We start from the raw sequence: 56136 nt of genomic DNA, 5'->3' as shown, positions 1-56136 counted from the left end.
TTTTTTCATTCACAGCCATATTTTGCATTGTCATGCACCGGCTTATTTGAATATGGCCCGATTTCCTCTTCAGGTTCCTGAGAGGTTTTTTTTATTCATAAAAGAAATAGGGCGTGATTTAATAAAATAAACAATGTGGGATACACATATTCTATGCGGGCTGAATTTAGAAATCGCACCAGGGGATCGAATCGGTTTAGCTGGATATAACGGAACCGGTAAAATTCTTTGCCCAGATCCTGGCTGGAACGTTGGAGATGGATAACGGGGGATCTTCCAGCAAGGGAGCAGCTTGAAAAAACCCTTTCTTCCTTTGGAGGAACGCTTCTGACAGTTTCCCATGATTCCTGCTTTAACTATCAGACTGTCTTATTGAAGAAGATCTGGCTATCCGATGATACAGGATGAGTATGAAAGAATGGGATGAAAAAAGCTGGAGTCTGGTAAGCCTGATAAAAGAGATGAACTTCTCGTCATTGAAACAGAGCTGTCAGCTGCTCTCGGTAAATTAAGCTTCCTTCAGACTGGCGATACAGAATATGCCGGACTTGATCAGAAATGTAACGAATTGATGAAAAGAAAAAAACTTATAAAGCTGGATTAAGACATTCCTTGAAGTGAATGGTACAATTGATTCATTAAGTATGTACGAACTTAGCGGGGGCCTGAATATGGAGACAATAGTTGAACGGGTCATGCAAATCCTGCCTAATCAAAAGCCTGTCATAATCGCAGTTAGCGGCATGAATGGATCCGGTTATGAAGCGGAGGCCAGGAAACTTCAGGCAGAGCTTGTAAAACAGGGATTGCTTGTCCATTTTGAAGAGATACATGAAGAAGCAGTAAATATTGATTCGCTTAATCCGGCCAGAAGCTGGTACGATCAATCCATGCCTGAGAAGAAGGTCAGTGTCTTAGTGAATCAGGCTAAAAGTCATTTAGAATGGGATATTGTCATAGCGAGCGGTCCTTTTCTGCTCAAAAACACCCTTCATTACTTATACGATACAGCTATTTGGGTTGAGCGACGGGATCAGGGTGCATCAAAACGGGAAGAAAAGGCAAACGCTGAATGGAAATCTGAGGCCCAGCAGATCCATGAGATGGTTGATGAACCGAAGCAAAAGGCAAACCTGGTGATCTCGAATTAGCCTATACAGTAACCTTAGGTTATCCCAAACATTATCTCACTTAGAGAAAGAGTTAAAGTCAGGAAAATATAGCACAGGTGCTTTGCAGGCTGCATTTCATCTCAGAAAACCTTCAAAGGGTGATAGATTCAGTCCGGGAATGCCGGTCCTTAAGAAATAAGGTGGTGCCGGCTCATAGCCCAATGAAAGAACAAAAGGAGCAGTGCGCATAAGCGCCGACTGCTCTTTTTTTTCAGAGTATGTAAGAACGGAAAGAACTGCATTTAAAACGCTGAACTACGGCCTTACAATTAGATTTTCCTCTTTTTGCTTCTCCTCAGGCACATTTGCCAGCGTGACGCTCATCCCGCCAAGGATTATGCCTGTTAATACAAGGCTGATTACGATTCGCCTGCTCATATCCTTCATTCTTATCCCTCCGCATCCCGTTATACAAAAATCCTTTCTCACTATAAAGGCGGGACAGGCTGTTTGAAAAGGGGTAAATCTCTGTTTTTTCATAAATAGGTAAAAGTTCCTGGATATGGTTTCCGGAATGAGATGAAGCCATTCCGAACGGTTATCGAGCCGTGTCTATGCATGTACAATCTTCATAGTATACAATATGAGAAGAGCTTTGTAAGAGGAGGAGTATGATGGAGCCAAAATGGCTGACATGGGCCAAAGAAATTCAGTCTTTGTCCCAGGCTGGTATCGCCTATTCAAAGGATCCTTTTGATATTGAACGCTTTGAGAGACTAAGAGAGCTGAGTCAGGAAATGGTAAGTGAGTATACAGATGTGCCGATGGAAAAATTGAAGGGATTGTTTGCGAACGAGACAGGGTATCAAACGCCGAAGGTTGACGTCAGGGCAGTCATTTTTAAGGAAAATAAGGTTTTGCTTGTCCGTGAGATGCTGGATGGCCTGTGGTCTCTCCCGGGAGGCTGGGCGGATATTGGATTGAGCCCTTCTGAAAATGCAGCCAAGGAAGCGTTTGAGGAATCCGGCTTAACCGTCGAGCCAATCAGGCTTATTGCAGCCATGGACAAAAAATGCCATCCGCATCCTCCGGGAGGCTACCACATTTATAAACTATTCTTTCTGTGCGAGCATAGAGAGGGAGAGCTTAAGACTGGGTATGAAACTCTGGATGCAGGATTTTTTGGCCTGGATGAGCTTCCGGATTTATCTGTGGGCCGGATTACAGAAAGTCAGCTGAAAATTTTATTTGAATACTGCTGGGATTCCAACAAGCAGGTTTATTATGATTAAGGCTGCAGCACTCTGCGGATGGACACGGGAGTGTGTGCGGGGGTCAATGGAGGACACTTCCAGCAGTGGTGAAAAGCAGCTTCTGCTGCTTTTCTTTTTCCCTTTAAAAAAGAAAAGCAACTGACAAGCAGCAGAAGGTTGTGTATAATATTGTCTGTATCATAGTTTCATATCGATAAGGTGTAGGTGCTGATTGTTTATCAGCTTAAAAGGGAAGCCGGTTTAATTCCGGCGCGGTCCCGCCACTGTAAATGGGAGTGACCTGCTTAATCCACTGTGCAGCTATGCATGGGAAGGGAAGCGGGGAGCATTGATCATGAGCCAGGAGACCTGCCTTGCACCTCGTCACCGCATACCTACGAGGATAGGATGGTGTTAACGTTGACCAAAAAGTCTATACATAAGGCTTATACAGTCTGCCTAACATGTACCGTCATCTCCTTTTTCAAGGGAGGTGTTTTTTGTTTTCAGCTTTGTTGAATGAATGCTGCTGATTTATTCTCAAAGGCGGAGAAACCCTGCAGCGGCCAATAACAGCTGGTTTGACGAAACACTATTTTAACCGGCAGCTCAAAACAGCAGCGGTCGTATACGAGCTTTTTCAATACCTGTTTACCAATATCAATCAATACTTGGGGGATTGCCTGAATGAACAAGCTATTATCTATTTTATCAACAGTGCTTCTGTCTGCGGGAGTGCTCGCAGGGTGCGGAAGCCAGTCTGCTGCACCTGAGAAACAGGAGGAGAAGCAGGCTGCAGTTAAGGAAGAAGCTGAATTTCCGCTAAAGCTTACAGATGCATCGGATACGGATGTTACGATCGAGAAAGAGCCAGAGAAAATCGTTTCCCTTATCCCAAGCAATACGGAGATTTTGTTTTCCATGGATCTCGGAGATAAAGTTGTTGGCGTAACGGAAAATGACAACTTTCCTGAAGAAGCGATGAAAAAGGAAAAAGTCGGCGGGATGGATTTTAACGTAGAAAAAATCATCGGCCTGGAGCCTGACCTGGTTCTTGCCCACGAATCCGGCGCGCATAATTCAGCAGAGGGATTAAAACAGCTGAGGGATGCCGGTATAGATGTTGTAGTGGTAAATGACGCGCAAAGCTTTGAGCAGGTGTATGAGTCGATGGAGATGATCGGAAAAGCTGCCGGGGAACTGGAAAAATCAAAAGAAATGGCAGCAGGAATGAAAGAGGAGATTGCTAGCATTAAAGAGAAAGCCTCTTCTATACCTGAAGATGATAAGAAAAGCGTGTTCGTGGAGGTTTCCCCATCCCCTGAGATTTATACAGCAGGAAAGGATACCTTTATGAATGATATCCTCAAGACGGTTGGGGCAAAAAATGCAGCAGCCGATCAGTCGGGGTGGCCTAAAATGTCAGAGGAGGCAATTGTCAAGCTGAATCCTGATGTGATTGTGACGACTTACGGCTACTATAGTCCGAATCCTATTGATCAGGTAACGGGGAGAGAAGGCTGGGACAGTGTAACCGCTGTAAAGGAAAAAGCAGTTTTTGACGTGCACTCCGATAAAGTAACAAGGCCGGGGCCGCGTTTAGTTGAAGGAGTAGAGGAACTTGCAAACGCAATCTATCCGGACGTATTTTCTAAATAACCGTACCATTCAATATGCTTTGGCCGTTCTCTTCTTAGTAACCGCTTTTTTAGCCGCTGTTTCAATTGGAACAGCGGCTATTTCCCCAAGTGAAATTCTTTCCGTCCTGTTTGGAGGACGTGCAGCTTCTGAAGCTAATGGAAACATCCTCCTTTCGATCCGCTTTCCGCGTGTCCTCCTGGCAGGCTTAGTCGGCGCATCACTCGCTCTCGCGGGAGCTGCTTTTCAGGGGATTTTACGCAACCCTTTAGCTGACCCATACACTCTTGGAGTTTCATCCGGAGCTTCCCTTGGGGCAGTGAGTGTGATTTACTTTGGGGTCCAGATGTTTGGCAGCTTTACACTTCCGGTCATCAGTATAACCGCCGGATTCCTGACCATGCTTGGAGTTTTGGGCTTTGCGCATCTGGCTCAAAGGCGAACTTCGATGGAGACGATGATATTAGCCGGTATTATTTTTAATTCTTTTTTAGGCTCATTCATTTCGCTCATTGTCGCTTTAAGCGGAGAGGAATTGAGACAGGTTATGAATTGGCTTCTTGGCAGCGTCTCAATGAGAGGCTGGCCGTATGTTCAGATGATTTTGCCCTTTACTGCAGCAGGCGCACTTATTTTGCTTATGAACAGCAGAGAGCTCAATGCGTTTGCCTTCGGAGAAGACAGGGCCCGCCATATTGGAGTTCATGTAAAAAGAAAGCAGCTTCTGATCATCATTGCTGCCTCCCTGCTGACCGGATCCGCGGTCGCGGTTTCCGGGACGATTGGATTTGTCGGTCTGGTCATCCCGCATATGGCACGACTGCTTTGCGGCAGCGATCACCGTCATTTGCTGCCGCTGTCCATGATATACGGGGCTGGTTTTTTAATGCTTGCTGACCTATTGGCAAGAACCATTATTTCTCCGGTTGAGCTTCCAATCGGAGTGATTACAGCTATTGCAGGTGCACCGGTTTTTGCAGTTATTTTAGCAGCTAAGAAGAGAAGGTCCTAGGATGGAGGTATGTTTATGATTGAGGTACAGGAACTTGAGGGAGGGTATGATCGGAATAAAGTCTTGAATGAGGTCAGCTTCGGTGTCCAAAAAGGAGAGTTTTTCGGAATACTTGGTCCGAACGGAAGCGGGAAGACCACTTTAATGAAAATGCTCTCAGGGATTCTGCCGGCCGCTAAAGGACGGATCAGCATCCAGAACAAGGATGTTGCTTCCTATTCAAGCAAAGAACTTGCTAAAGTTATGGCCGTACTGCCTCAAGTGACCGCAGCAGCATTTGATATGACGGTTAAAGAAGCAGTGAGTATTGGACGGTATCCCCATCAGGCGAGATTTCTGCCGGGATGGTCAGATAAAGACGAGGAACTGGTGGAGCTTGCCATGCGGGACACAGGGATTGCAGAATTCTCGCGGCGTTCCATTCAGGAACTGAGCGGCGGAGAGCAGCAGCGCGTATTTCTGGCCCAGGCTCTTGCACAGGACCCGGCCATTCTTCTCTTGGATGAGCCGACGAATCACCTTGACATAGCCTACCAGCAAAGCCTTTTGTCCCGTTTAAAAAGCTGGACAAAGGATAGGGGGTTAACCATCGTTTCGATTTTTCACGACTTAAATATGGCAAGTCTGTACTGTGACAGAGTCATGCTCTTAAATAATGGACGTGTATCGGATATCGGCACACCTTATGAAGCGTTGCAGGAGCCAACCCTGAAGCAGGTTTACAGCGCAGGGATCAAGCGGCATTACCATCCGGCCGACCAAAGTCCACAGGTTATTCTGGAATCCCCTGATCGAGCTGGGGAGCTGTCAGAAATTAACGAATCACTTCTTGTCATTAACAAAGAATACATTTCCTTGAAATCTCCAGTTCCGTTAAAAACCTTGTCGTCAGCTGTCCTGCATGCAGGAATCGGATGGTACACTACCTTTATCAATCGCCATGTAGATCTGGATTACCAAAGCAATGACAGTGAGATGGATCTTATCCGCTTTATACAGGCAAAAGGTTTTGATCCGAATGAAACAGTGGGCATGATGACAGCCGTACAGCTGGAAGATGTGAGTGTACACTGGACCGGCCTGAACGATTTTTCCATTTTAACTGCCGTTACCGCCGGAACAGGGAATGCAGCCGATGCTTCACTCGGTGCGGATCGGCTGATGCCAGGCCCCGGGACCATTAATACATGGATATTCATAAATGGAGTCTGTTCGGATGAAGCCTTCCTCCAAGCTGTCATAACGGCTGCCGAAGCAAAGACAAAAGCACTGTCGGATCGATTTATACTTGATCCGGTTACAGGCACGCCCGCTACAGGAACCTCCACTGACAGTGTGCTGATTGCTTCGACCCAGCAAGGAAACAGCCTCCCTTATGCAGGACCTGCTACAGAGCTTGGAAAAGCGATTGGGAAAAGTGTTTATGCCTGCACATTGGAGTCTATTGACAAGTATCTGGAGAGAAAGAATCGTGCTTAGCCACTTAGCTGCCTTAACCGTTGCCGTCCTGCTGGACAAATTAATCGGGGACCCGCCGGCTATGCCCCATCCTGTGAGATGGTTTGGCAGGATGATTTTGTTTTTTGAGAGCCGATTGAATAAAGGCAATAGGAAAAAAGGGAAAGGGATTTTAATGGTACTTATTCTGACGGGAATCGTTCTGTTCACAGTCGTCCTTCTCCAATTCCTTTTTTGGAGGATTCATGCAGCAGCAGGTATCTTGTTTGAAGCAGCTGTTATATTTACCGCGATTGCACAGAAAAGTCTCAAAGAAGCAGCATTGAAGGTGGAAGCTCCGCTGGCTGATGAAAATATTTCAGAAGCCCGAACAAAGCTTTCCTGTATTGTAGGGAGAGACACAGGTCACCTTGAGGAGAGTGAGCTCGTCAGGGGAACGGTTGAAACCGTTGCCGAAAATACAAGTGATGGTGTTACGGCTCCTCTGTTTTGGGCGGCAATCGGGGGGGGCCCCTTCGCTGCAGTTTACCGTCTGATTAATACACTGGATTCGATGGTTGGGTATAAAAATGAAAGATATCATCAGTTCGGGTGGGCATCTGCAAGGCTTGATGATGTGCTGAATTGGATTCCGGCGAGAATAACGGCATTTACAATGCTTGCTGTTCACGGGAATATCAGACTTTGGCCCAAGGTGGCTTCAGACGCGGCGAAGCACCCGAGTCCGAACAGCGGCTGGGGGGAAGCGGCTGTGGCTTACTTACTTGGAGTAGAGCTTGGAGGAACGAACCATTATAAGGGGGTTGTCTCCAGCAGAGCGCGTATGGGAAGGCCGGACCATCCTTTGCATATCTTACATATTGGCAAATCCATAGAAATCATGGATCGATCGGTTTATTTATTTATCGTTTTCCTATGGATAGGGGGAATGCTTTTTGAACTTGCCTCAACATGGTTCTAATCCGATTCACGTATACAGGAATCTAAACATCGATCCTCCAGCCCGCATTCTGGATTTCAGCGTTAATACCAATCCTCTTGGTCCGCCTGCTTTTATTAAGGAAAGATGGCATGAGTATTTACATGCTATCCGTGATTATCCGGATCCTGAAGCGTCCGTGCTTATAAACGCCTTATCGAAAGCAAACGAGCTTCCTCCTGATTGGCTGCTTCCCGGTAATGGAGCCGCAGAACTAATCGCCGCTGTATCACAGGAACTGAAAGGGGAAAAGGTTTTGATTATCGAACCGGCCTTTTCAGAATACCGCAGGGCACTTGAGGCGCAAGGGGCAGATATCGAAGCACACGTTTTATCGGCGGAGAATAACTGGGAGCTGGATGAGCAGATTTTTGAAAAAATGACTAAAAAAAAAGCTTTGTTTATCTGCAGCCCCAACAATCCTACCGGGAAATCATACACGGTGTCTGTATTGGCGGAAGTCGTTAAGCGTGCCGAAAAAAACGGCACCCTCGTTGTTTGTGATGAAGCGTTTTATGACTTTACTGAGAAGGCAGAAACCCTTGCCCCCATGCTCCGGAATTTTTCGAATTTAATCATTCTCCGTTCACTTACCAAAATGTATGCAATCGCGGGGCTGAGACTGGGCTATATGATGGCCTCGCCCCCTGTCATAGCCAGAATAAAATCTCTCCTCCCGCATTGGAATGTGAATGCGCTGGCGCAAGTGATCGGGACAGATTGCATCTCAGACGGCACGCATGCAGAACGGACGCGTCATTTCATTGCCAACGAGCGGCGAAGAATGCATCAGTTGCTTACGGACATGGGATTCTGTGTGTATCCGAGCAGTACGAACTATTATTTACTCCGGCCTGTTGAACGGGCAGCGCTGTACGTATTTTTAGCAAAAAGAGGCATCATCACCCGCCATACGGAAAATTTTGCTGGCCTGGAGGGCGGTTTTCTTCGGGTGGCCGTGAAGCTTCGCCATGAAAATGATGAATTTATTGATGCGTTAAAGGAGTGGGCAACATGCTGATTTTTATTTCGGGTGGCGTGAGGAGCGGCAAGACAGCGTTAGCAGAGAATTTTGCAAAGAAAGCAGCAGGCCGTACATACCGATTAAATTATATCGCAGCTGGCCGGGCGACCGATTCAGAGATGGAAGAGAGGATTATGAGACATAAAGAAGGGCGGCTGCAATCCGAAGCGGTGTGGCGGACATTTGAGCAGTCCGTAAATTTGCATGAATTGGCTGTTCATTATTCTAAGAGGGACATCCTAGTTCTGGATTGCCTGACGACGTGGCTCAATCATGAGATGTTCTCTTTAACACCTAACCCCTGCCTTCTTTCTCACATGCTGATGGGGGTCCGCCGGCTGCGTGACTCCAGCAGGATGCTCATTGTGGTTTCAAATGAGCTATCTTTTGACGCTGCACGGTACAGCCCGGAAGTCAGTGATTACATCCGCCTTCTTGGTAAACTTCATCAGGAAACCGTCAAGATAGCGGACTCTGCATATTTGGCTGAATGCGGGATCCCTCTGATGAAAAAGGGAGTAAAGCCTTGAAGGGCCTACAAGGAACTTCATAAGATGCCGGGAAAAGTTTGATAACCACAGCTTTGTGCCGGATTTTTGCGGATAAAGGGCTGAATCCAGCACCGTTTAAATCGCAAAATATGTCCAGCAATTCTTGCGTCACGGCTGATGGACTTAGAAATTGACCGCGCTCATGGAGTACAGGCTGAAGCGGCTGGGCTGGAAGCTGGAAGCTGCCGTGTATAGGAATCCGAACCTTCTTAAACCTTCCAGTGATTTGACCTTATCAGATTGGCCTGGCTTAATGGAATTAGAGTGGCTAACAGGCGCTATGAAGGGCTTGCTGAACATGCAAAGAAACATTTAGACATGGAGAGAATCATGAAAATAGCAGAGAGAGGGGGATGAAATGAAAAAAGGAATTGATGGTTTTTTGATTGGCGTACAGTTCTTCACTGTTCTTCCTGTTAAAAAGCGGTTTGACATGGACCCGAAGCGGACGGCAATTGCCATACAGTGTCTTCCGGCTATCGGCCTCCTTATGGGAAGTGTCCAAGCTGCACTCTTATGGCTGCTGCAAACTTATACCCCCCTATCTGCCCTCGCCTGCGCGTTTATTATCTGGCTTTCTGCAATCATGATGACGGGCGGTCTGCATTTGGATGGCTGGATGGACTCAAGCGATGCTTACTTTTCTTACAGAGACAGGGATAAAAGGCTTGAAATTATGAAGGACCCAAGAATAGGGGCATTTGGTGTGCTTTCCGTGCTGGTTCTGCTTTTTGCTAAATTCTTGTTTATTTACGAAGTGATTGAACGGTTCCATGGTTTCGGTTTTAGCCTCCTTGCGCTAATTCCGATGCTTTCCCGCACTGGAATGGGGCTCCTGCTGGCATCAGTCCCATCGGTAAAGAAAGATGGGCTTTCGTATTTTTTTCAAAAAGGGCTTCAATGGAGACGCATAGCCGGGAGCTATGCCATTTCAGTAACGCTGGTTGCCTGTCTGCTGGGCTTATTTGAACCTGTGCTTGTCATTTATCTGATAGGATTGCTGCTTATGAGTGCCTTGTTCACACTTGCTTCCGGATTGTTTTTTAAAAAAGAATTTGGAGGAATTACTGGAGATTTGCTTGGTGCTTCTTCAGAAGGAGGGGAGGTCTTTTTATGGATGGGTTTGTGGCTGTTACATTATTACGTCATGGGTTAACAGAAAAAAACAGCCGGAATGCTTATATAGGATGGACAGACGATCCCCTTTCAAAGGAAGGGGAAGAGCAGCTGAGAGGGATGCAAATCCAGCGGCCGGATCTGGTGGTGACGAGCGGGATGACCCGGGCAAATCAAACAGCGGATATTCTCTTTCCGGAAATAAATCCAACCAGGATTCAGCAATTAAAAGAGCTGAATTTCGGAAAATGGGAGGGTCTTACCTATGAAGATCTGAAGGAGGATCCGGCATATAGAGAATGGGTCGGAAACGCGGATCGTATTGCTCCGCCGGGCGGTGAAACCTTCACTCAGTTTAAAGCAAGGATCATGGAAGGGTGGGGAATCATCCACCGGGAAATGAACAATAAAACCATCCGATCTGCATTAGTGGTCAGCCATGGCGGTCCGATCCGCCAGCTTCTGACTGAGCTGGGCCATTACAGCCGATCTTTTTGGGAATGGCCGGTACATCCCGGCGCAGGATATAAATTAACATGGACATTCGAATCATTCAGGAGGGGAGAACGATGCATTTCGTTACAGGAGGTGCCTGCAATGGCAAAGCAAAATGGGTAAAAGATCAGCTATGGCGAAGCGAAGATAGTCTATGGATCAGTGCATTCAAAGGGGATGACCTTGATCAAGCATTTGCCCCGCTTACAGTTGTTGAAGGTGTGGAAACCTATATAAGGAACGAAACGCTCCAATCCGGATTGCAGGCAGCCGAGAACTGGAAGGGGCTCGTTTTAAAGTGGAAAGCCTGGGAAACGAGCCAGGCTGACCGAAAGCTTGTCCTCATTGGGTCGGATATCTCTAAAGGCATTGTGCCTATTAGAGAAGAAGACCGTCTTTGGCGGGATTCCACCGGCTGGGTGTACCAGCATATCATCCAGCATGCTGATCAGGCCGACTTGATTTGGTATGGAATTCCTTCAACACTGAAAACCCAGTAAAATGAAGGAAGGGTCGATCACTATGAGAGATATTCAGAAAATACACCTGACAGAAGAAGAATGGCTGATTGCGGCTTCCGACAACGCAGGTGCAATTGGAGAAATGGAACACGACTTAGTGAATGTGCCTCTTGAAATTACGGCTTCGCATACTCTCCGGGTAGCTTTAATGGAATGCCTGGCGGTAGGGGCCGCACCATTTTCCATCATCCTTCACAACTTTATCGGGAACAAAGCATGGAAAAGGCTGAGTGCTTCCTGCGACAGGCTGATGAAGGAGACAGGCTTTGATGGGGTATCGATTACAGGGAGCACCGAGAGCAATATGACCATGATGCAATCAGCCATCGGAATTACGGTTCTTGGGCGGGTGGCCAAGAATTTATACCGCAGCGGTGTTACCCCGCTGGATGCCGGTTTCGCGGTGGTGGGAGAACCGCTTGTAGGAGAAGAAGTCATAACAAAAGCTGACAGAATGGTTTCCTTGTCTCTGTTTCAGGAACTTTGCCGGCATGATGGTGTTTTCGAGCTGATCCCCGCGGGGTCGGGAGGAATTGCCCGGGAGATCCGTTATTTGAATCCGGAAGCTAAATTCATAGATTGCGAGCTTAATATGCATAAGTCTGCCGGTCCGGCATCCTGCGTTATCATTGCTTATAATAAGCAATTCACAAATGATCTAAAGAACCTTGCCAACGGTCTGTTCTATCCTGTACATCTGTCTGGATAATCAGGCTTTTTTTAGGTTTTTCAGCATTTTCAGAAGCTTTTGATTCTCCTCAGAAACTTTATATCCAAGATCAGCAGTCGTGAATTTTTTTAATCTTTTTCTCTTATTCTTATTTTTTTTATTTTCCATAGCATGGTCGCTCCCTTACAGCTCATCATGATATATGTATATGTGGAGAAGGGGAAAAAATATCCGGTTTTCTGCCTATTTGATGGTTTAATAGGAATACCCGCGGGTACAGAAGAAGCGTTCTCAAAATCTCATAAAGGGACGCTCTGTCAAACGTAATTGCTGAATTCCGCAGCAGGTGTCCGCTTATCCAAGGCGGCGGATGGTGACGCTTCATTAGGCTGTGTACCTTGCGCTCCAAGCAGCAGCTATTCCAAAATCAGCATTAGGCCGGCATAAAAATTAAGGATTGTTTTTCAAAAAAAAATCGTTTAGTATGGGAAGGGAGTTAACCGGTTAACCAGGAGGGGTCATGATTAAAAATGTGACAATCAGAGATGTGGCCAGGCATGCCGGGGTATCCGCCGCAGCCGTTTCGTACGTGCTGAACGGGAAAAACAAGGTCTCAGCAGCAACGAAAAATAAGATTATGAGATCGATAGATGAATTAAACTATCTACCCGATTTTACGGCGATCAGCCTGTCCAAAAAGCAGTCAAAGCTGATTGGTTTGCTGAAAATACACAACCAGAAATCCCTTGAGCCGGTATTTCATTCCAATCTGTATTACAATGAATACATCAGCGGTGTAGAACATGCAGCAAGAAATTTCGGATATGATATCCTTCTTGGAGGCATCAGCCAAGCAGATGAGTGCAGGCAGTGGGTCAAAAGGAGAAATCTGGACGGACTCATCGTTATGAATGCCACAGGCTGCATAGCCGATGAACTGGCTGGAATTCTAGACATACCATGCGTATTTGTCGATACCTATGGGGAAGAAAACAGCACCAGCCTCACTTTGAACATTGATGATGAGGAAGGGGGATATCTGGCTTCACACTATCTCATCTCTCTCGGGCATCAGCACATTGCCATGGCCGTAACTTCGGCTATAGGGAGTCCAATAGAAGAGCAGAGGATAAAAGGCTACAAAAGGGCACTCGAGGAATCAGGTATGGTGTTTACTGATAATCTTATTTTTGAAAGCGGTGACAATAGACCTGAATCTTCCTTTAAAATCGGCACGGGCCTGCTAAAAACGAGCATACCAGTCACAGCCGTTTTCGCAGCTTCTGACACGCTGTGCTTCGGGATTATGAAAATATTTTCTTCAGCAGGCAGAGCACTTCCAAGAGATTTGTCGATAATCGGCTTCGATGATTTAAATATCAGCCAATATTTTTCTCCAAGTCTTACAACAATCAGGCAGGATATTATGGCAAAGGGAGAGAAAACATCAGAGATGATTTTTTCGGCCATATCCGGAAACCCGCCTGCATCGGCTAAACAGGTTCTCCCGGTAGAACTGATCATCAGGGAATCTGTGGTGCAGGTTACGTAAACGATTAACCAAACAGGTTGATTGATAGAACTATACATACTAAAGGATGGTGCAAACAATGAAAGTTACTGTTTGGAATGAAAACCGCCACGAAAACACAAATCCGGAAGTACGCAGGATTTATCCGGAAGGCATCCACGGAGCAATCGCAGGATTTCTTGAAGAAATGGGACACAGTGTGCAGACTGCCACGTTGGATGAGCCGGAGCACGGACTTACAGCCGAAGTTCTCGAAAATACCGAAGTGCTGATCTGGTGGGGGCACGTCGCACATGAAGAAGTTGAGGAAGAAGTTGTGGAAAGAGTTAAAAACTGTGTATTAAACGGCATGGGGTTAATTGTCCTTCATTCAGGGCACTTTTCAAAAATCTTCAAGTCGCTCATGGGAACAGGCTGTGATCTGAAATGGAGAGAAGCAGACGAAAAAGAGCGTTTATGGGTTGTTGAACCAAGCCATCCGATTGTTGAAGGCCTTGGTGAGTTCATCGAGCTTGAGAAAGAGGAGATGTACGGAGAGCACTTCGATATTCCTGCACCGGATGAGCTTGTTTTCATGAGCTGGTTTGAGGGGGGAGAAGTGTTCAGAAGCGGCTGCACGTATAAAAGAGGCAGCGGCAAAGTGTTTTATTTCAGACCCGGACACGAAACCTATCCAACCTATCATAATAAAGATATCCAAAAAGTAATTGGAAATGCTGTTCTTTGGGCAGCCCCTGCCAAAAGGGAAAAACCAGTATACGGGAATGCCCAGCCGCTCGAAGCCATTGCAGCGAAATAAGAGAATCGGAACCACATAAGGAGGAGCTTTTATGACAAAGATCAGAATCGGAGTGATTGGCTGCGGAAGCATCGCCAGACACCGCCACCTTCCAGAGTATGCAGCACAGGCTCAGACCGAAATCACCGCCGTGTGCGATGTTTCCGAGGAGCGGGCAAATGAAATAGCTGCACTTTACGGAGCAGCGGCTTACACAAATTATTCGGACCTGCTGAATAGCGGGAAGGTGGATGCAGTAAGTGTCTGCACACCGAACTATCTTCACGCGCCGATTTCGATTGATGCTCTTAAAGCAGGACTTCATGTCCTGTGCGAGAAGCCAATGGCAACCTCCAGAGAAGATGCGGAGGCTATGATCAAAGCAGCAAAGGAATCCGGAAAAAAGCTGATGATTGCCCATAACCAGCGTTTTGCACCCTCTCATCAAAAAGCAAAAAAGATGATTGAATCCGGTGAATTGGGTAAAGTCTACAGCTTCAGAACCGCTTTTGGCCATCCGGGGCCGGAAGCGTGGAGCGTAGATGGAAAAGACAGCTGGTTCTTTAGAAAAGAAGAGGCGTTCATTGGCGCTATGGGTGATTTGGGTGTGCATAAAAGCGACCTGCTCCGCTATTTGCTGGGAGAGGAATTTACGGAAGCCGGCGCATTTGTGCAAACGAGTGCGAAAACATTTGCGGATGTGGATGATAATGCAGTATGTGTATTGAAAACGGCCTCAGGCACACTCGGTACACTGACAGCAAGCTGGTCCTACACAGGAAAAGAGGATAATTCAACAATTCTTTACTGTGAGCACGGCATTATCCGGCTAGAGGATGACCCAATACACAGCATGATTGTGCAGTATGCAAATGGAGAAATCGTAAAATATGAACTTGGAAAAATTCAGTCCAATGAGGATGGCGGCCAGGTATCTACCGGTGTGATTGACCATTTTGCAGAATGCATCCTTGAAGACAAAGAGCCGCTCGTGACCGGGGAAGAAGGAAAAAAATCCCTGGAAGTGATTCTGGCTGCGTTAAAATCAAGCGAAACGAAACAAATTGTAGCGATTGAGCAGGGCGTTACAGCATGAAAAAGCTTAGAATTGGGATTATTGGCGCTGGAGGAATCGCAACAGACCGCCATATTCCATCCTTTCAAAAGTTTACGGATCAGGCAGAAATCACTGCAGTATGCGACATTAATGTTCACCGCGCTGAAGATGTTGCGGAGGAATTTGGAATCCCTCTCTTCTTCGGAGATTACCATGAGATGCTGCCGGATGTAGATGCGGTAGTTGTCTGCACACCGAATAAATTTCATGCACAGATCTCTATAGACGCACTGAATGCCGGAGTCCACGTTCTTTGTGAAAAGCCCATGGCCCTGGCAGCGGGAGAATGTCAGCAGATGATCGAAGCAGCAAAGAAAAACCAGAGGAAATTAGCGATTGCCTACCATTACCGGTATATGAAGGAATCCCAGGCAGCTAAAAAAGTGATGATTACGGAAGAAATCGGAACCCCTCTTGTAGTAAGGATTAAGGCACTTCGCCGCCGCAAGGTTCCCGGCTGGGGCGTGTTTACAAACAAAGAACTTCAAGGCGGAGGCAGCTTGATCGATTATGGATGCCACCTGCTCGATCTTGCTCTGTGGCTGATTGGCAATCCGAAAATTACGGATGTGACAGGCAGCACGTATAACGCATTAAGCAAAGTCCCGAATCAGGTTAATCTGTGGGGAGATTACGATCACCAAAAATTTAATGTGGATGACCATGTAACAGCCTATATCCGCTTTAAAAATGGGACATCCATGCTTTTTGAAACATCCTGGGCTACCAATATCCGGGATGATGAGGAGCATCTCAGCATTTCAGGAGTAAACGGAGGGATCAGCGTTTTTCCTATGGAGCTCTATACAACGAAATACAACATGCTGTTTAACAGCCAGCCAGCCTGGATTCCAGGTGAAGATGATCCTGGGGTGCTTCAGGCCAAGAACTTTATTGCAGCATGCTTCAATGAAGAAGAGCTGATTGTAAAGCCTGAAGAAGCCATGCAGGTTTCCGAAGTAATTGACGCGATTTACGAAAGCGGAAAAATTACGATTCAGGAATAAAGCATAAAGGGGAGGAAAAACATGAAACTGGGAGTATTCACTGTATTATTTTCCGACATGGAGTTTGAGCAAATGCTTGATACGGTAAAAGCGGCGGGTTTGCACGCTGTGGAAATCGGAACGGGCTGCTATCCCGGCAAAGCCCATTGTAACCTGGACGAGCTTTTGGAAAGTGAAGAAGCGAGAAGCCAGTACAAGAATAAGGTAGAAAGCCGCGGATTAACAATCAGCGCCTTCAGCTGCCATGGAAATCCGATTTCTCCTGATAAAGCGTTTGCAGCAGAATCGGATGAAACCCTTAGAAAAACGATAAAGCTCGCCTCCCTGCTTAATGTGCCGGTTGTAAACTGTTTTTCCGGAACGGCGGGAGATTCGGAGGAGGCAAAATATCCGAACTGGCCTGTAACACCCTGGCCAAATGAATACGGCGATGTTTTAACGTGGCAGTGGGAAAACAAGCTCGTTCCTTACTGGAAAGAGGTTGGAGAGCTTGCTAAAGAAAGCAGTGTGAAAATCGGACTCGAGCTCCATGGGGGCTTCCTTGTCCATACTCCATACACGCTTCTGAAGCTTCGTGAAAAAACGTGCGATGCTATCGGGGCCAACCTGGACCCCAGCCATCTGTGGTGGCAGGGAATCGATCCTGTGGCAGCCATTAAAATCCTGGCAAAAGAAAATGCGATTCACCATTTTCATGCCAAAGACACCCATATTGATCCGGACAATGTCAATATGTACGGTCTGACCGACATGCAGCCTTACGGAGAGGTGAAATCAAGGGCATGGTCTTTCAGGTCTGTCGGCTGCGGCCACAGCAACGACGAGTGGGGCCGTATGATCAGCACCTTAATTACCTATGGCTACGACTATGTGGTAAGCATTGAACATGAAGACCCCATCATGTCTATTCAGGAAGGATTTAAAAGAGCGGTAACGAACCTGCAATCCGTTCTGATTGAAGAAAAGCCTGCTGAAATGTGGTGGGTATAAAGATTCTGCGGAGTCCAGCTTCTCTGCTTGAACGCATGTGGAATAGGAAGAGGAAAACAATCAAGAAAAAAATGCTCAGAGCCCTGCTCAGAGCATTTTTTGTTGTGAAGGGACAGCACACTTCATTGCTTCGTCTGGCAGGCAAGAAGCGGGGGGCTGTGGAGATGAAACTTTATCGACCGTACTAAGTCGGATTACGGTCGAGATTGCATGATCGGGCGGACTGATTCATCTATCGGGCAAATTCCTGTATATCGACCCGAAATTCCAGTAAATCGGCCGTATTTACAATATATCGACCAAAATTCCAGTAAATCGGCCGTATTCTCAATATATCGATCGAAATCCCAGTAAATCGACCGTGTTCTCGATATATCGACCGAAATTCCAGTAAATCGGCCGTATTTACAATATATCGACCGAAATCCCAGTAAATCGACCATGTTCTCAGTATATCGACCAAAATCCCAGTAAATCGACCGTGTTCTCAGTATATCGGCCGAAATCCCAGTAAATCGACCGTGTTCTCAATATATCGGCCTTTTGGCAATATTACCCCAGCTTCATCTTTTTATGAAAATAAGTTTTATCTCTAATCCCTGTAGCTCTCCAGTGGAAAGGCTTTGATTCAGATTCCCTCCCAAGACGGAAGGATCACCCTTTTAGCTGACCGGCTGGTCCTGTTCGGCGTCTGCCCCTTTCCAATCTGATCTCCATTCGAATATGCTGATGAGATTGATCACATGCAGCGTATCGATCTCCATTACTGGGTTTTCTTTAGCGGATAAAACGAGCAGGGATGAATAGCGTCCGTATATTGGAATAACAGCGACTGTGTCATCTTCGAATGTATGAACCCGTGCTTGCTTTAGCTGTTCAGATACCTCCTGTTTATCAGGGATGGACATATTGAATATCGTTTCAAGCCGGCTGAGGACATTGTAGATGCTTTGGCTAAAGTGGTAGTCATCCTCCCCTTCAAGCGTATAAAGCTTTACGCTGAAATCGAATTGGTCGGTATACATTTCAACATAGCGGAGAACGGAATGACGGTATTCCTCAATGCTCTTAATGGAAGATTCCTTTGGCATCAAGTCCTCTTCCTCCTGTATAATAAGCGAAAACGCAGTAGATTTTTTGCGCATATATTCAAGGGTACGTTCATTATGCTGGATGGTTTCTTCAATCCACCCGCTATGCTTAAACTCAGCTGAGCCGATTTTCAGTATATTTGGGGTCTGGAAAATAGTTAAATCTGTAAAAACGGCTGCGGCTGCAAGCTGAACAAGAATAGGCCAGTCCGCTATCGTAATGTACTTAAGAAAAAAACAAACGGATAAAAAAGCTAAAAGAAAGGCATATAGACTCTTTCTTAATACCGGAAGAATGGATGTATAAATGGTTCGGTTTACCAAATATAAAATAATAGCACTGAATGAGTAAAGAGCAACCATCAAAAACAGCCATGGAACATACATAGGCAATCCCCCTCTTTACCATGTTTATTGGAGTGAGGGTAAAAAGATGATAGAGAAAGGGCGTTTAAAGCCATGCATTTTTTACAGCGGCATGAAGCAATTATCCAAAGGCTCGAAAAGGATAAAATGGTAAAAGTTACAGAACTCAGTTCAAGTCTTTCTGTTACTGAGAAAACCATCCGCCAGGATCTGATCGTGCTGGAGAACAAGGGGGTGCTGAAGCGCATACACGGCGGCGCCATTTTACCGGATTCAGCAGCAATGCTTTCGGTGGAAAAAAGGCAGGCAAGCTTTCTCTATGAAAAAAAGCAGGCAGCAAAAGCAGCTGCAGCATTCATTAAAGAGAATGACACAATTCTGCTTGATGGCGGAAGCACAATGCTAGAGCTTGCCAAACAGCTCATTCACCATAAAATTACTGTCGTCACCAATGATCTGAAGATTGCCCATGCGCTGCTGAATGCATCCAAAATCCAGCTGATTGTACTTGGAGGAGCGAGAAATGCTTCTGCGGGATTAACCGGTCCCATTGCTATGGATGCCTTGGAGAAAATATGGGTCCAAAACCTGTTCCTCGGTACCACTGCTGCAGATATTGATAAAGGATTAACCGTATTCAGCAACGATCAAGCGGAATATAAAAGAATGATTATGAACCGGGCGGAACAGATCACCCTTGTAACGGATCATACAAAATTCGGGCAAACCGCATTGATTCAGTATGCAGAAATAAACAGAGTCGACAGGATCATCACGAACTATGAACTGTCTTCCAACTGGAAATGCAAGCTGAAGGAAACCGGGATCCCTGTTACCTATACAAACGAATAAGGAGGAAAACATGAGGAGTGAAAATCAGGTACTGCACCAGATTGTGGAATTTGCCATGGGAGAATCCATGGTTAGAGCCGTAATGATGAATGGGTCTCGGCTTAACAGCAATGCCCCCAAGGATTTTCTTCAGGATTATGATTTGGTTTTTTTTGTAAACGATCTGCCTTCGGCGTGCTATAAAAGAAATCAAGACTGGATTCGGCAGTTTGGGGAACTTGTGATCATGCAGCAAAACGATTTTGATGACGGAGCATACATATTTTTAATGCTATTTAAGGATGGTGTCCGCATTGATTTATGCTTTAAGGACGCAGCTAGTATCCATAAATTAGTTAATGAAGATTCACTTACCCGTATTCTTCTGGATAAAGATCATTGTCTCCCTGAGCTCTCCCCGCCGGATGATTCCTCCTATTATGTGCAAAAACCCTCAGAGATGGAATATAAAAATTGCTTAAACGAAGCATGGTGGATTCAAACGTATACGGCAAAGGGTCTTCTTCGGAATGAGTGGCCGTACGCCAGGTACATGTATGACACCATTGTAATCCCATGCGTCCATTCAATCCTTTCATGGGTAATCGGCTATGAGCACGAATGGAGAGTTAATATTGGGGTAAGTGGACGCTGGCTTAACAGGTATCTTTCTCCCAGGCAATATGAAAAGCTTCACAGCTTATATGTATATTCAGACAAAGAGAGGCAATGGGATTGTTTGTTTAAGGCTGGTGAAGTTATTCGCGAATACGGAAGAAAAGCAGCCGGTAACATGGGCTATGAATATCCGGAGAGAGAAGATAAAGAAGTGACCGCTTATCTTCGAAACTTGCGAAAAAAAGATCTTATGTAAAAGTATCAGAAATTTCCAAAATAAAGTGCACGTATGATTCATCCTGTGATAAACTGAAAAAACGAACATAAAGATACAGAAGCGAACCTTAATAGGAAGGGGAGAGGATTCTTTTGTCCCATGATTTGTTTTCTCTGCACGGAAAGATAGCTCTTGTAACTGGGGCTAGCCGCGGGCTCGGAAAGGGGATGGCTCTTGGGCTGGCAGAAGCCGGTGCAGACATAATTGGAGCAGGTATCAGCAGTATGGCAGGTATTAAAAGTGAGATTGAAAGTCTGGGAAGATCCTTCATTGGGATCGAAGCCGATTTATCGGAAGAGAGGGCCAGAAGGGAACTGGTCACAAGAGCTTTGAAAGAGTCAGGAAGAATTGATGTCCTTGTGAATAACTCTGGAATGATCCGCAGAGCTGCGGCTGAAGAGTACTCGATGGAAGACTGGAGAGCAGTAATCAGTTTGAATGCAGAGGCTGTTTTTCAGCTTAGTTCAGAGACAGGCCGTCATATGCTTGAAAAGGGAAAAGGTAAAATCATCAATATTGCGTCCATGCTCTCCTTTCAGGGAGGCGTGAGGGTTCCCGCTTATACAGCAAGCAAGCATGCAGTAGCCGGTATAACAAAAGCCCTTTCCAATGAATGGGCTGGAAGAGGCGTGTGTGTAAACGCCATAGCACCTGGCTATATGGAAACGGACAATACAGAAGCTCTCAGGCAGGATAAAGAAAGGAATGCATTCATTCAGTCGCGAATTCCGGCCGGGCGCTGGGGAAGTGCTGAGGATTTAAAGGGTCCGGCTGTATTTCTGGCTTCTGATGCATCCAATTATGTAAGCGGCCACATTCTGGCAGTTGATGGAGGATGGCTGAATTTTTAACAGTATGGAGGGAGATAGGATGGAAACAAGACATTGTGCAAGCAGAGAAGAAACAAAACGGTTCACGACTGAAGAACTTAGGAACGCATTTTTGATTGAGACACTTTTTAAAGCTGAGAGCTTAAATTTAACCTATACACACGAAGACAGGATGCTGATTGGAGGCGCAATTCCAGTAAGAGAACCGCTGGCTTTAATCGAGCCTGATATTAGAACAAAAGGGTTTTTTGAAAGAAGAGAGGCGGGTATCATCAATATCGGGGGTCCCGGTATCATCAAAGCAAATGGAGAGCCATACCACTTGGAGCAAAAGGATTGTCTGTATGTCGGTCTCGGAACAGAGGAAGTCATTCTCTCCAGTGCCGATCCTGCTAATCCAGCCCGCTTTTACATTCTTTCCACTCTTGCCCACAAAGTATATCCAACTGTAAAAATCGGCATTAACGAAGCCGCACCTGTTCATTTGGGCGATGAAAAAAATTCGAATAAGCGGACCATTTACAAGTACATTCATGCTGAAGGCGTCCAAAGCTCACAGCTGATGATGGGAATGACTCTCCTGGCACCTAATTGTATGTGGAACACGATGCCTGCTCATATTCATGACCGCCGCTCCGAGGTTTACTTGTATTTTGACATGGAAGAGGATACGAGAGTCTTTCATTTTATGGGAGAACCTTCAGAGACACGGCATCTGATTCTGCAGAACGAGCAAGCGGTCATATCGCCAAGCTGGTCGATCCATTCAGGTATCGGCACGAGCAACTATACGTTCATTTGGGCGATGGCCGGAGAAAACTATACGTTTGATGACATGGAGCATGTTGCAATGAGCGATTTAAAATAGGGGGAATCGGCTGTGAATGTGGTGAACGAGGGAATAAAAACGGATAAGTATAAAACAGTCTCTGCTTCACTTGAATTTATTGATGAGGCAATGGAACATGCTCTGGAAAAAATCAGCTCAAGCCTTGAAGATTTTACCCATGCATTTCCGGATGACACGACCGTTGAAAACCGTTATTATATCCGAAAACCTGAAAAGCCCGGACAGGATCGGGGCGGCAACCACGGATGGACGACAAGCTTTTGGACGGGAATGATCTGGCTTGCCTATGAGGTGACCGCGGATGAAAAATACAGAAGGGCAGCAGAAGTCCACATCGATAGTTTTCATGACCGAATTGTCCAGAAAATCGATTGTGACCATCATGATCTGGGATTTCTATATACGCTTTCCTGCGTAAGCGCCTACAAACTGACTGGCAATGAAAAAGCAAAAGAAGCTGCTTTAATGGCCGCTGATCACCTTATGAGCCGGTACTTTGAAAAAGCAGGCATTATTCAGGCGTGGGGAGACTTGAATGATCCGTTGCAAAGAGGAAGAATCATCATTGATTGTCTCATGAACCTACCTTTGCTTTACTGGGCTTCGGAGGCTACAGGGGACATGAAATACAAAGCGGCTGCGGAAAAACATGCAAACAACGCTTACAGGTGGATTGTCAGAGAGGACGCCTCTACCTTCCACACCTATTTTTTCGATCCGGAAACAGGGGATGCCAGGTATGGGAAAACCCATCAGGGGTACCGGGATGATTCCTGCTGGGCCCGGGGACAGGCGTGGGGAATCTATGGTTTTCCATTAAGCTATAAATATACTGGGAACCATGAGTTTATTCAAATGTCTGAAAAGCTGGCCCATTATTTTTTAAATAGAACGCCCGCCGACGGTGTGGTCTATTGGGATTTGGCTTTTTCAGATGACAGCGGGGAGGAGAAAGACAGTTCCTCCTCAAGCATCGCGGCCTGCGGCTTGCTGGAACTTGCAAAATATACCGAGATTAAAGACAGCCAAAGATATTATGAAAGGGCTGCTGCTGCAATCCTGCAAGACCTTTACACAGGCTACTCAACTAGAAATATGCCCGAATCCAACGCTCTTCTGCTGCATGGAGTCTATGCAAAACCGGAAAACCTCGGTGTGGATGAGGGGAATTTATGGGGAGACTATTATTATATGGAAGGTCTTGTCCGGCTGAAGAAAAATTGGAATCTTTATTGGTAAACAGCTTGATCGATCAGGGCAGTACTCCGTTTATCATATGTTTCATAGAGTCTCCCTGATTTTTTTAACAGATTTACAGCTATGCCAAATCATAATAATGTAAGCGTTCTCAAAAATACGGTTCGGCTCATGATCATAGAGACAGATTCACTTGCTTTCTTCCAAAATAAAGGCATGTGAGCGGGCTTTAACCGGGGGAAAAGGATGAAGTTTAAAAGGGGATTGGTTATTTTGCTTTCGCTGCTGCTGCTGATGCCAGGCTGGCCTGCGTCCGCTGAGGAAAACGTTCCGCCAAAGGAAGAAAACCATGAGGAAGCACAGCTTGTTATCGAGGATTTTGAAGATGTATCTCAATGGAGAGGGCTGACATCCGAACAGGAAGTTGTTCATGAAGGCAGCTTTTCCGGGAGATGGAACATTACCGATCCGGTCAGCGGAAAATGGATGAAAGCCGTCGAAACATCGGCCATTCCTGCTGACTGGTCCTCCTATGATTCGCTGAACTTGTGGGTCCATTCTGAAAAGGCAACGAATGACCGGATTTATGTGGTCCTCTACTCAGATAATCCTGCTACTCCACAGCTTGACTACTATATTGCCTCTATTCAAACTACATGGCAGGGATGGCAAAAAGTTACGCTTCCCTACTACTCCTTTCGCAAAGGCTACACTCCTGCAGGCTTTAACAAAATTGATCAATTACGGCTCCACAGTTCCTGGTATGGAGAAACTCCGGATCCGGAAACCCGGCTCGTTCTGGACCAAATGACTCTGGAATATATGATGGAATCTGATATTCTGCACATAGACGGTTTTGAAGATTCCAAGAAGTGGACCTCAGTAACGGAAAACACTGAATTTGTTAAAGAGGGACTCTATAGCGGAAAATGGGAAAACATGCCGGTGAAAAAAGCCGTCCAGTCCACTGCGATTCCAAAGGACTGGTCACGCTATGATAAGCTTGAGTTTTGGATGTATTCCGAAAAAGCAACCGGTACGACCATTTACCCTATACTGGATTCAGATGATCCTGAAACAGAAGGCTTCGATTATTATCTCACAGGATTGAAGATTGATTGGACAGGGTGGAAGCTTGTGTCCATTGATTTGAAAAACTTCTCTCCTTCGCGGAAGCCGCTTGGTCTTGATGCTGTCAATAAACTTACTTTCCATTCCTTCTGGTACAGCGATCAGCCTCCGGACCCGGAAACGGTTGTATATTTAGATGATTTGAAGCTTGTAAGAGAATCCTTTCAAGTCTCTCCGAAATCCATCAGTAAAGAAGGTCTCCCAGACCAGGAGCAGACATATTTAGTAACCATCTTAAATAAAGCAGCGGAAACCGATTATTTTGAAGTGAGCATTCCGGAAGAATACGCCGGCAAAGTAAAACTAAGCGAGACTTCCGGTGAACTCAAACCCGGTGAATCCAAAACCATATCGGTACGCTGGAAAGAATCTAATGAGAGTCCGGCAGGAGATGAACAAACAATGACCATTTCGATTATTTCCCGCCTTAAACTGGGTGCAAGTTTTCAAGTCAAGCTGAAACGAAAAGCGGTAAAGTGGGAACCTGCTATCCATGCGAGGCCTAAATCATTTATATCCGTCCAGGAACTCTCAGAAGGGAAAAAAAGAATTCAGTCCGAGCCCTGGGCAGCTGATTATTATCAAAAGCTGCTTGCTGAAGCCGATAAGCACTTACTGGCAAACCTGGAGGTGCTGGATAAGGCGGGCGGGCACGGAATGTGGTTCTTGTGTGATGACAGCTCACAGCTTCAGTATGATTCCTCGAGCCCGAATAAGCATTATTGCCCTGCTGAAGACCGATATTATACAGGAGATTCTTATGATGCCGGCTGGCGTTATTACCGCCATAATGAACTGGTTAAAGCTGCCCGCACTCTCGCAGTAGCCCACAAACTGAGTGGAGATGCACGATACGGAGAGAAGGCAGCTGAGATTCTGATCTCGTATGCAAACCATTATCCAAATTACGCAAAGCAGGCAAGGGGGGGAAGACTTTACTGGCAGACGCTTGATGAATCAGTCAGTATGGTGGATTTAGCCTATACGTATGATCTTCTGTATGACAGCGGACTGATGGCGGACCAGGATCTGGCAAATATAGAATTGAATATGCTAAGACCGTCTGCCATTACAATCAGTGAATATGACATGGGCCGGTCCAACTGGCAGGCATGGCATAATGCGGCTGTCGGAATGATTGGATTTGCATTGGGAGAAAAAGAGTACATGGAATTTGCCATTAATGGAGAACATGGCTTTCACTATCTAATGAAAGAAAGTGTCCTTTCAGATGGATTTTGGTGGGAGGGCTCCATTGCTTATCATTTATATGCACTAAGAGCTCTTCAGCATTTGGCTGACGGAGCTGCAAGCTGGGGATATGATTTATACAGCAGTCCTGAGCTCAAAAAGATGTACACTATGCCTCTTGATTATGCTTATCCAAATTTGGGGCTCCCCTTCAATAACGATGGAGGCGGCTACGGCAGCTCCCTGGTCGATTCGATTTCGAAAAAAGGGAATTTTGACTACGAGGGTGCTTTTTCTGCTTATGGAACTTCAAGCTTTGCATGGCTTCTCGGGCAAAAATATCACCAAACCCCCAGAGAAGGAGAATTTGCTCTGTTTAAAGGAGCCCTGCCGATTCCGAAAAATGGAGCTCATAAATGGATGAGCCGGAATTTCGAGGGTGCGGGCCAGGGAGTTTTAAGATCAGGAGATATGTATGTCGTGATGGATTATGGACCTTACGGAGGGTCTCACGGGCATCCGGATAAGCTCCATATTGATCTTTTCGCAAACGGAAAAGCCTTTGCACCAGATTTCGGAACGCCGAGCTACGGTCATGTCTTATACACAGGCTGGTATAAGCAAACAGTCAGCCACAATACGCTCGTTGTGGATGGCGCCTCACAAAAAGCAGAAGAGGGTGAGCTGAAAGAATTTGCCGCAGGGAAAAACCTCCAATTCATGAATGCTGAAGCTAATCAAGCATATCCCGGCGTAAGCATGAAAAGGTCTATATTTATGACAGACCGTTATACAGTGGACTGGATGGAGGCCTCAAGTCCAGGAGCCATAAAACAGTATGACTGGGTTTTTCATGGACTTGGGGAATTTTCTTCTGATCTGAACCTGACTGAGCGGCATTCTCCGCTAGGTTCACAAAACGGCTATCAATTCCTGGAAAATCCGAGAAGTGCCCATACAGATCAATCGTTTAAAGCAGAATGGAAACTGGATGGAAAAACGTTGAAGATGACCGCACTCAATACAGGATTCAAGGAAGTGGCTGCTGCTGATGGACCGGGTCCATCTTCAAAACCGGACCAAAAAGAACCCGTTCTATTTCAGCGTCAAAACGGAGAAGCAGCCCATTTCGTAAATGTATTCAGTGCTGCCGAAGAGAATATTGAAGCAGAATGGTTTGATCAAAATGGAATTCAAATAACCGATGAGAAGGGGATGACCTGCTTAATTGCCAATCCAGAAACCGAAGAGGGGGGGCTTATTGCAGGGAATGTGACCATTCTCCCGGGGGTAGGCAAAAGCTGCAGTGACCTTCCGATTAAAGTAATGGCAGCCGGGGAGAATTTAACTATCGTACTGCCGGATAAAACCATCATGAAACATGCTACCCTGATGATAAAAGGTGAAGGGTATGAAAGGATAACGGTGAACGGAAAGAAAACGGAAGGAAAAAAATGGGGTGGAGTAACAGTTATAGAAAAATAGCCCGATGGAAACAGCCCCCTTGAAATAGGGGGCTGTTTAATTAAATGCTTTAATCGCCTGCTTAACATTCATATAAGTACGAATTCCGGAAAGCTCTGCAATCAAATCTGTACTGGTTTCAAGAATAAGCAAAGGAGTCACTCCTGTGAGAATAAGCTCAGTTCCCATCATATTTAAAACGCTATATAGTTTGAGCAGTCTGGCTACTTCATCCTTCTCCACTTTAATCAAGCCTGAAAGATCGACGATGATTGCCTGATCACCCGATTGGGCGGCATAAGAGGACACTGTATTAATAAGTTCCTCTGATCGTTTAACAGTCAGTTCTCCAATCAAGGGGAGTACGGACAAATGATCATTTATAGGCACAATGGGAGTGGAAAGCTCAGATATTTTATCCAGGTATTCTCTCTGCTTTGTGATATCCTTTTGGATACCAATAAAATACGTCTTTTGCTCACTTTCGATGAAAACGGGCTCAATATGAAGCTCGTTCCAAAAAGCGGTGCCGTTCTTACGGTAGTTATATATTTCTGTCAAAAAAGGCTTTTCGTTTTTAAGCGATTCTCTAATTCTGCTGACCGTTCTTGAACTGGTTTCTTTACCTTGAAGAAAGCGGCAGTTTTTCCCGATTGCTTCATCAGACGAATAACCGGTCATTTTAATAAACCCATCATTTACGTAAACAAGGGGATTATCCGATAAGGACGGGTCCGTAATCGATATGCCAATATGTGCAGAGTCCATCGCTTTTTTTATTAATTCATTGTTTATCAATATGTTCTCCAAAAACCTTTCCCCCCGACATTTTCTACCATGTTTATTCCCTAAATTATATTACTTAAACAGAAGCTAAACCTATTTATGGAATGACTAAGTGGTGATTTGCCCTTACTATCTATCAGGTATAAATGGCCATGGAACGGTGCCTGTACTCTCCTGCACAAAAGCATACTCTTTCACGGCAATGCAAAGGATGCAGGCACCCCTTAAAAGCAGGTGCATCGCCTGAACTTTTTGAAATTAGATTTGTGCGGCCATTGATGGCATTTATAACATCTCTAAGATTGCATTTTTGAGCTTATATGGCCCGCTCATGCATGCAAGCTTATTCATTTTCCTTAAAAATGCTCAGTTTTGGCTATTAATAAGGCTTTTTAAGCTGCAGCGAGGGGCGAATCTTCAGGATATCGACCGTAAATCATATCATATCGACCGATTATTTCATTTATCGGCCGAAATTTCTATATATCGGCTATTATTTTGTTATATCGGCTATTATTTTTATATATCGACTTTTCGACAAAAAATGTGTTAATTCGCCAATTTTGCATGATTAAAAGGAGGATCAGTTTAAAGTGAACAAAAAAAGCTAATCGTCTCTTCATAATAAGCAATCCCCATGACGTAACGAGGCAGTCTATTCCGGTAATGAGCTGATAATAAAGATAGCGGAATCACATATTTGCACTGATCATGCGTGGAGGTCCCGGAGCTTCGCAGGCCACTCTTAAGTACGTAAAAACCCTGCAGAAGCAGGGTTTTAGACTCTGTTTATTTAGCTGCTTTTTGGAGCTGATCAATAACAGAAAGAGAACGCCCGGTTCCAATCGCTACTGATTCAAGAGGGTTCGGTGCCAGATGGACAGGAACGACGATCTCGTTGCTGAGCCAATCCTGCATTCCGTTAAGAAGAGCTCCTCCCCCGGTTAAAATGACTCCGCGATCCACAATATCTCCGCTTAGTTCAGGCGGGCAATCTTCGAGAGTGGCCCGGATTGCTTCGAGAATGTGCAACAAGGATTCTTTCATCGCCTGCTGAATTTCAGTGGAACGAAGCTCAATGGTTTTAGGCAGACCGGTTACGAGATCACGCCCGCGTACTTCCATCGTAATTTCCTCATGATCGGTCAAAGCATAGCCAATTTCAATTTTTATTTGCTCGGCTGTGCGTTCTCCGATTAGCAAATTGTATTTTTTTCGGACGTATGTCACGATATCCTCATCCAGCTGATCTCCGCCAATTCTGATCGAGTGGCAGGAAACGATTCCTCCAAATGATATAATCGCAACCTCCGTTGTGCCTCCTCCGATATCTACAACCACATTGGCAACAGGCTCAGCTACCGGGAGGTCCGCTCCAATCGCTGCGGCAACAGGTTCTTCGATCAAATGAACATGCTTTGCGCCACAGTTTTTAACCGCATCATGGATGGCACGGCGTTCGACGGAAGTGGAACCGGATGGAGTGCAGACAACTACACTAGGCTTTCTAATTGAAAAACCGAGCTGTTTGCCAGCCTTTTTCATAATTTGTTTTAGCATTTCTGTTGTGACATCATAATCAGCAATAACTCCATCTTTCAATGGACGGATGGCTACAATTTTGCCGGGGGTTTTCCCGATCATGCTTTTTGCCTCGGCACCGACTGCAAGCACATTTTTTGTTTCAGTATCAATGGCAACTACGGACGGTTCATTTAACACAATCCCTTTATTTTTCGTGTAAACCAATATATTGGCTGTTCCAAGATCAATTCCTATTTCAGTATTAGAAAACATCGTTTCACCCATTCTTTATAGAATTCGAGACTTATATATGGCTTCTCCTCATTATGTCGATTTATGGGGGTTGGTTTCAATGGAATGTTGTGGGAATGCGAAAAATTATCAAAGAGATAGGCGCAACCGGAATCTGCAAGAGCTTTTCACCCTGCCTTACCGGGAAATCTTATACTCTGATTTTGTATTATACCCGATCTCGATTAAAGAGCGTCTTTATAAACCGGGAAATCCTTCTATTATTCTCTTTTACAATCTGATACAGTATTTTAGTAAGCTGGCTATTTTACTAACAGCTATTGATTGGAGCGGTAGACGTAAGACTTTAAGCTTGAGAGCAGCGGGACAGGTAAGATAACGCATCCGCAAAGCAGTAAGAAAGCTTACCGCCCGTCCAAGGATTATCAGCGGACGCCAGCTGGCTGAAATCGGCTGTCAAATTTAGCAGCGCCGATAAGTTAGGGTTACAATGCTGGATAAGAGGGGAAGTATAGGTGAATGTGGTACAGATTCGCAAATGAAAGCTGGATTGATAAACAATGGTAAAAAAACAGATAAAAACTGTAGCGGCAGCAGCGTTCATCATATACTTGGCGTTTTTGCTCAAATTGATCCTGTTTAAGGATATTCCGCTTGCAGATACACCGGGCCATATTGCGGGTCTGAGCAAGGACACCGTTAAGCAGAATCTGGCTTACAGCAATATGGTCCCGCTTTCTACTGTTAAAAGGTATTTGATGGTGGCCGAAAGCAGACCGGGATTAAGCATCCCTAATCTTATGGGGAATTTAGCAGGATTTATTCCTTTTGGATTTTTATTGCCTGTATTTCTGAAAAAGCTAAGGAATATCTGGCTGATGATTTTCCTTTCTTTTCTTTTTAGTTTACTGCTTGAAGGGAGTCAGCTCTCCTTAGCCCTGGGTGTATTTGATGTGGATGATTTGCTGTTGAATACGCTTGGCGGTGGTATAGGCTGCCTGCTGTTTCTGCTAATGAAAAAAATGGGGCGATCCGGATAGGATCGCCCTGTTATTATGGCTTTAGAACAACTTTTACACAGGCATCTTCATGTTCATTGAAGATGCTGTAGGCATGTGAGGCTTCGTCGAGCGGAATCTGATGGGATACAATCTCTGACGGAGTGAGCTGCCCGGATTCAATCATATCATACAGCCTTGGCATGAAATGAATGACGGGAGCCTGTCCGGTCTTCATCGTAATGTTTTTTGAGAAAATATCTCCAAGCGGAAATTCATTATAGGAAGCTCCGTATACTCCTGTCAGCTGAATTGTTCCAAACTTGCGCACTGCTTCAGAAGCAATCCGGATGGGGCCCAGGCTGCCGCCGTGAAGGTTCAGCTTTTGGCCAATCTTCTCCATCGCTGTCATTCTGCCGTCCATACCTACACAATCGATGACAACGTCTGCTCCTCCATTCGTAAAATCATGCAAATAAGAGCCTGCATCATCCTGTGAAGTAAAATCAAAAGTTTCCACCTGGTTCATTTGTTTTGCTTTTTTCAGTCTGTAGTCCAGCTGGTCCACTGCAATGACCCGTTCAGCACCTGCCATTGCTGCAAATTTCTGAGCCATCAGTCCCACCGGTCCGCAGCCGAGAACAATAACGGTATCGCCAGCTTTAACTCCAGCATTCTCAACACTCCAATACGCGGTTGGAAGAACGTCCGACATAAACAGGAGGTCTTCATCCTCGCGTTCACACGATGGAGGAACGACGAAAGAGGTAAAATCAGCATATGGCACTCGAAGGTATTCGGCCTGTCCTCCCGGATGCCCTCCGAACATTTCTGTGAAACCAAACAGCCCGCCTTGCTCACCAAGCGGATTGGAGTTATCGCATTGGCTTTCCATCTGATTGGCACAGTAAAAGCAAGTACCGCAGCCAATATTGAAGGGGATGACAACCCTGTCTCCTTTTTTTACATTGCTTACATCAGAACCGACCTCTTCGACAATACCCATCGGCTCGTGTCCGATGACATAATCTTTATTTATTGGCATGTTGCCTTGATAGAGATGCAAATCAGAACCGCAAATGGCTGTAGATGTAATTTTCACAATCATATCCGTGTTTTCCTGAATCCGAGCATCCTCAACTTGTTTAACTTCAATTTTCTCACTGCCTTGGTACGTAACGGCCTTCATTTTTCACTCTCCCAGTTAAGTAGTTAGACAGTTTTTTAATACCCTGTATACCCAACCCTAACCCTGAAATTATGACAAAAGATGGTTATTTGAATTCTTTACAATCACCTGAATTAGGATTATGCTCAATCTAGCAAAAGACTGGAGCAGCTGAAAGGAGTCCATCATGAAAGTTGAGAAAAGCGTTTTTGGGCATTTGAATAACCGCCCCGTATATAGGTATACCATGCAAAACAGCAGCGGGATGGAAGTAACCTGCATAGAATATGGCTGTGCCATTACCAGAATTCTTGTACCCGACCGAAATGGAGCGCTCGAGAACGTTGTGCTCGGTTGCAGCCAATTGGAAGATTACATAAGCAAAGTTCCCTATTTTGGTGCAATTGTCGGCCGGGTTGGCGGCAGAATTAGAAACGGTGAATTGCCTGTTGGTGACGAAACGTTCTCAATTACTAAAAATCAGGAGGGGAACCATCTCCACGGCGGTGAAAAGGGGTTAACACACAGGGTATGGTCCTCTAGCCAAACAGAATCTGGTGTGGAATTTTATTGTGAAAGCCCGGATGGGGAAGAGGGGTTCCCGGGGAATCTGAAACTGAAGGTTTGTTATGAACTTACAGAGGAAAATGAGCTGATTTTAACCTATTATGGAGAGTCAGACCGGGATACGGTTCTTAACATGACCAATCATACATACTTCAACCTGAGCGGATCTTTAAAGGACTCCGTACTTAGCCATCAGCTAACGCTTCCGAGCGCACACTTTCTCGAGCTGAATGACCATTCCCTGCCTACCGGGAGAGCCTTGGAAACGGAAGGAACGGTTTTCGATTTTCGCAATGGCAGAGTGCTTGCTGATGGAATTCATTCAGGTCATGAACAGATTTGCCTTGCCGGGGGAGGGTATGACCATCCTTTTCTCCTGGATGAAGGAAAGGAAATGGTGCTCTATGAGAAAAACAGCGGTAGACTTCTGAGGGCGGTAACCGATCAGCCTGCTGTCATTGTCTATACTAGCAATTCCATGGGAAATGATATTGTGCTTCAGGAGGGGAAAAGGGCAGAAAAGCATATGGCTGTTTGCCTGGAAACCCAGATGCCTCCGGATGCAGTTCATCACGAAACGTTTCCTTCCATTGTATTAATAAGCGGGGAGGAATACCGGGCTCAAACGAAGTGGGCCTTCTCAGCCGAATAACCGGAAGGGGCTTGAAGGATAAATCCTGCTGAAAAAAACAGCTGAAAAGTACCCCCCGGCAGATACCCGGGGGGATTTTGTGTAGAAGCGGTTTCGTACACATAAATTAAGGACTGGAGAGGGTGACAGCCTCCCGTTGCTTAAAAAAATTTTGATAAGAAGCTGAGAGCGTGTAATTCAATCTGCTGCTTTTATTACAAATTGGAGAAACATGGGGTGGATCAGTGGGGAAAGGCTGGGCTTCACGGCTGCTCGAGGCTGCAAAACAGGTAACAGGTTCAAGCAATGATTTGTTTTGGATCATCTTTGCAAGCCTTGCTTCTAAAGTGGCCAAGTCCAGTAAAACCCTATTCCTGCACAGCGGGAATCATTGATCGTGCGGAAGGAAAGAGCCTCGGTCACTGGGAAAATAAAAAAGCTCAGAGCATGCTCTGAGTCTTTTTTTTTGCCGGTGATATGTTTAAGTTTCAGCATAAGTGTGTGAAGGGGCTGATATCATTCTGTCGGCAGGTTTGTGGAATTTGAGCCACATTCTTGCACCCGCCTATCCAGCCAGCACGGCTGCAGCCTGTCTAATTGGGAGGCAGAACAATATTACACGGTTACGCGTTCTGGATTTCCTCTGCTTCCATGCCATGCTCGTTCAGGGCTTTCATAATTAATTCCGGAGCCATTTTCATTTCGTTATAAGACACCCAAATACTCCCGGACTGGACATCCACCAGCGAACGTTCAATTCCTTCCGTTTGCGCTAAGCGCGATTCAATCATTTGAATTTTCTCCTCTGTCAGCGCTTCTTTTACTTGTATCGTCGTTTCCCTCATTGTACAGCTCTCCCCCAAGTAAATTTCCTTATGCCAATCCATACCCCAAAAAACAAAAAATATGTAATTGGATTTGTTTTTTATTTTTTATTGCATGCTTTAAGGATAAAACTTATAATAACTTATGTAATACTTACAAAAGCTTATAAAGGCGGATGGTTATGTATCAGGAAGAGCGGCTGAAAGCCATATTGGATGTGCTAAAAAAGGAAAAGCGGATATCAGTTGATCAAATATGTTCAATCTTTCAAGTTTCCCGTGATACAGCCAGAAGAGATCTTGTAAAGCTTGAAGAGCTTCAATCGATTATTCGGACCCGCGGCGGAGCCATTTTGCCATCCGCCCATCATGTGATTAAAGATTATACAAACCGGCTGAATCACGTTTCTGCAGAGAAAAAAAGAATTGGGAAAAAAGCTGCGGCGCTCATTCAGGCAGGAGATACCATCATCCTCGACGCTTCAACTACTGTACAGGCATGCGCTGAAGAAATCAGCGAAGGAGAATGCACCCTGATCACCAATTCCGTTCATCAAGCGGGAATTCTTGCTTCGAAAAGCGGTGTCAGGATCCATTTGCTTGGAGGAGAGCTTCAAAAAGAACATGGGTTTTTATACGGCGCTGCTGTTTTGGATAAGCTTTCCAGATATCATGTGGATAAAGCATTTATAGGAGTAGTTGGGTTGTCCGGAGGCGGGCTGACTATAGCCCATGAGGAAGACGGAATGGTGAAAAGAAAAATGCTGCTGCAGGCAGCTCAGGTTATCGTACTTGCGGACCATTCAAAAATGGAACATACCGACTTTTTTAAATTTGCGGACTTAAAAGAAATAGATATGCTCATTACCGATAAAGAGCCCTCAAAAAAGATGTTGGAGAGGCTGGATGAACACAAAGTGGAACTGCTGATTGCAGATGCGGAGGAAACAGGATGATTAAACTTGCAGCGATCGATTTAGACGGCACACTCTTAAACAGTAAAAGTGAAATCAGCAAGGAAAATGCTGAAGCTATAAAAAGAGCGGGAGATAAAGGAATTGAGGTCATCATTGCCACAGGCAGAGCTCATTTTGACGTTATTGAAATCTTTAGGGACAGCAGTCTGAAGCCTTGGGTTATTGGAGCCAACGGTGCGACCATCCATGATCCGCAAGGCAATTTATTTCATTCTGTACCGATTGGCAGGGAAAAGGCTGAAGGTATACTGGAATGGCTGGAACAGCAGGAGTTTTATTATGAGGTGTTCAGCGAAAAAGCTATCTACACACCCCAAAGCGGCAGAGAATTGCTGGAAATAGAAATGGACCGGCTTGTGAGTGCGAACCCTGAAGTTTCACTGAAAGATTTGCAGCTTGCGGCATCCAAACAATACAGCCAATCGGGTTTTGCTTTTGTTGATTCCTTCAAAAGCATTCCGGAGCATGCGGAAATTTACAATATTCTCGCCTTTTCCTTCAATGAAAAGAAACGGCTGAACGGATGGAATCAATTCAAAGATACTGAAGGACTGACGATTGTTACATCTGCACACCACAACTTTGAATTGGAGCACGAATCTGCATCGAAGGGAATCGCCTTGGGCAAGCTTGCAGAAAAACTTGGCATCCCGCTTAAAGAAACAGCGGCAATCGGTGACAGCATGAACGATGAATCCATGCTCCTGGTGGCAGGAAAAAGCTTTGCAGTGGGCAATGCAAGAAATGAAATTAAGAAAATAAGCCAGACAATTTGTGGAACAAATGACGAGAACGGTGTAGCCCAGATGCTGAACAGTCTATAAACCTAATCTGCCGCCGGCGTAACCTCATATTAGGGGCGTGACGGGGCAGATTTTTGATTGCAGCTGTAAATTCATAAGCTGCTCCATCGGCAGCGTCCAGTCGGCAGATAGCTGCATTCTTTAATAATAACGAAACCATACTGTCCAGCCTGTTGTTTTTAATTTAACTGCATAAATTTGATTATCTTGACCGGGTCCATACCGGTCTTTCCAGGCTTTAAAGGAGAGATGAACAAGCCAGGATTGGCGGGCGATCGGTTTCCCGCAAAAATGCTTTGCCATGTTGTAATGATTGTATTCCCACCGCCCTTTCGCGAGCGGAAGCGGGAGAACGCGGCCGGCTTCCCACCGGACATAGCGGCTGTTCTTGCCAAACGTTTCCGGTACCAGTCTGCCGAGAGAGGCGATTAGTGCATCCCGGTCTCTAAGGGATGTCCTTTCAATTAAGCTTGCATCTGGACAGTCTGCCTCTTTTGCTCTGGCAGTACCTGAAGTCATGAAAAGCGTCATGGCAAGCGAAATACGGATGAATAGTCCCAAACCAGAAACTCCTTTAGTGCATTTGATGCCTAGTCTTCCCCAAACCCTTTGCCGCAATCCCCAGAGTAAGTTCTTAAATTGCATCCCAGCGATGCACTTCTTTCGTCCGCTGGGATGCATTGAAGTGTTTACGCATCGCACGCATGCTGTGAACTCATCATTCATCCTGAGTGTTATCGGATTTTACTTTCCTGATTGCTTACAGGCTGAACGGGCACAAAGATTAAATTGCAGAATATTTCGTGATAAAATGGTTCATAGAGGGACATAGAAAACAGGGGGGGCCGCCGATGATTTTCCATTACCATTACTGGACACCAAATTTAGAGAAGACCGAACGGTTTTATTCACAGCTGGGGTTTACAGTTCGCCAGCGGATTGGGAAAAAAGACGGGACCTTTCATTCCTATAATCCGCCGCTCACCTGGGACGATTTTCGGAAGGAGCAGCCATTGTTCAGAATCATTGAAATGAAAAAGGGCCAAGTAAATGTGACAATCGGCTTCGGGAAGAACGTGATATTCGACCATATTGGATTCCTTGTAACTAAAGACCAACACGATACTGTATGCAAGAAGGCGAGAGAGCTTGGATGGAAACCGGATGAGGCAGAACGAAGGACCTTTATCCCGACACCGTACGGTTTTCGCCTTGAGCTTCAAACCCATTCCGACGTTTTGGACACCGGAGAGCCCGCCATTGAAGAAATTAGACTTGGTGTTTTGAAAGCGGGGCTGGAAAAAGATCTGGTCTATCTGTTTGGCAGAAATCTTTCTGTTAAGACCGAATTGGAGGAGATTCCTTCATTAAAAGAGGTAAAGCTATCTAACATTGCAAGTGGTACAGATCCAAATGGCGTGCTTATCTCCGGTACGGCGCTAGGATGAGAACGGAGATAGCAATTACTGTCTTTTTGCTAGTCTTTCTATCAGCCTGTCAGCCTGCTGAATCTAAGGGCGTATTAAAAACTGCACCAAAATCTTTAGAATCAACAATGAATGTTCAGTACTTAAGCAGCGGCAAGAACAAGCTTGTACGCTACACCTCATCTGAGTCAAAATTGCATGGCAACGTCAACAATATCGATTTTGAAATAGAGGCCTTATTTAACAGCAACAAAAAAACCTATACATACGTAATGAAAATCAGGGATACAGGGCCCATTCCTAACCAGGGGAAAGACGGACCTTTCCGGTTTAAACTGCTGAAAATCAGTGCAGGAGTTAATGGAAAGGGGCAAAGCGGCAGACTATCGCCTTCCTCAACTTCTCCGCTTTACCATAAGGGTGCTGATTTTTTGCTTACAGGAACCTATCAATTATTCGAAAATGAAAAAAATTTTACTAGTGAACAATTCCTGATAGAATCTTTTTTTGAGAACGACGAAACGATTGGAGATGCTAAACCGGGTGAAAAAACTTTCAGAGGAATATTCAATTCTGAGGAAAGTATCTTATATGAATGAGGAAGAATACACTGCATAACCGGAGCGGCTTCACCGGGGATTGCAGTTGGTTTCATGCTTTGAACAAACATCATTTGATGGACTCTTAAAGGACCGGACTCTGGTCTTTTTTGTTTTAGCAAGGTTTTTGTTAAAAATCCGCGGGTTGTTTTGTTTCGGGCCTGTTCAGTTTACATGGATGCTTGTTCCGCTTAAAGTGAAGGTAATGGCTTTTCAGCACTAACAGGCAGGTAATCGTCCAACTAGTGCTGGAACCGCACAAGGCTGAACGCAAATTCTCGCATTCAGATCAGTACTTAGGAAAGGGGAGCCACCATGTTTTTGCCATCATTTAGTCTTGAAGGAAAAACAGCAATCGTGACAGGTGCAGGAAGAGGGATTGGCCGAGCGATTGCGATAGGTTTTGCGGAGGCAGGTGCAGATGTTGCCCTTTTAGCCCGCACGAAAATAGACCTTGATGAAGTGAAAAATGTCATCGAACAGGATTATGGGAAAAAAGCCTTTGCCGTTCAGGCAGATGTTACGAAAAGAGAAGAATTGAAAGCTGCATTTAATGAAATTGCCGATCAAACTGAAAGAATTGATATTTTAGTTAACAACGCCGGAATAAATATACGGACACCGGCTATGGAAGTACCGGATGCAGAATGGGATCAAATTATGGATACCAATTTAAAATCTGCGTTCTTCGCCTCACAGGAAGCAGCCGCTTTCATGAAGAATCATGGAGGGAGCATAATCAATATTGCATCCGTTGCAGGGCACACTGCACTTCCTACAGGAGTCGTCTACGGCGCTGCAAAGGCAGGACTTATTCAAATGACCAAAATACTTGCTTATGAATGGGGAAAATACGGAATTCGCGTCAATGCGTTAGGTCCATGGTATTTCGAAACTCCATTAACGGAGAAACTTCTGCAGGATGAAGAATACGTCAGCAGACTGCTTGCCGTTACTCCCCTCAAACGAATCGGACAGCTGCCTGAACTTGTAGGGCCGGCCGCATTTTTAGCTTCAGAAGCAGGTAACTACATAACAGGGCAGACATTATTTGTCGATGGAGGAATGACGATACACGGATTTTAGTCATTGTTTCGTTCCTTAATGACGAGGGAATAACGTCCTATATCTCATTGTAGGAGGGGTTTTTATGCCAGGATTGCCTGCCAGCGAGTTCCATATTACCATTGATGAACATAATGATATCCCCCAGCAGCTTCACCCTTACCAGATTCAGGCATTAAAAAATGATTACAGGGCGCTAATTGAAGAGAACAGCCATGACCCTGCCATGCTTGAAATTTCACGGAAAGCATTTGAACGGGCACTGAAAAGCATTGGCTACCGACTGGAAGTAAAGCTGCATCCCCCCGCATAAGATGAAAATCCTCCAGCAGGAGGATTTTTTTAATGCAAGATACAAAATACAAACAAACCATAAAAATACAGGTTTTTGGAATATTTGGAAAGGGTATGTGAAATATGTTCAGGTAAAAGCAGCGGACTTTTGCTGCATAAAAATTTAATAGCAGGGAGGACACCCCAATGTTTTGTACAAAATGCGGAATGAAGCTTAAAGCAGAGGACAAGTTCTGTGCGAAATGCGGCACCATGATCAGTAAGGAAGAAAGGCCGTTTGAGCCTGCACACCACGAACAGGCTGCTGCTGCTGAGGAAGCTCAGCTGTCTCAAGCTTCGGCAAAAACAGCAAAGGCTGAAGATAGGGAAAGTCTTCCATTAAGAGAAGATAAAGAGTTATCAGCCCCTTCTTTCCATCAGGCAACTGATGCACCTGAAAAAGCTCCACAGAGAAAAGGAACGGCTGTCAAAATCCCAAATGAAGGTAATTACGATTCAGGGAGAGCGGCGGCGCATAATCAGCCTGTCCATGCTGGAAAAGAGGCACCTGAATTAGCTTACGCGGGGCTCTTTGCAGTTTCTGATCAGGCTGACCAGACCAAGACAGCCGATCAGCAGTATTATGAAAAAAGGGCTTCTGTACATACAGAAGATAGAGAAAAACACCCATCTCAGCCAGTATCTGCGCAGCAGCCTATTCAGAATGAATATCATAGAGTAAATGAAGGAGGACACCAGCATCCTGCAGGCTATTCCAGCCCGAATCACTCGGATTCAGTGCAGCCCAGCCGGGAATCCTATGATTATAGGAATGAGGGGAACACTGCATTAAATCTGCAAAAACATAGCAGCGGACATTTCGAGTCCGCCCCATACCGGCCAGAATATTCAGGGCAGGCTAATACAGCGCACATCCCTCCAGCACAGCACACAACAGGGCCAGTGAACGCAAATACGCAGGGGGCTGAGCTGCTTGGTGCTTTTGCCGGGACAAAACGGGATTACTATCTTTCAAGCTGGCAAAAACAATTCAGTGTAAACTGGGCGGCGTTTTTCCTGACGATATTTTGGATGGGCTATAGAAAAATGATTGCACCGATGATCATTACGGCAGGAATTTATATTCTCCTTGGACTTGGAGTGGCAGCAAGCGGAATCTATTGGCTCACCGCCCTCATTGTACCGATTATGCTTGCAGCGTCCGGTTTTTTAGGAAACAGGATTTATTTAAGCCATGCAAGGGAACAGCTTGATTCAATTAGGTATTCACAAGCTTCACGTGAAGAAAAACAGCGGATGGCAGCCAGCAAAGGCGGTACTAGCCCTGCAGGTGTTCTTATCGCCTTTGGTGTTATGATCGCCTACATGATTGTTTCTCTTGTTTTATTTACTTTCCTATAATAAGAAAGTACTTATCCAGTTTGAAGACACAATAAGAGCGGAGCAGAGCACCTGCTTATAGATTTGCTCCGTATGAAAAAGAGAGGGGGCCAAAAGCTATTTCCCGTGGCTCCCTCTTTTTGGTATACACAAAAGTGTATTTTATTTACAATAAAAGGAAATAAACTCAGGTTCATGAAGGTGAGGTTAACTGTGGGGAGAAAGAAAACAATGCAATTTGCCGCAGCGGGTTTATTGCTTTCGGCCCTAATCTATCTGTTCTGCATACATGTTAAAATCCAGGAATATGCAGGAGCAGAGCCTGCCCCTGATGCAGACTACTTAATTGTACTCGGTGCAAGAGTGAATGGGGATGTTCCGTCCCATGCTTTACAAAACCGAATTGATACCGCAGCAGATTATTTAAAGAAAAACAGAAAAACGTTAGCTATCGTTTCAGGAGGAAGAGGAAACGGTGAGAATAGGACTGAAGCGGATGCAATGAGAGAAGGCTTAATCCGTCTAGGCGTTGAATCTTCAAGGATCGTTCTAGAAAGCGAGTCTTCCAGTACAGCTGAAAACATAGCCTTTTCAAAAAAACTGGTTCCAAATGGGGCGAAGCATGGTGTCATTGCTACTAATGACTTCCATGTTTACCGTTCTGTAGCGATTGCTTCCCAGGTGGGCCTTAAAGTGACAGGGCTTCCAGCCAAAACTCCCACTGTTATACTGGTTAAGTCATATTTGCGTGAATATCTTTCCATCACCAATTTTTATTTGCGCAGTGTTCTATAGATGTCAGCAGAAGTCTTTGAAAAAGGGCTTTTTTGTCTTACTTGGCCTAGGACGAATTTACTTATAAAGCATTGACAGTAAAAAATGTTTCATATTGTAGGAAATTGGTTAAAGATTAATGTTAATATTTACTATCTAATGTAAATGAATAGAAAGAATGGCAGGAGGCTGGTTACATGTTTTGTCGTGAATGCGGAAATAAATTAACTGGAGAAGAAGATTTTTGTCCGATGTGTGGTACGAAAGTCATGCCGTTTTCATCCGATCACGAGGAGGTTACGGGAGAAGAGGATGATTCAATAAGTGCACGAACCTCATTCGGATCTGACCCTGGCATGGAGAATCATAATCATGATAAACCGATGGATGGTTACAGCAATCATACAGGGTGGAGCGATGAAGCGGCCCACAATGAAAGAGAGAACGAACATTTGGGGCACCCCCCAGATGAACACGAAAGAGAGCACAAAACAGAGGATCAGTTTCACCCTGGAAATGGACCATTGTATGCACAATCACAGCCGGACCCTCATCTGGCGGAGAGCCAGAATAAACATGATCCCATACCTGGAAATAGTGAGCACACTCCACACGGACAAGTATCCGCTCCGTCGAAACCTAAACGGAAAATTACTAAAAAACAGGCAATTTTGGCCTTTGGGATTCCAGCTGCAAGTCTGCTGATATTTTCGGGCAGTGCCATTGCCATTCACTCCAGTGAGAAAAATACAAACCAAAGGGCAGAAGCCCTTCACTATGAAGGGGAAGAGTATGCTCTGGATGGAAACTATGATCAGGCGGTTAAAAAGCTGAATGAAGCATCAGAACTTAGGCCTGGTAATTCAGTTATTACAAGAGTGAAAAGAGAAGTTGAATCCGCATCAAAAGTCGATAAGACCTTGACCGCTGTAGATGAAAAGATCGACAGCAAAGAATTCGGGGAAGCAAAAGATACGCTTACGAGTGTGCGCAACGATATCCAGACCCGGAAGAGCCCGATTTTTGCACCACTGGAGACAAGAACCTCTAAGCAAGAGACGGATTTAATCATTGAAATGGTTAAATACGATACCCAGGAAATGGATTCCGTAAAAGAAATTGGCGTGGAATTGGAAAAAATCAAGGATCTGGAAAGCGCTGAGGCTAAAGAAGTCAAAGGCAAGCTGATCGATAAAATAGTAGAACTATCAAAAAACACATCAGATAAACACATGGAAAAGGAAAATTTTGATAAGGCGATTGATGCACTCAGAGAAGCTCAAAGGTATACAAACTATGAGAATGAGGAGCTAATAACCAGGCTAAATGAGTTAGAGAATGCCAGAGCAAGCTACAAAGGGTCACTTCCGGTCTTCCTGGAGGAGAATATGGCTGTCCTGGATTCTAAAGCGATGAAATCCAAAAATCCTCCTCTTAAACTTGGTAAGCTCATTTTCCAAGAAGACCAATTTACGTATGTCGTAACAGGAAGTATTAAAAATACCACTAAAATCACATTGAATAATCCCCAGCTTTATATAAAAATTTATAACAAAAAAGGAAAATTCCTATACAACGATACGGTTTCGTCAAAAGATGTAGCCATTAAAGCAGGCAAAGAGGCAGAGTTTTTCTTTTTCCTCGATAAAGATTATGGAAAAGACATTAAAGTAGTAATCGACCAGGTGACCTACATAAAATAAAGGACAGGTGAAAAACTTGAAAAAATGGATAGCCAGCGGAATCATTACGTTATTTATATGGATCGCAGGGATTGGGGGCATCTTTTTTATCCTTAATGAAATTCCGAACGAACTAAAGCTTTCCTCCAAAGTAGTCGAACTTGATGCAGCTAAAGCTGCCTCATCGGGCACCTCAGGTGACGTGAAAGAAATCATAGATGAATCCCAAAAGCTCGTGGTCACCATCCAGCTCGAGGGCGGCTCGATCGGCTCTGGATTTTTATACAATGAAAAAGGGGATGTGATTACTAATGCCCATGTCGTCGCAGACTCTGAAAATGTCCTTGTCCTGACTAAAGACTCCAGGGAAATGCCTGGTGAGGTTATAGGAGTGAATCCGACCCGTGACATTGCAGTTGTGAGAGTAAAAGATTTGGAGGGAACCGATCCTCTTTCTGTTGAAAGAGAGAAAAAATCAGCAATCGGAGACGAAGTACTTGCCCTCGGAAGCCCGCTCGGTCTGCAAAACACCGTTACGGACGGAATAATCAGCGGAGTTGACAGAGAAATAAACATTGAGGAAACCTATTATAAAGACGCCTATCAAATTTCAGCCCCGATTGCGCCTGGAAACAGCGGAGGACCTCTAATTGACAAGAAGTCCGGAAAAGTGATCGGCATTAATTCCGCTGCCACTGATCAGGGAACAATTGGTTTCAGCATTCCGATCATTGCTGTTCTGGATGAAATAGAAGCCTGGTCAAAAAAATAAGGGCTTCCCCTAGAGGGCTCCTCTCCCGATCCATCAGCGGCACAGGGGAGTCCAGAAGGGGCGGACAGGGAGGAGACCCGCCGCCCGCCCCTCAATGAGCAAATGCCCGCTGGCTGCAATGAACAGACAAGTTTAAAGGGCGTTCTTAAAAAAAAGTAGATTCATGCTCCTCTGCCAGGGCAGCCCCCTGTAAAAGACAGTAAATCCAAGCTGTCTTTTTATTATGAGTCCCATATTCTATCTTAAAATCAGCCAGGATACTCCCGATTCAAACCGATCCCGCAAAGCAGTGAAGCGTAAGGCTGCCGGCTAAACTGCCTGTACCGTGCCGTAATCCATTGTGGACTGAATTACGGCACGGTATAATAACTATGATAAATGAGTAATGAAGGAGTTTTACTATGGCTTCCGGTAATGGTTTTTTTATGATTCTAGTCACTGTATTAGCGATTGTACTGGCTGCTATCTTTGTTATGATCGGCGCTGTCATTATAAGAGCAGTAAAAAACGCAAAGCAGGGTCCGGATGATGAGGCAGAAAATCGGCTTCGCAGCAAAGATAAAAAATAACCCCGTAAAATCGGGGTTATTCTTTCATTTACAGTCAAAACATGCATGACGGGCTGTTAAACGAAGTACTATAATAGAGAATGAATGGAAAAGAAAACAGGGCCGCGAGGAGAATAAAGTGGAAACTATTTTATACTTTCGAAATGATTCATCAAATAAATTTTGGAAAATTAAAGTGACCGGAGTCGATTACGTGGTTACTTTCGGTAAAGCAGGAACCACTGGAACGATCCGTTCAAAAAAATTTGATCATGCTGCAGAATGTTTAAAAGAAGCGGAACGCATGATCCAATCAAAACTGAAAAAGGGATACAAGCCGGGGCACTCCTCCATGCAGCTAATAAAGAAAAGCACTATTACAGATGACAGCTTTTGGAGTCTCCTTGAGCAAGCCAAGAAAAAAGGAGAGGAACAGGAAGAACAGCTCGAATGGCTGGTAGAGCATCTTTCGAAAAAGCCTCTTCAGGATATCATTAAGTTTGATGAAATTTTTGCGCGGTATTTTGTCCGTTCCTGCACCTCCTCACTGTGGGCCGCAGCCTGCATCATCATGGGAGGATGTTCAGATGATTGCTTTGACTATTTCAGGGCCTGGCTGTTATTTCAGGGAAAAGGCGTATACGAAACAGCCATCCATGATCCCGAGAGCATGATTCCTATCCTGAAGGAACTTGAAGAAAAAGGGGAAATGCCTCAGTTTGAGGATTTGACCTATTTAGGTGCCCTTGCATTTGAAGAAAAAACCGGCAGGGATGATACATCTTATTATGAACTGTATGATCAGCTAGTAGCTGATCCGTGCTTCGAACCGGAAATCGAGCTTGACTGGGATGAGGAGGACGAAAAAGGATTGCAAATCCGCTTCCCAAAACTGTGGGAGCGTTATGGAGAGAATCCTCTCGAATGTTGAAATGAAAGAATGATCTCTGACACTAAAGAGATCATTTTTTTGATTTGACATCCGTTCTGTTTTTCCTTGAACTGTTCCTCTAAATCTTCGAGAACACACACAAGTTTGTAGGATTTCTCCGGCCTTGCTATAGTAAAATTAGCAAATGATGGATAATGGATGGAGGATAAATGATGTTTCTTAACGGTAAATTAGACCATCCGCAGCTTAAGCTGTTACTGAAAGCGCTGGATTCATCTCAAACTGGCATTATCATTACAGATCCTGCTGCTAAAGAGAATCCTATCGTTTACATGTCAAAAGGATTTACAGATGTAACGGGATACAAAGAAGATGAAGTTATTGGAAAAAACTGCCGTTTTCTGCAAGGAGAAAAAACAGACCAAAAAGAAGTGGACAAAATCCGAACTGCTGTACGGGAAAAATCTTCCGTGTCCGTCACACTTCTGAATTATAAAAAGGACGGCTCTCAATTTTACAATCAGCTGAATATTGACCCGATTTATTTAGAAGATGAAGACCTCTATTATTTTATTGGGGTTCAAAAGGATGTCACCATGGAAAAGCATTATCAAACCCTCATGGAGCAGGCTAAAACAGAGGCAGATATGCGCTCTACCCCTATTATTTCTCTCGGGAACCAGATTTCCGTCCTTCCGCTTATCGGGTCTTTCCCAAGTGAAAGGCTGACCATTTTAATGCGAAATATTATGGAGCACAAGGATAAAACGAGAGACCGGATTTTGATTCTTGATATATCCGGACTCGCTGTTTTTGATCAGGCATTATCCAACTATATTGTAAACCTGAACGGCTGGTTAAAGCTGCTTGGCACTGAACTTATGATTACTGGAATATATCCCCGTATGGCTGTCACCGCATTGGAAGATTATGAAGAGTTAAATTCGGTAAAAGTATTTCCCGAGGTGAAACATGCCCTGGAATATTTACAGAAAGAACCTAAAAAAACCGGGGAATCCCTGTTTTTAAAGGGGATCTAGTCATTTGTTTCCCAGCCTGTAAAAGCAGCACATGCCACAATGTGCTGCTTTTTTGCTGAAATGCAGAGGAGGCGTAAAAGCACCTGCAGGATTTTCCTGATCCGATATGCTCTTTTAAGCAACATTATCCTAATAAAGGACAGCCTGTTATCGTGACCAGTTCAGTCCTGCCCGTCACACGATTTAAAGATAAACGGCATTCTATCCAAATCCATGCAGTCAGCACTTTTGTGAAACGAAGCTCCCTGAGAAAATGCCCATAATGGAGAGCTCAGATTCATTCATGATCAGAGGAAAGGAAGGCTTCTGCCGCCTTAGTGAGCATCTTCACTCCGATCTCAAGTGCCTTTTCGTCAATGGTGAAGTTCGCATGATGGTGGGGAAACGTAATGCCTTCCTTTTTGTTTCCGGCTCCTGTAAAGAAAAAGCATCCAGGCGCCTTTTGCTGATAGGCAGAAAAATCCTCTCCTACCATAACCGGCTTCATCAAAGTAACCGAATCCTCTCCGAATAATCCAGCGGCGGTTTGATGAAGGATGCGGGTCGTTCTTTCTTCATTAATGACTGGCCGGTAGCCCTTAGTATAATCAAACTTATAGGATGCTCCGTGGGCTTCTGTGACCCCTTTTACAATCTGCTCAATTTTCCCGGGTATCTGATTGCGAAGTTCATCATTAAAGGTTCTAACCGTCCCTCCAAATTCGACAGAACCTGGAATGACATTATCAGCGGATCCTCCTGCTATTTGCGTGACAGAAATTACGAGCTGCTCTGAGGCATCTGTTGCTCTGGATACAATCTGCTGCAGGCTTGAGATTGTCTGGGCAGCTGCAGTGATGCTGTCAATGGTTTCATGAGGGAGTCCGGCATGTCCTCCTTTTCCGATAACGGTTACTTTAAATGTGTCGGGAGCCGCCATCATCGGTCCGTAAACAATGCCGATTTTCCCTGTCTCTAAAGGAGACCATAGATGGGTTCCTATTACATAATCCACACCGTCCATCACCCCGGCATTCACCAGCTCATCCGCACCCCCAGGCGGAGTTTCTTCGGCGTGCTGGAAAATAAACCGGATTTCCCCTGAGAGTTTTTCTTTATTTTCAGATAATAGCTTCGCAGTGGTCAGCAGCATAGCTGTATGACCGTCGTGGCCGCATGCATGCATAACACCAGGTACGGATGAACGGTATTCAAATGTATTCTTTTCCTCTATTGGGAGAGCGTCCATATCGGCACGGATTGCCAGCGTTTTTCCAGGGTTTCGGCCCCGCAGCACAGCCATTACCGCAGTTGGTGCAGGGCGTGAGATCTCCAGGAACGGCATCCTTTTTAAGGCCTCCGATACAAAAGCTGAAGTATTTGTTTCCTTAAAAGAAAGCTCAGGATATTGATGAAGATGCCTCCTCCAGCGAATCAGCTGTTCACGGTCACGATCAGCAATTTTCATTTTCTTAGCTCCTTTTTAATAAGTATGTAGGCCATTATATAAAAGTTCAGACTATTAAGAAAGCCAAAAGAGCTTAAAATTTCACTCTCATAAAAAGGGCGAGAACAGGAACATTTTTCAAATGGGTTGGTTCTTTCGTTCATATGCGTTAAGATAGTAGGAGATTTTTTTACTTGTAGTTACCCGCAAGGAGGAGAACATGTTGGAAACACAAGCGAATACAAATTTGAACATATTAAGGGATTTAGTCCTTCAGCATTCAGAGAAAAGCATGGGAAAACCAGATGAGAATACTCAGGATCTCACGAACTGGAGAAAAAAATTAGTTGAAATATATGCGGACTCACTAACGTTGACTCGAAATGCATCAGCAGAAAAAATTAAAAGCTGGGGCAAGAATTTCGCAAATCAACTTGTTGAGCTAGGTTTGCCTCTTGATGCTGCAATTGCTGAAATGAGGGAGGCTAAAACGAACGTTGGAAATATAATTAAGGATGAATCGGATAGACAGGGTTTGACCGTTAAAGATTTTTTTTCCATCTACTCTTCATTTGATATCACAGCAGATCAAGCATTGCAGCTTGTCTCCGTTTGTTATATGAAAGCTCACGAAGAAAAGATTTCTTCAGCACAGCACGCGGTAGATGAACTTTCAATTCCTGTCGTGAAAATTGAAGAAGGAATTGGGATTCTGCCTGTTATTGGGGATATTGATACGAGAAGAGCCCAGCTGCTTATGGTAACAGCTTTAGAGAAGAGTGCGGAGTTTCAGCTGGAGTATTTAATACTAGACCTTTCCGGGGTGCCTGTCATTGATACAATGGTCGCACAGCAAATCTTCCAAGTGCTTGAAGCGCTGCGAATATCCGGTGTAACGAGCAAAATCAGCGGAATCAGACCTGAACTGGCCATTACGATGACACAGCTTGGGGTGAATTTTGAAGTTAAATCCTTTTCAAGTCTGCATCAGGCAATAAGCAGCATTAAAGATTAATGAGACAAAGGACTCCTGTCAGGGGAGTCTTTTTTCATGCGTATTAAAATCGAAGCCCTCCTTTTGAAGGAGGGCTTCTGAAGAATAAGGGAAGATCAGCGACTATTTCACTTAGTTAAATCAGGGATTTTGCTCTATAGAATTTTCTTTATATCAAACCGATATTTAAAATACATCATTTAATTTTACTTATCGGAGGAAACAAAATGCTCGCGCAGCAAACTGAAACATTGGCTTATAATTACCAGGATATGATCACGATTTGGGTAAAAGTGACAAAGAAGAACAAATCTTATACAGCCGTAGCGCAGCATCCCATTAAACGAAATCAATATGCCAGATCCAGCCACCGGGATAAAGAAAAAGCAATAGAGGACGCTGTCCGAAAAGTAACGGCTGTCAGCGACTGCCGCTAATCAAACCCTTAAAGAACGAAGGTACACAGCACCAATTAACAGGGGGAAGGCAGCAATAATCAGAACCGGCCATGGCATCAGGCCGGCTGTCCTCCCTGCAGCCGTTTCAACAGTAAATAAACAAAAATAAGATTAACCAATATTTAACAAATTTAACCATTAAGCGGGCATTTTTTATACTGTTCTGAGGCGTTGCGTACCGTAGGATTCAGAAATGATAATGGTGAGGATATTTTTCCCGGGACGGTTATCCATGAACCCCAAACTCGGCATAAACCAGATAAATTCTTTTCCGGATCACCGGTCAGCTTCCCCCTTCCAATTAAAGCGAGACGGTATGATTGGGAAGGGAAGAATAGTGCAAACCAAATAGACGATGCTGCTAATGAATAATGTTTTTTCCAAAACTGTTACGGGGATGTGAAGGACAGGTTTTTTCAACTAATCTCACCTTGGATAGCTTAGCCGATGATACGGGATTTAATCGTTGCGGGAAAAAGGTAAAAATCGGGGAAGCGGCAGGCAGTTCAATGCCGTGATTGGAGCGGTAAGGAAGAGTCAGCAGATGTCCCTTATAAAATCTTAGCAGTTACCCAATCATCCACTTGTTTTTTAATTCTTCCAGAAAGCGGATTGCTTTTTTGCTGTTATTAAGCAGCAGTATGGTTTTGGGGGAATCTGTGACGACAGGGGCTTTAATCGTTGAGGCTACTGTCCTCTTTGGCATTATAATCACCTGCTTTTTTAATTTAATGTATGCCGAGGGCAAGAAAAAAGACGCACTGGAGAATCTCATGCGTCTTTATTATGAAGAAAACCGGGTTTTTTTATACTCTGAGAGGATTTTGCTGTTAGCTTCAAGCAGCCGTTTTGTCTGAGGAGACATTGTAACCGCCGGTGTTTTAATGCTTGATTTCTTAACACGTTTTGCCCTGTTGTCCCCGAAGTCGTGTTCAATGGGTTTAGAACTCATTGTTTGCCACCGCCCTTTAGGTCTTTTAATAAATTATATCATACATATGGATTAAAGAAAGGAAAAGGAGACAGTCTGATTCATTTACTTCATCTGCAGCAGCCCTTATTTTCAGGACGAAAGTCACCCCTTGGATTTCGATGGGAATCAGTGCATTTTTTATTTCCGGCTGATAAAAGATTTCGTCCCGGTCCAAGGCAGAGCGAACGCTTCCCCGCCTCTCGATCACTCCGAGCAGCTGCTCTTTTTCCTCATCCGTATCAAAGGGATGAAACGATGCGGTCATATCACTTTTATCTGCGAAGGACTGGATAAGTTCATTCAATCCCTGCATGTATTCCGGCAGTCCGCCCTGGTAGAGGTTAATAGATGTGTTCTGAAGGAGACCGGCAAATGTCTTCAGGCGATGATTGTTTTCCTGCACAAGCCTCGCGTTTTCCTCCAGCACCTCTGTGTGCCGTTCAAGCTCGTTGGCGCCCAGTTTTTTTATGTACATGCTTAGGAAAACAAAAGCATCAATTAAAATGAAGACAGCAAAAACAATTAAATAATTTTTCCAGTCTGTGAAAAGAGATACAGGGAAAAAGGTCCAGTAAATGACAGCACCTATCAAATAAAGAAGGTACCATGTTTTGCGAATGGACTCAGAAGCTTTTTTAACCCGCTCCTCCCAAATCCAATGTGCAGCACCATAAAACAGAAGCAACAGAAGCACAATCCAAACGAGCCATTGATAGAATGCAATCATACCTTCAGTTTGCCGCGATCTAAAAGCGTTTTTTTAATTGTAACCAATTTTGTCATGCCTCCGTATCAAGTATCCCAAGCTGGCGTTTCAGCATTTTAATCTGACCCCTGTGACTGATTTCGTCTTCCATGACATGAAACCATAGATAGTAAGGATTATAGAGGGTTCCATTTGGGAATGTACGTTTATCATAAAGCCATTCATCCTGTTTGGTCTGCAGTTTACGGAGCGTTTTTTCCCTCGTTTCTGAAAAAAGAGAGCGGTAGAAATCGAAGCTTTTGCCTTTAATCGTTTGTCTTGCCTTTGTACCAAGCTCTAGAGCGGGACCCCAAATTGAATCCTCTTCTTCATTAAAACTGCGTCCCTCAAATGAAATCAGCTGATGTACCGTTTCAATCGCTGCGATATGAGTAAAGAGAGCACCAATGCTATTGCCTCCGTTACTGACTCTCCTATCCAGTTCTGCCTGAGAAAGCTTTGCGCCTTCCTGCAGAGTGAGTGCCCGGGTATGTTCAAGCATACAGACAAGCTCCCCGATCCTCTGGTCATATCCCATTTTTGGCTGAATCTCATATTGCAGCATTCCTTTATCCCCCTTTGCTTAAAAAAAAGACAGGATTCCCTGCGAAGAAAAGAAAATCCTATTCTATTATAGCACCTGCTGCCATAAAATCTCAGTTGCTTTTTAAACGGTTTGATTAAAAAATTATCTCATAAACACGTGAGAGGTGAAACTTCCGTAAAAACGGAAAAATTCCGAGATTCCGGAGTGAATTAAATGCTGATTCCGAAATAGCGGAAAATAAGAGGGTCCAGGGTGGCTAATTCAGCTCAGAACGTCATTAACATCGGCGGTTTTTGCATGTCCGTTTTTGTGGCACGCTTTTTGCTTATTAAATAACAAACCGGTTGTAAGCGCTTCCTAAACCGGTTAAAGATCGCAGCAAAGGGGGATATATGTGGAAATCATTATTATTTTATTGTCTTTAAGTTTGTTGATGTTTGTTGCTTACAGAGGATTTTCCGTCATTCTGTTTGCTCCCATCTGTGCGCTTTTCGCTGTTTTGCTCACAGACCCAAGCTTTGTGCTTCCATTTTTCTCGAATGTCTTTATGGAAAAAATGGTCGGCTTTATCAAGCTGTATTTTCCGGTATTCCTGCTCGGCGCCATTTTCGGAAAAGTGGTTGAAATGTCCGGTTTAGCTGAAACGATAGCCAAAACCATTGTAAAACTGGTGGGAGCTAAACGGGCCATTCTCGCTATTGTGCTAATGGGTGCTATCCTGACGTACAGCGGTGTCAGTTTATTTGTAGTTGTGTTTGCAGTCTATCCGTTTGCTAAAAACATGTTTATTGAAGCAGACATCCCAAAACGGCTGATTCCGGGTACGATCGCGCTTGGCGCCTTTACTTTTACGATGGATGCTCTCCCCGGAACACCGCAAATCCAAAATGTAATCCCGACAACCTTTTTTAAGACAGACATTTATGCAGCTCCAGTGCTTGGAATCATCGGGGCCGTTTTTGTCCTTACACTTGGGATGCTCTATCTGGAATCGCGCCGGAAGAAAGCACAAAAAGAAGGAGAGGGGTATGCCGGGCTTGCCTCCGAAACGGCTGCAGCTTCTGAAGGATCTGATCTTGCTTTGGAGAAAGAAAAGGCATCGCTTTCGGTAAATGCAGAGCCTAGCCCTGTAAGGCGGGTCCTTGCGTTTGTTCCGCTGATTCTTGTAGGAGTCATGAATAAATATTTTACTGTATCTCTCCCGCAATGGTATCCGAAAGGATTTGATTTTTCTGCGATCGGTCTTGAAGCCTTCGGGAAAATTGAACTTTCATCGGTTGTGGCGATATGGTCAGTGGAGCTCGCACTGCTGATTGGAATTATTGCCACCATAGCGTTTGACTGGAGAGCGGTAACCGCCAATATTCAAGAAGGATTGAATGCCGGAATAGGCGGGGCCCTTCTGGCGGCTATGAATACCGGAGCGGAATATGGATTTGGGGGAGTCATCGCAGCTCTTCCCGGCTTTAAAACAGTAAGTTCGGGAATTTCGAGCACCTTTACCGATCCGCTCGTAAACGGGGCAGTCACGACTACCGCTCTGGCAGGGATTACCGGCTCGGCTTCAGGAGGAATGGGGATTGCCTTAAGTGCAATGTCTGAAACGTACCTCCAGGCCATAGAGAAATACAACATTCCGCCCGAAGTGATGCATAGAGTTATCTCTATGGCTTCCGGGGGGATGGATACGCTCCCTCATAACGGAGCGGTTATTACGTTGCTAGCTGTTACAGGCTTGACCCACCGGCAATCGTATAGGGATATTTTTGCCATTACGATTATTAAGACGATTGCTGTATTCGTTATTATCGGTCTGTATAGTTTGACAGGACTTGTTTAATGCAAATCACTAGGGGAGGCGAACGGAGATGGGAAATGGGAAAGTCATTCAATCCATTGAAGAGGCCGTTGAGCTTATTCATGATGGAGCGGTACTAGTAGTAGGAGGATTCGGATTATGCGGAATCCCGGAAAAAAGCATACTGGCTTTGAAAGAAAAGGGAGTAAAAGGCCTTACAGTAATAAGCAATAACTGTGGGGTGGATGACTGGGGACTTGGCCTGCTTCTGGCAAATAAACAGATTAAGAAAATGATGTCCTCCTACGTGGGTGAAAACAAAATTTTCGAGCAGCAATATTTGAACGGAGAGCTTGAAGTTGAATTGATTCCGCAAGGTACCCTGGCAGAAAGAATGCGGGCAGGAGGAGCCGGCATCCCCGGCTTCTACACAGCGGCAGGTGTCGGCACGAAGGTGGCGGAGGGCAAAGAGCATAAGGATTTTGACGGAAAAACCTATATTCTTGAGCGCGGAATTACAGGAGATTTCGCGCTGGTGAAAGCATGGAAGGCAGACCCGCTTGGAAATCTTGTGTTTAGAAAAACCTCAAGAAACTTTAATCCTGTAGCTGCAATGGCAGGGAAAGTTACAATTGCAGAGGCGGAGGAAATCGTTGAAATTGGCGAATTGAATCCGGATGAAATCCATACGCCGGGGATTTATGTCCAGCATGTTTTCAAAGGCTCACACTACGAGAAACGCATTGAACGCAGAACTGTGCTTCAGGCGAAGTAAAGGAGGCTATATAGAATGATGGAAAACAGGTTGAAAATGGTAAAAAGAGCGGTTAAGGAAATTCAAGATGGCATGAACGTAAATCTGGGGATCGGGATGCCAACATTGGTCGCCAATGAAATTCCTGAGGATTACAGCGTCCTTCTCCAGTCTGAAAATGGACTTTTAGGAATTGGGGCCTATCCTGCCGAAGGTTCTGAGGATCCGGATCTGATCAATGCTGGAAAAGAGACCGTTACAAGCGTCCCGGGTGCTTCTTATTTTGACAGTGCTGAATCCTTTGCCATGATCAGAGGGGGTCACATTGATCTCGCCATTCTAGGGGGAATGGAAGTATCAGAAGAGGGCGACTTAGCCAATTGGATGATCCCCGGTAAAATGGTGAAGGGCATGGGCGGTGCAATGGACTTAGTAAATGGCGCGAAGCGGATTGTTGTCATTATGGATCATGTCAATAAATACGGTGAATCGAAGGTAAAGCCAGCCTGCACCCTTCCGCTGACCGGCAAGCGAGTAGTAAACCGCCTGATAACCGACATGGCAGTCTTTGATTTCAACAATGGCCAGATGGAGCTTGTGGAGCTTCAGGAGGGTACCACTATAGATGAAGTAAAAGAGAAAACGGAAGCATCGTTTACGATAAGCAGCAGCCTGATGGCGGCCCGTTAAAAATTTAAAAAGGAGCTGGAAATGGAGAATTCGCTTAAACATAAAGTGGCTTTGATTACAGGGGCAGCAAGCGGCATTGGATTCGAAACAGCGAAAGAATTCGCGCAGCAGGGAGTTTCCGTCGTCCTTTCAGATTTGAAAGAAGAAGCGGCTGAAGAAGCAGCCAGAACTCTTAGGGATGCAGGCGGGGAAGCTGTATCCGCTGCTTGCGATGTAACGAAAGAAGAGCAGGTAGAGGCAGTGATCCAGCTTGTTATGGAAAAGTATGGGCGGCTGGATATTCTGGTGAACAATGCAGGTCTTCAGCACGTCTCACCAATAGAAGAATTTCCAACAGAGCGGTTTGAATTTTTAATAAAAGTGATGCTGACTGCTCCTTTTATAGCTATCAAGCACGTCTTTCCAATTATGAAAAAACAGCAGCATGGCAGGATCATCAATATGGCTTCTATCAATGGTCTGATTGGCTTTGCTGGAAAAGCTGCTTACAACAGCGCAAAACATGGAGTCATCGGACTTACAAAAGTAGCAGCGCTGGAGGGGGCAGAGCACGGTATAACCGTCAACGCGATCTGCCCGGGGTATGTTGACACACCGCTTGTACGCAATCAGCTCTCAGATTTAGCGCAAACGAGGAATGTAGAGCTTGAAAAAGTGCTGGAGGAAGTCATCTATCCCCTTGTCCCCCAAAAGCGGCTGCTCGATGTTGAGGAAATTGCCGGGTATGCGGCTTTCCTTGCAGGCGGCGGTGCTAAAGGGATTACAGGCCAGGCCGTTGTCCTGGATGGCGGCTATACGGTTCAATAGTATGAATTGGATTAGGTGGGGGAAGGCCGTGTTGTGCGAAGCCATTTAAAATATGGACGGTTGGTTACGCCAGCCCCCACTTCAAACTTTCCCAAGAAAAATAAGCGGGGGCAGTTCAAGCGCATCGGGTTCCTTTCAAAGTGCCGGCTGGTGAACTGCTAACGGAAAAAAGCGCTCAGTGGACCTGAGCGCTTCTTGTCGTTTTTGCGTTCTTAAGAGTGGAAATCACCTCATTGGAGTATTCTCCCGCAATCACCGGTTACACGCTTTATGTGAGAATATCGGTGGATAAAAGACAGCTGAGAAATAGAGAGTTTTGTCGAAAAGTAAATATACGTAAAGTACGGACAATAAAGCAGAAGTACGGACAATAAAACGAAGAGTACGGACAATAAAATAAAAGTACGGACAATAAAACGATGAGTATGGACAATAAAACAAAAATACGGACAATAAAAAGTTCCAGGACCAAACCCGGGCGGAATCTGGATCGTTTTCCCGACTTGGAGCAGCTTGTATCTCAAAAACAGAAGGAAACGGTAAGCAATGAGTCCGCAAATCCTGTCGAATTACATCGAAAAGTCTTTATATGAAAAGTACGGACAATAAAACAAAAGTACGGACAATAAAATAAAAGTACGGACAATAAAACGATGAGTACGGACAATAAAACAAAAATACGGACAATAAAAAGTTCCATGACCAAACCCGGGCGAAATCCGAATGGTTTTACCGATTTGGTACAGCTTGTATCTCAAAAACAGAAGGAAACGGTAAGCAATGAGTCCGCCCAGCCTGTCGAATTACATCGAAAAGTCTTTATATGAAAAGTACGGACAATAA

58 protein-coding genes, 1 pseudogene and 1 riboswitch are annotated in these 56136 nt (G+C 44.9%); of the genes and pseudogenes, 46 read left to right on the top strand and 13 right to left on the bottom strand.

Going from position 1 to position 56136, the window contains the following annotated elements:
• Window positions 1-671: 671 nt before the first annotated feature.
• On the top strand, window positions 672-1151 hold the full coding sequence (locus ACQCV8_RS18160) for a hypothetical protein (protein WP_426846869.1): 480 nt from the start codon (window positions 672-674) through the stop codon (window positions 1149-1151).
• A gap of 276 nt (window positions 1152-1427) precedes the next feature.
• On the opposite strand, the gene ACQCV8_RS18155 is transcribed toward ACQCV8_RS18160, so the two are convergent.
• Complete coding sequence (locus ACQCV8_RS18155) at window positions 1428-1559, bottom strand: protein YkpC (RefSeq protein ID WP_426846868.1); 132 nt, start codon at window positions 1557-1559, stop codon at window positions 1428-1430.
• Window positions 1560-1786: 227 nt separating this feature from the next.
• On the opposite strand from ACQCV8_RS18155, the gene ACQCV8_RS18150 reads away from it, so the two are divergent.
• The 12 genes and pseudogenes from ACQCV8_RS18150 to ACQCV8_RS18095 all read left to right on the top strand — a co-directional run bounded on the left by ACQCV8_RS18150 (window position 1787) and on the right by ACQCV8_RS18095 (window position 11868).
• On the top strand, window positions 1787-2404 hold the full coding sequence (locus ACQCV8_RS18150; protein WP_426846892.1) for an NUDIX hydrolase: 618 nt from the start codon (window positions 1787-1789) through the stop codon (window positions 2402-2404).
• 167 nt (window positions 2405-2571) lie between these two features.
• Window positions 2572-2757, top strand: a riboswitch (cobalamin riboswitch).
• Between the two features lie 295 nt (window positions 2758-3052).
• Window positions 3053-4024: an ABC transporter substrate-binding protein gene (locus ACQCV8_RS18145; protein ID WP_426846867.1), complete on the top strand. Its 972-nt coding sequence runs from the start codon at window positions 3053-3055 to the stop codon at window positions 4022-4024.
• On the top strand, window positions 3987-5015 hold the full coding sequence (locus ACQCV8_RS18140; RefSeq protein ID WP_426846866.1) for a FecCD family ABC transporter permease: 1029 nt from the start codon (window positions 3987-3989) through the stop codon (window positions 5013-5015). The genes ACQCV8_RS18145 and ACQCV8_RS18140 overlap by 38 nt, the downstream gene beginning before the upstream one ends.
• Before the next feature lie 15 nt (window positions 5016-5030).
• Window positions 5031-6494 carry an adenosylcobinamide amidohydrolase gene (locus tag ACQCV8_RS18135; RefSeq protein WP_426846865.1) on the top strand — a complete coding sequence of 488 codons (1464 nt, stop codon included), beginning with the start codon at window positions 5031-5033 and terminating at the stop codon, window positions 6492-6494.
• Window positions 6487-7434: an adenosylcobinamide-phosphate synthase CbiB gene (gene cbiB / locus ACQCV8_RS18130; RefSeq protein ID WP_426846864.1), complete on the top strand. Its 948-nt coding sequence runs from the start codon at window positions 6487-6489 to the stop codon at window positions 7432-7434. The genes ACQCV8_RS18135 and cbiB overlap by 8 nt, the downstream gene beginning before the upstream one ends.
• Entirely contained in the window at window positions 7409-8473 is a 1065-nt protein-coding gene (cobD, locus tag ACQCV8_RS18125; RefSeq protein ID WP_426846863.1) for a threonine-phosphate decarboxylase CobD, read from the top strand. The genes cbiB and cobD overlap by 26 nt, the downstream gene beginning before the upstream one ends.
• Window positions 8467-9006: a bifunctional adenosylcobinamide kinase/adenosylcobinamide-phosphate guanylyltransferase gene (locus ACQCV8_RS18120; protein WP_426846862.1), complete on the top strand. Its 540-nt coding sequence runs from the start codon at window positions 8467-8469 to the stop codon at window positions 9004-9006. Before cobD ends, ACQCV8_RS18120 begins: the two co-directional genes overlap by 7 nt.
• Window positions 9007-9044: 38 nt before the next feature.
• Window positions 9045-9204, top strand: a pseudogene (locus ACQCV8_RS18115) (cobyric acid synthase); the annotation flags it as partial.
• Between the two features lie 181 nt (window positions 9205-9385).
• The gene (cobS, locus tag ACQCV8_RS18110; protein WP_426846861.1) at window positions 9386-10183 is read left to right on the top strand and encodes an adenosylcobinamide-GDP ribazoletransferase; all 798 of its coding nucleotides are present in this window, start codon (window positions 9386-9388) and stop codon (window positions 10181-10183) included.
• Window positions 10141-10761, top strand: coding sequence for a histidine phosphatase family protein (locus ACQCV8_RS18105; RefSeq protein WP_426846859.1), 621 nt, complete (start codon window positions 10141-10143; stop codon window positions 10759-10761). Before cobS ends, ACQCV8_RS18105 begins: the two co-directional genes overlap by 43 nt.
• A complete protein-coding gene (locus ACQCV8_RS18100; protein WP_426846857.1) occupies window positions 10713-11138 on the top strand; it encodes a bifunctional adenosylcobinamide kinase/adenosylcobinamide-phosphate guanylyltransferase in 426 nt (141 codons plus the stop codon). The genes ACQCV8_RS18105 and ACQCV8_RS18100 overlap by 49 nt, the downstream gene beginning before the upstream one ends.
• 22 nt (window positions 11139-11160) lie before the next feature.
• Complete coding sequence (locus tag ACQCV8_RS18095) at window positions 11161-11868, top strand: ATPase (RefSeq protein WP_426846855.1); 708 nt, start codon at window positions 11161-11163, stop codon at window positions 11866-11868.
• Here ACQCV8_RS18095 and ACQCV8_RS18090 read toward each other — a convergent pair whose 3' ends face one another.
• On the bottom strand, window positions 11869-11997 hold the full coding sequence (locus ACQCV8_RS18090) for a hypothetical protein (protein WP_426846853.1): 129 nt from the start codon (window positions 11995-11997) through the stop codon (window positions 11869-11871).
• A 352-nt stretch (window positions 11998-12349) separates the two neighbouring features.
• On the opposite strand from ACQCV8_RS18090, the gene ACQCV8_RS18085 reads away from it, so the two are divergent.
• The 5 genes from ACQCV8_RS18085 to ACQCV8_RS18065 are packed head-to-tail and all read left to right on the top strand — an operon-like array spanning window position 12350 to window position 17252.
• Window positions 12350-13381, top strand: coding sequence for a LacI family DNA-binding transcriptional regulator (locus ACQCV8_RS18085; RefSeq protein WP_426846851.1), 1032 nt, complete (start codon window positions 12350-12352; stop codon window positions 13379-13381).
• Window positions 13382-13439: 58 nt separating this feature from the next.
• Window positions 13440-14159, top strand: a complete 720-nt coding sequence (locus tag ACQCV8_RS18080; protein WP_426846849.1) for a ThuA domain-containing protein — start codon at window positions 13440-13442, stop codon at window positions 14157-14159.
• Between the two features lie 31 nt (window positions 14160-14190).
• Window positions 14191-15234, top strand: coding sequence for a Gfo/Idh/MocA family protein (locus ACQCV8_RS18075; RefSeq protein ID WP_426846847.1), 1044 nt, complete (start codon window positions 14191-14193; stop codon window positions 15232-15234).
• Window positions 15231-16262, top strand: coding sequence for a Gfo/Idh/MocA family protein (locus tag ACQCV8_RS18070; protein ID WP_426846845.1), 1032 nt, complete (start codon window positions 15231-15233; stop codon window positions 16260-16262). The genes ACQCV8_RS18075 and ACQCV8_RS18070 overlap by 4 nt, the downstream gene beginning before the upstream one ends.
• Before the next feature lie 21 nt (window positions 16263-16283).
• Window positions 16284-17252: a sugar phosphate isomerase/epimerase family protein gene (locus ACQCV8_RS18065; protein ID WP_426846843.1), complete on the top strand. Its 969-nt coding sequence runs from the start codon at window positions 16284-16286 to the stop codon at window positions 17250-17252.
• Between the two features lie 662 nt (window positions 17253-17914).
• Here ACQCV8_RS18065 and ACQCV8_RS18060 read toward each other — a convergent pair.
• Window positions 17915-18730, bottom strand: a complete 816-nt coding sequence (locus ACQCV8_RS18060) for a type II toxin-antitoxin system SpoIISA family toxin (protein WP_426846841.1) — start codon at window positions 18728-18730, stop codon at window positions 17915-17917.
• A gap of 72 nt (window positions 18731-18802) precedes the next feature.
• On the opposite strand from ACQCV8_RS18060, the gene ACQCV8_RS18055 reads away from it, so the two are divergent.
• The 6 genes from ACQCV8_RS18055 to ACQCV8_RS18030 all read left to right on the top strand — a co-directional run bounded on the left by ACQCV8_RS18055 (window position 18803) and on the right by ACQCV8_RS18030 (window position 27119).
• Window positions 18803-19561 (top strand): DeoR/GlpR family DNA-binding transcription regulator, encoded by a 759-nt coding sequence (locus ACQCV8_RS18055; RefSeq protein ID WP_426846839.1) that lies wholly within the window; start codon window positions 18803-18805, stop codon window positions 19559-19561.
• Between the two features lie 10 nt (window positions 19562-19571).
• Window positions 19572-20414, top strand: coding sequence for an aminoglycoside 6-adenylyltransferase (locus ACQCV8_RS18050; RefSeq protein ID WP_426846838.1), 843 nt, complete (start codon window positions 19572-19574; stop codon window positions 20412-20414).
• 113 nt (window positions 20415-20527) lie between these two features.
• Entirely contained in the window at window positions 20528-21286 is a 759-nt protein-coding gene (kduD, locus tag ACQCV8_RS18045) for a 2-dehydro-3-deoxy-D-gluconate 5-dehydrogenase KduD (protein ID WP_426846836.1), read from the top strand.
• A 19-nt stretch (window positions 21287-21305) separates the two neighbouring features.
• Window positions 21306-22133, top strand: coding sequence for a 5-dehydro-4-deoxy-D-glucuronate isomerase (kduI, locus tag ACQCV8_RS18040; protein ID WP_426846834.1), 828 nt, complete (start codon window positions 21306-21308; stop codon window positions 22131-22133).
• Window positions 22134-22145: 12 nt separating this feature from the next.
• A complete protein-coding gene (locus ACQCV8_RS18035) occupies window positions 22146-23354 on the top strand; it encodes a glycoside hydrolase family 88 protein (RefSeq protein ID WP_426846832.1) in 1209 nt (402 codons plus the stop codon).
• A 204-nt stretch (window positions 23355-23558) separates the two neighbouring features.
• Complete coding sequence (locus tag ACQCV8_RS18030; RefSeq protein WP_426846830.1) at window positions 23559-27119, top strand: heparinase II/III domain-containing protein; 3561 nt, start codon at window positions 23559-23561, stop codon at window positions 27117-27119.
• A gap of 36 nt (window positions 27120-27155) precedes the next feature.
• Here ACQCV8_RS18030 and ACQCV8_RS18025 read toward each other — a convergent pair whose 3' ends face one another.
• Window positions 27156-27908 carry a PAS domain-containing protein gene (locus ACQCV8_RS18025; protein ID WP_426846828.1) on the bottom strand — a complete coding sequence of 251 codons (753 nt, stop codon included), beginning with the start codon at window positions 27906-27908 and terminating at the stop codon, window positions 27156-27158.
• 765 nt (window positions 27909-28673) lie between these two features.
• Complete coding sequence (gene mreBH / locus ACQCV8_RS18020; protein ID WP_426846826.1) at window positions 28674-29681, bottom strand: rod-share determining protein MreBH; 1008 nt, start codon at window positions 29679-29681, stop codon at window positions 28674-28676.
• Between the two features lie 539 nt (window positions 29682-30220).
• On the opposite strand from mreBH, the gene ACQCV8_RS18015 reads away from it, so the two are divergent.
• A complete protein-coding gene (locus tag ACQCV8_RS18015) occupies window positions 30221-30700 on the top strand; it encodes a VanZ family protein (RefSeq protein WP_426846824.1) in 480 nt (159 codons plus the stop codon).
• A 13-nt stretch (window positions 30701-30713) separates the two neighbouring features.
• Here ACQCV8_RS18015 and ACQCV8_RS18010 read toward each other — a convergent pair whose 3' ends face one another.
• Complete coding sequence (locus ACQCV8_RS18010) at window positions 30714-31847, bottom strand: zinc-dependent alcohol dehydrogenase (protein ID WP_426846822.1); 1134 nt, start codon at window positions 31845-31847, stop codon at window positions 30714-30716.
• 166 nt (window positions 31848-32013) lie between these two features.
• On the opposite strand from ACQCV8_RS18010, the gene ACQCV8_RS18005 reads away from it, so the two are divergent.
• Window positions 32014-33045 carry an aldose epimerase family protein gene (locus ACQCV8_RS18005; protein ID WP_426846820.1) on the top strand — a complete coding sequence of 344 codons (1032 nt, stop codon included), beginning with the start codon at window positions 32014-32016 and terminating at the stop codon, window positions 33043-33045.
• A 224-nt stretch (window positions 33046-33269) separates the two neighbouring features.
• Window positions 33270-33419, top strand: coding sequence for a hypothetical protein (locus ACQCV8_RS18000; RefSeq protein ID WP_426846818.1), 150 nt, complete (start codon window positions 33270-33272; stop codon window positions 33417-33419).
• 228 nt (window positions 33420-33647) lie between these two features.
• Here ACQCV8_RS18000 and ACQCV8_RS17995 read toward each other — a convergent pair whose 3' ends face one another.
• Window positions 33648-33869, bottom strand: coding sequence for a heavy-metal-associated domain-containing protein (locus ACQCV8_RS17995; protein WP_426846816.1), 222 nt, complete (start codon window positions 33867-33869; stop codon window positions 33648-33650).
• A gap of 161 nt (window positions 33870-34030) precedes the next feature.
• Between ACQCV8_RS17995 and ACQCV8_RS17990 the strand changes: the two genes are divergently transcribed.
• Window positions 34031-34804, top strand: a complete 774-nt coding sequence (locus ACQCV8_RS17990) for a DeoR/GlpR family DNA-binding transcription regulator (RefSeq protein ID WP_426846814.1) — start codon at window positions 34031-34033, stop codon at window positions 34802-34804.
• Entirely contained in the window at window positions 34804-35649 is an 846-nt protein-coding gene (locus tag ACQCV8_RS17985; RefSeq protein WP_426846891.1) for a Cof-type HAD-IIB family hydrolase, read from the top strand. The genes ACQCV8_RS17990 and ACQCV8_RS17985 overlap by 1 nt, the downstream gene beginning before the upstream one ends.
• Window positions 35650-35769: 120 nt before the next feature.
• On the opposite strand, the gene ACQCV8_RS17980 is transcribed toward ACQCV8_RS17985, so the two are convergent.
• Window positions 35770-36189: a hypothetical protein gene (locus tag ACQCV8_RS17980; RefSeq protein WP_426846812.1), complete on the bottom strand. Its 420-nt coding sequence runs from the start codon at window positions 36187-36189 to the stop codon at window positions 35770-35772.
• A 290-nt stretch (window positions 36190-36479) separates the two neighbouring features.
• On the opposite strand from ACQCV8_RS17980, the gene ACQCV8_RS17975 reads away from it, so the two are divergent.
• The 11 genes from ACQCV8_RS17975 to ACQCV8_RS17925 all read left to right on the top strand — a co-directional run bounded on the left by ACQCV8_RS17975 (window position 36480) and on the right by ACQCV8_RS17925 (window position 46101).
• Window positions 36480-37076, top strand: coding sequence for a VOC family protein (locus ACQCV8_RS17975; protein WP_426846810.1), 597 nt, complete (start codon window positions 36480-36482; stop codon window positions 37074-37076).
• Window positions 37073-37654: a hypothetical protein gene (locus ACQCV8_RS17970; protein WP_426846808.1), complete on the top strand. Its 582-nt coding sequence runs from the start codon at window positions 37073-37075 to the stop codon at window positions 37652-37654. The genes ACQCV8_RS17975 and ACQCV8_RS17970 overlap by 4 nt, the downstream gene beginning before the upstream one ends.
• A 315-nt stretch (window positions 37655-37969) precedes the next feature.
• A complete protein-coding gene (locus tag ACQCV8_RS17965; protein ID WP_426846806.1) occupies window positions 37970-38740 on the top strand; it encodes an SDR family NAD(P)-dependent oxidoreductase in 771 nt (256 codons plus the stop codon).
• A gap of 64 nt (window positions 38741-38804) precedes the next feature.
• The gene (locus tag ACQCV8_RS17960; RefSeq protein WP_426846804.1) at window positions 38805-39032 is read left to right on the top strand and encodes a hypothetical protein; all 228 of its coding nucleotides are present in this window, start codon (window positions 38805-38807) and stop codon (window positions 39030-39032) included.
• Window positions 39033-39199: 167 nt separating this feature from the next.
• Window positions 39200-40414 (top strand): zinc-ribbon domain-containing protein, encoded by a 1215-nt coding sequence (locus tag ACQCV8_RS17955; RefSeq protein WP_426846802.1) that lies wholly within the window; start codon window positions 39200-39202, stop codon window positions 40412-40414.
• A 210-nt stretch (window positions 40415-40624) separates the two neighbouring features.
• Complete coding sequence (locus ACQCV8_RS17950) at window positions 40625-41188, top strand: YdcF family protein (protein ID WP_426846800.1); 564 nt, start codon at window positions 40625-40627, stop codon at window positions 41186-41188.
• 176 nt (window positions 41189-41364) lie between these two features.
• Window positions 41365-42870, top strand: coding sequence for a hypothetical protein (locus tag ACQCV8_RS17945; RefSeq protein WP_426846798.1), 1506 nt, complete (start codon window positions 41365-41367; stop codon window positions 42868-42870).
• 16 nt (window positions 42871-42886) lie between these two features.
• A complete protein-coding gene (locus tag ACQCV8_RS17940) occupies window positions 42887-43621 on the top strand; it encodes a S1C family serine protease (protein ID WP_426846796.1) in 735 nt (244 codons plus the stop codon).
• 401 nt (window positions 43622-44022) lie between these two features.
• On the top strand, window positions 44023-44190 hold the full coding sequence (locus ACQCV8_RS17935) for a hypothetical protein (RefSeq protein ID WP_426846794.1): 168 nt from the start codon (window positions 44023-44025) through the stop codon (window positions 44188-44190).
• 118 nt (window positions 44191-44308) lie between these two features.
• Complete coding sequence (locus ACQCV8_RS17930) at window positions 44309-45100, top strand: DUF4240 domain-containing protein (protein ID WP_426846792.1); 792 nt, start codon at window positions 44309-44311, stop codon at window positions 45098-45100.
• A 170-nt stretch (window positions 45101-45270) separates the two neighbouring features.
• A complete protein-coding gene (locus tag ACQCV8_RS17925; RefSeq protein WP_426846790.1) occupies window positions 45271-46101 on the top strand; it encodes a PAS domain-containing protein in 831 nt (276 codons plus the stop codon).
• A 277-nt stretch (window positions 46102-46378) separates the two neighbouring features.
• Here the strand turns inward: ACQCV8_RS17925 and ACQCV8_RS17920 are convergent, their stop codons facing one another.
• Window positions 46379-47548 carry a M20 family metallopeptidase gene (locus ACQCV8_RS17920; protein WP_426846789.1) on the bottom strand — a complete coding sequence of 390 codons (1170 nt, stop codon included), beginning with the start codon at window positions 47546-47548 and terminating at the stop codon, window positions 46379-46381.
• 199 nt (window positions 47549-47747) lie between these two features.
• Between ACQCV8_RS17920 and ACQCV8_RS17915 the strand changes: the two genes are divergently transcribed.
• Together ACQCV8_RS17915 and ACQCV8_RS17910 are read left to right on the top strand one after the other, a co-directional pair.
• Window positions 47748-48542, top strand: a complete 795-nt coding sequence (locus tag ACQCV8_RS17915; protein ID WP_426846787.1) for an STAS domain-containing protein — start codon at window positions 47748-47750, stop codon at window positions 48540-48542.
• Between the two features lie 206 nt (window positions 48543-48748).
• Window positions 48749-48958, top strand: coding sequence for a hypothetical protein (locus tag ACQCV8_RS17910; protein WP_426846785.1), 210 nt, complete (start codon window positions 48749-48751; stop codon window positions 48956-48958).
• Window positions 48959-49547: 589 nt separating this feature from the next.
• Here ACQCV8_RS17910 and ACQCV8_RS17905 read toward each other — a convergent pair.
• From ACQCV8_RS17905 to ACQCV8_RS17890, 4 genes are all read right to left on the bottom strand, one after another.
• On the bottom strand, window positions 49548-49685 hold the full coding sequence (locus ACQCV8_RS17905) for a hypothetical protein (RefSeq protein WP_426846783.1): 138 nt from the start codon (window positions 49683-49685) through the stop codon (window positions 49548-49550).
• Between the two features lie 78 nt (window positions 49686-49763).
• Window positions 49764-49931: a hypothetical protein gene (locus tag ACQCV8_RS17900; protein WP_426846781.1), complete on the bottom strand. Its 168-nt coding sequence runs from the start codon at window positions 49929-49931 to the stop codon at window positions 49764-49766.
• A 25-nt stretch (window positions 49932-49956) separates the two neighbouring features.
• Window positions 49957-50679, bottom strand: a complete 723-nt coding sequence (locus ACQCV8_RS17895; RefSeq protein WP_426846779.1) for a type II toxin-antitoxin system SpoIISA family toxin — start codon at window positions 50677-50679, stop codon at window positions 49957-49959.
• A gap of 52 nt (window positions 50680-50731) precedes the next feature.
• Window positions 50732-51262 (bottom strand): DinB family protein, encoded by a 531-nt coding sequence (locus tag ACQCV8_RS17890; protein WP_426846777.1) that lies wholly within the window; start codon window positions 51260-51262, stop codon window positions 50732-50734.
• A gap of 376 nt (window positions 51263-51638) precedes the next feature.
• On the opposite strand from ACQCV8_RS17890, the gene ACQCV8_RS17885 reads away from it, so the two are divergent.
• The 4 genes from ACQCV8_RS17885 to ACQCV8_RS17870 are packed head-to-tail and all read left to right on the top strand — an operon-like array spanning window position 51639 to window position 55293.
• On the top strand, window positions 51639-53084 hold the full coding sequence (locus ACQCV8_RS17885; RefSeq protein WP_426846775.1) for a GntP family permease: 1446 nt from the start codon (window positions 51639-51641) through the stop codon (window positions 53082-53084).
• A 28-nt stretch (window positions 53085-53112) separates the two neighbouring features.
• A complete protein-coding gene (locus ACQCV8_RS17880; protein WP_426846773.1) occupies window positions 53113-53817 on the top strand; it encodes a CoA transferase subunit A in 705 nt (234 codons plus the stop codon).
• A 15-nt stretch (window positions 53818-53832) separates the two neighbouring features.
• Window positions 53833-54486 carry a 3-oxoacid CoA-transferase subunit B gene (locus ACQCV8_RS17875; protein WP_426846771.1) on the top strand — a complete coding sequence of 218 codons (654 nt, stop codon included), beginning with the start codon at window positions 53833-53835 and terminating at the stop codon, window positions 54484-54486.
• A 21-nt stretch (window positions 54487-54507) separates the two neighbouring features.
• Window positions 54508-55293 (top strand): 3-hydroxybutyrate dehydrogenase, encoded by a 786-nt coding sequence (locus tag ACQCV8_RS17870; protein ID WP_426846769.1) that lies wholly within the window; start codon window positions 54508-54510, stop codon window positions 55291-55293.
• The last annotated feature ends 843 nt before the right edge of the window (window positions 55294-56136 follow it).

Origin of the sequence: Metabacillus sp. 84 (assembly GCF_050107715.1) — a bacterium.
GTDB lineage: Bacteria > Bacillota > Bacilli > Bacillales > Bacillaceae > Metabacillus_B.
Note: the sequence above shows the minus strand (reverse complement) of the source record. Positions and strands in the feature narration are given on the sequence as shown.

What these genes read in the sequence shown, in the direction of transcription:
- ACQCV8_RS18160 (WP_426846869.1), top strand. Translation starts at nt 672, where the DNA reads ATGGAGACAATAGTTGAACGGGTCATGCAAATCCTGCCTAATCAAAAG.
- ACQCV8_RS18155 (WP_426846868.1), bottom strand. Translation starts at nt 1,559, where the DNA reads ATGAAGGATATGAGCAGGCGAATCGTAATCAGCCTTGTATTAACAGGC.
- ACQCV8_RS18150 (WP_426846892.1), top strand. Translation starts at nt 1,787, where the DNA reads ATGGAGCCAAAATGGCTGACATGGGCCAAAGAAATTCAGTCTTTGTCC.
- ACQCV8_RS18145 (WP_426846867.1), top strand. Translation starts at nt 3,053, where the DNA reads ATGAACAAGCTATTATCTATTTTATCAACAGTGCTTCTGTCTGCGGGA.
- ACQCV8_RS18135 (WP_426846865.1), top strand. Translation starts at nt 5,031, where the DNA reads ATGATTGAGGTACAGGAACTTGAGGGAGGGTATGATCGGAATAAAGTC.
- ACQCV8_RS18120 (WP_426846862.1), top strand. Translation starts at nt 8,467, where the DNA reads ATGCTGATTTTTATTTCGGGTGGCGTGAGGAGCGGCAAGACAGCGTTA.
- cobS (WP_426846861.1), top strand. Translation starts at nt 9,386, where the DNA reads ATGAAAAAAGGAATTGATGGTTTTTTGATTGGCGTACAGTTCTTCACT.
- ACQCV8_RS18105 (WP_426846859.1), top strand. Translation starts at nt 10,141, where the DNA reads ATGGATGGGTTTGTGGCTGTTACATTATTACGTCATGGGTTAACAGAA.
- ACQCV8_RS18100 (WP_426846857.1), top strand. Translation starts at nt 10,713, where the DNA reads ATGCATTTCGTTACAGGAGGTGCCTGCAATGGCAAAGCAAAATGGGTA.
- ACQCV8_RS18095 (WP_426846855.1), top strand. Translation starts at nt 11,161, where the DNA reads ATGAGAGATATTCAGAAAATACACCTGACAGAAGAAGAATGGCTGATT.
- ACQCV8_RS18090 (WP_426846853.1), bottom strand. Translation starts at nt 11,997, where the DNA reads ATGGAAAATAAAAAAAATAAGAATAAGAGAAAAAGATTAAAAAAATTC.
- ACQCV8_RS18085 (WP_426846851.1), top strand. Translation starts at nt 12,350, where the DNA reads ATGATTAAAAATGTGACAATCAGAGATGTGGCCAGGCATGCCGGGGTA.
- ACQCV8_RS18080 (WP_426846849.1), top strand. Translation starts at nt 13,440, where the DNA reads ATGAAAGTTACTGTTTGGAATGAAAACCGCCACGAAAACACAAATCCG.
- ACQCV8_RS18075 (WP_426846847.1), top strand. Translation starts at nt 14,191, where the DNA reads ATGACAAAGATCAGAATCGGAGTGATTGGCTGCGGAAGCATCGCCAGA.
- ACQCV8_RS18070 (WP_426846845.1), top strand. Translation starts at nt 15,231, where the DNA reads ATGAAAAAGCTTAGAATTGGGATTATTGGCGCTGGAGGAATCGCAACA.
- ACQCV8_RS18065 (WP_426846843.1), top strand. Translation starts at nt 16,284, where the DNA reads ATGAAACTGGGAGTATTCACTGTATTATTTTCCGACATGGAGTTTGAG.
- ACQCV8_RS18060 (WP_426846841.1), bottom strand. Translation starts at nt 18,730, where the DNA reads ATGTATGTTCCATGGCTGTTTTTGATGGTTGCTCTTTACTCATTCAGT.
- ACQCV8_RS18055 (WP_426846839.1), top strand. Translation starts at nt 18,803, where the DNA reads ATGCATTTTTTACAGCGGCATGAAGCAATTATCCAAAGGCTCGAAAAG.
- ACQCV8_RS18050 (WP_426846838.1), top strand. Translation starts at nt 19,572, where the DNA reads ATGAGGAGTGAAAATCAGGTACTGCACCAGATTGTGGAATTTGCCATG.
- kduI (WP_426846834.1), top strand. Translation starts at nt 21,306, where the DNA reads ATGGAAACAAGACATTGTGCAAGCAGAGAAGAAACAAAACGGTTCACG.
- ACQCV8_RS18030 (WP_426846830.1), top strand. Translation starts at nt 23,559, where the DNA reads ATGAAGTTTAAAAGGGGATTGGTTATTTTGCTTTCGCTGCTGCTGCTG.
- mreBH (WP_426846826.1), bottom strand. Translation starts at nt 29,681, where the DNA reads ATGTTTTCTAATACTGAAATAGGAATTGATCTTGGAACAGCCAATATA.
- ACQCV8_RS18015 (WP_426846824.1), top strand. Translation starts at nt 30,221, where the DNA reads ATGGTAAAAAAACAGATAAAAACTGTAGCGGCAGCAGCGTTCATCATA.
- ACQCV8_RS18010 (WP_426846822.1), bottom strand. Translation starts at nt 31,847, where the DNA reads ATGAAGGCCGTTACGTACCAAGGCAGTGAGAAAATTGAAGTTAAACAA.
- ACQCV8_RS18005 (WP_426846820.1), top strand. Translation starts at nt 32,014, where the DNA reads ATGAAAGTTGAGAAAAGCGTTTTTGGGCATTTGAATAACCGCCCCGTA.
- ACQCV8_RS17995 (WP_426846816.1), bottom strand. Translation starts at nt 33,869, where the DNA reads ATGAGGGAAACGACGATACAAGTAAAAGAAGCGCTGACAGAGGAGAAA.
- ACQCV8_RS17990 (WP_426846814.1), top strand. Translation starts at nt 34,031, where the DNA reads ATGTATCAGGAAGAGCGGCTGAAAGCCATATTGGATGTGCTAAAAAAG.
- ACQCV8_RS17975 (WP_426846810.1), top strand. Translation starts at nt 36,480, where the DNA reads ATGATTTTCCATTACCATTACTGGACACCAAATTTAGAGAAGACCGAA.
- ACQCV8_RS17970 (WP_426846808.1), top strand. Translation starts at nt 37,073, where the DNA reads ATGAGAACGGAGATAGCAATTACTGTCTTTTTGCTAGTCTTTCTATCA.
- ACQCV8_RS17965 (WP_426846806.1), top strand. Translation starts at nt 37,970, where the DNA reads ATGTTTTTGCCATCATTTAGTCTTGAAGGAAAAACAGCAATCGTGACA.
- ACQCV8_RS17960 (WP_426846804.1), top strand. Translation starts at nt 38,805, where the DNA reads ATGCCAGGATTGCCTGCCAGCGAGTTCCATATTACCATTGATGAACAT.
- ACQCV8_RS17955 (WP_426846802.1), top strand. Translation starts at nt 39,200, where the DNA reads ATGTTTTGTACAAAATGCGGAATGAAGCTTAAAGCAGAGGACAAGTTC.
- ACQCV8_RS17950 (WP_426846800.1), top strand. Translation starts at nt 40,625, where the DNA reads ATGCAATTTGCCGCAGCGGGTTTATTGCTTTCGGCCCTAATCTATCTG.
- ACQCV8_RS17945 (WP_426846798.1), top strand. Translation starts at nt 41,365, where the DNA reads ATGTTTTGTCGTGAATGCGGAAATAAATTAACTGGAGAAGAAGATTTT.
- ACQCV8_RS17935 (WP_426846794.1), top strand. Translation starts at nt 44,023, where the DNA reads ATGGCTTCCGGTAATGGTTTTTTTATGATTCTAGTCACTGTATTAGCG.
- ACQCV8_RS17925 (WP_426846790.1), top strand. Translation starts at nt 45,271, where the DNA reads ATGATGTTTCTTAACGGTAAATTAGACCATCCGCAGCTTAAGCTGTTA.
- ACQCV8_RS17920 (WP_426846789.1), bottom strand. Translation starts at nt 47,548, where the DNA reads ATGAAAATTGCTGATCGTGACCGTGAACAGCTGATTCGCTGGAGGAGG.
- ACQCV8_RS17915 (WP_426846787.1), top strand. Translation starts at nt 47,748, where the DNA reads ATGTTGGAAACACAAGCGAATACAAATTTGAACATATTAAGGGATTTA.
- ACQCV8_RS17910 (WP_426846785.1), top strand. Translation starts at nt 48,749, where the DNA reads ATGCTCGCGCAGCAAACTGAAACATTGGCTTATAATTACCAGGATATG.
- ACQCV8_RS17905 (WP_426846783.1), bottom strand. Translation starts at nt 49,685, where the DNA reads ATGCCAAAGAGGACAGTAGCCTCAACGATTAAAGCCCCTGTCGTCACA.
- ACQCV8_RS17900 (WP_426846781.1), bottom strand. Translation starts at nt 49,931, where the DNA reads ATGAGTTCTAAACCCATTGAACACGACTTCGGGGACAACAGGGCAAAA.
- ACQCV8_RS17895 (WP_426846779.1), bottom strand. Translation starts at nt 50,679, where the DNA reads ATGATTGCATTCTATCAATGGCTCGTTTGGATTGTGCTTCTGTTGCTT.
- ACQCV8_RS17890 (WP_426846777.1), bottom strand. Translation starts at nt 51,262, where the DNA reads ATGCTGCAATATGAGATTCAGCCAAAAATGGGATATGACCAGAGGATC.
- ACQCV8_RS17880 (WP_426846773.1), top strand. Translation starts at nt 53,113, where the DNA reads ATGGGAAATGGGAAAGTCATTCAATCCATTGAAGAGGCCGTTGAGCTT.
- ACQCV8_RS17875 (WP_426846771.1), top strand. Translation starts at nt 53,833, where the DNA reads ATGATGGAAAACAGGTTGAAAATGGTAAAAAGAGCGGTTAAGGAAATT.
- ACQCV8_RS17870 (WP_426846769.1), top strand. Translation starts at nt 54,508, where the DNA reads ATGGAGAATTCGCTTAAACATAAAGTGGCTTTGATTACAGGGGCAGCA.